This is a genomic window from Pseudomonas sp. NPDC086112, assembly GCF_044746425.1.
Classification (GTDB): domain Bacteria; phylum Pseudomonadota; class Gammaproteobacteria; order Pseudomonadales; family Pseudomonadaceae; genus Aquipseudomonas.
In genome coordinates, this window is sequence record NZ_JBIVCD010000005.1 from 51970 (window position 1) to 109640 (window position 57671).

Below are 57671 nucleotides of genomic sequence, written 5' to 3' on the forward strand. Positions count from 1 at the left end.
GTGCAGCACTGGGTATCGTTCCCCAGCCGCTTAACGCCGAACAAACTGCAGGCCTGGTCGAGCTGCTGAAGAATCCCCCGGCTGGCGAAGAAGCCTTCCTCGTTGACCTGATCACCAATCGCGTTCCGCCAGGCGTGGACGAAGCTGCCTATGTAAAGGCCGGTTTCCTCTCTGCCCTCGCCAAAGGCGAAGCCAAATCCCCTCTGATCGACAAGAAACGCGCTGTTGAACTGCTCGGCACCATGCAGGGCGGCTACAACATCGTGACGCTGGTCAATCTGCTGGACGACGCCGAACTGGCGCCAGTGGCCGCCGAAGAACTCAAGCACACCCTGCTGATGTTCGATGCCTTCCACGACGTCGCGGAACGCGCCAAGAACGGCAATATTCACGCCAAAGGCGTGCTGCAATCCTGGGCCGACGGCGAGTGGTTCAAGAACCGCCCTGTGCTGGCCGACAAGATCAGCCTGCGCGTGTTCAAGGTGACTGGCGAAACCAACACCGACGACCTGTCCCCTGCTCCTGATGCCTGGTCCCGCCCTGACATCCCGCTGCACGCCCTGGCCATGCTGAAAATGGCTCGCGACGGCATCGTGCCGGACGTGCAAGGCTCCATCGGTCCGATGAAGCAGATCGAAGAAATGCGCAACAGCGGCTTCCCGATCGCCTACGTCGGTGACGTGGTCGGTACCGGTTCGTCGCGTAAATCGGCCACCAACTCGGTGCTGTGGTTCTTCGGCGACGACGTTCCTTACGTGCCGAACAAGCGTGCTGGCGGCTTCTGCTTCGGCAGCAAGATCGCTCCGATCTTCTACAACACCATGGAAGATGCCGGCGCACTGCCAATTGAATTCGATGTGACCAACATCAACATGGGCGACGTGATCGACCTGTACCCGCACGCTGGCAAAGTCTGCAAGCACGGTACTGACGAAGTCATCACCACCTTCGAAATGAAGACCCCTGTGCTGTTGGACGAAGTCCGTGCCGGCGGTCGTATTCCGCTGATCATCGGCCGTGGCCTGACCGATAAGGCTCGCGCCGAACTGGGTCTGCCAGCATTCGACCTGTTCAAGAAACCGGATGCCCCGATCGAAAGCACCAAGGGCTTCACCCTGGCGCAGAAAATGGTCGGCAAGGCGTGCGGCGTAGCCGGTGTGCGTCCAGGCACCTACTGCGAACCGAAGATGACCACCGTCGGTTCCCAGGACACCACCGGTCCAATGACCCGTGACGAACTGAAAGACCTGGCGTGCCTGGGCTTCTCCGCTGATCTGGTGATGCAGTCGTTCTGCCACACCGCGGCTTATCCAAAGCCGATCGACGTGACCACCCACCACACCCTGCCTGACTTCATCATGACCCGCGGCGGCGTTTCCCTGCGTCCGGGCGACGGCATCATCCACAGCTGGCTGAACCGCATGCTGCTGCCGGACACCGTCGGTACCGGTGGTGACTCCCACACCCGTTTCCCGATGGGCATTTCGTTCCCGGCCGGTTCCGGCCTGGTCGCATTCGCCGCTGCCACTGGCGTGATGCCGCTGGACATGCCGGAATCGATCCTGGTGCGCTTCAAAGGCAAGATGCAACCGGGCGTCACCCTGCGTGACCTGGTTCACGCCATTCCTTACTTCGCGATTCAGGCTGGCCTGCTGACCGTCGAGAAGAAAGGCAAGAAGAACGCCTTCTCCGGCCGCATCCTGGAAATCGAAGGCCTGGACAACCTGAGCATCGAACAGGCTTTCGAGCTGTCCGACGCCTCGGCCGAACGTTCGGCTGCCGGTTGCACCATCAAGCTGTCGAAAGAATCGATCACCGAGTACCTGCAATCGAACATCACCCTGCTGCGCTGGATGATCGGTGAAGGCTACGGTGATGTGCGTACCCTGGAACGTCGTGCCCAAGCGATGGAAGCCTGGATCGCCAACCCTGAGTTGATGGTGGCCGATGCTGACGCCGAATACGCTGAAATCATCGAAATCGACCTGGCCGACATCAAGGAGCCTGTGCTCTGCGCGCCAAACGATCCGGACGACGCCCGTCTGCTGTCCAGCGTTGCTGGCGAGAAGATCGACGAAGTGTTCATCGGTTCGTGCATGCCCAACATCGGTCACTTCCGCGCTGCCGGTAAACTGCTGGATCAGGTCAAGGGGCAGCTGCCAACCCGTCTGTGGCTGTCGCCGCCGACCAAAATGGACGCGCACCAGCTGACCGAAGAAGGCTACTACGGCATCTACGGCAAGGCCGGCGCACGCATGGAAATGCCAGGCTGCTCGCTGTGCATGGGTAACCAGGCACGTGTAGAGCCGAACTCGACTGTTGTGTCGACATCGACCCGTAACTTCCCGAACCGTCTGGGTGACGGCGCGAACGTCTACCTGGCTTCGGCCGAACTGGCGTCCGTTGCGTCCATCCTGGGTCGCCTGCCGACCGTCGAGGAGTACATGGAATACGCTGGCAAGATCGACAGCATGGCGGCCGACGTTTACCGCTACCTGTCCTTCGACCAGATCGCCGAGTTCCGTGAAGCTGCTGCGAACGCCAACATCCCGGTCGTTCAAGCCTAACGTTACAACGCCATAAAAAACGCCGCCCATCGTGAGATGAGCGGCGTTTTTTTATGCCTGCGACACCTGCCCCGCCGACGTGAGCGCTTGGTGTACGGCAACGTCGACACTCAGGTCGCTGAGAATGACCTGTTCGCGCTCCGGGGCGGGCAATATCGAGAGTACCGCCTGAGCCTGGTCCTTGAGCCGCGCCAGGATCAACAACATGTTCAGCGTCCGCACCTGCAAAAAGAACGCTTCCAGCGCTTCGATGCTGGTGCCGTCCAGATCGGGCGACTCTTCGAGACTGAGAATAATCGTATGCACCCGTGGCTCTGAGTGCCGGGCCAGGTGCAGCGCACCACCCAGAATGCGTTCCACATTAGCGAAAAACAGTGCCTCGCTGGGTCTGAGGATCAATATGCCGGGGGTTTGCACGGCGTGAGGATGACGCTGCAGGTCGACGTAATCGTGACCGCTGCCCATTTGCCCCAGCACTTGAATATCCGCCGAAGACATCTGTTTCAGCATCAGCACCACGCTGATCACCACCGCCACCAGCAAGCCGTCCAGCACCCCCAACACCAGCACCGCCGCCACCGCGCAAATCACCAGCAAGCGGTCGCGGCGCCAGATGAAATAGCGCCCCAATGGCTGCAGGCTCAAACCGCGCGCCAAGGCATGAATGACGATGGCGGCCAGCACCGGCTCGGGAGTCAGGGCGATGTAGGGCAGTACCGTCAATACGATGAGCAAGACCACCCCCGCCGCCACCGCGCCGGCCAGACGCGAACCGGCCCCCGCTGCCTCATTGGCCGACGTCGCGGAGTAACCGGCTCCCGCCGGCATGCCATGGAATAGCCCGGACAGCAGATTGGCCGCACCGAGGGCCAGCAGATCACGGTTCGAGGAGACGCGGTCACCGTGCTTGATCGCAAACGAGGTGATCGATCCGTAAGACTCGGCATACAGAATCATCACCATGGCAAACGCCAATTCCCCCAGACGTAGCCAGTCGGTAAACGGCAATACTGGCAGCCGAGGCATTTCAAGGCTCAGGTCGATCACACCGATCAGTTTCACCCCGTAGGCCGGTAAGTTCAGCCACTGGCCGGCCGCAATGCCGAGCGCCACGACCAGCAAACCTCCGGGCAAACGCCGGACCCGCGCGCACAGCCACAGCACCACCAATGACACCGCCGCCACCAGCGCGCCGACGCGATTCCACTGTGGCAACTGCTCCAGCAACTGCGGCATGAGGTGGATCAGATTGCCGCTGTTCAAGTGCACATCGACGGCGCTCGCCGCCTGCTTGAGGATGATGGTCATCGCCAGGCCCAAGGCAAAGCCGCGCAACACCGGTTTGGCAATGAACGAAGTCACGCTGCCGAGCCTGAGCAGACCGGCCAGCAAAAAGAACCCACCGGTCACCAACACCAGACCGATCGCCAGGCTCATACGCAGGGCGGAATCACCGTTGGCCAGCGTGGCGGTGGAGGCAGCCAGAACGGCGGCGGAGGAAGAGGTCGCGGAAACGATGGCAAAACGGCTGGTACCTAACAGCCCGTAGCACAGCAGACCGGCAAATAACGCAATGACCCCGGCCTGTGGCGGTAACGCAGCAATGCTGGAATAGGCGACCGCCTCGGGCAACAACAAACCGGCAATCGACAAGCCGGCCAATACGTCCAGCCAGCGATTGGGTATATCGGCACGGGGTTGCGCCGTTGCGCCAGTGGCACCTGCCATAAAGCGTCTCCAGAGAAAGCGCTCCACGATGATGCGCTAATGCAACCCGCAGCTTAGCCGTTAATACCCTGGAATGGTGTGCTCTGGATCAGGTTGCCCTGAACCCCGTAGGAGCGAGGCTTGCCCGCGAAGAACGATAACGCGGTATGCCTGATGGACCGAGGCGACTGATTCGCGGGCAAGCCTCGCTCCTACGGGGTATGCGTCAGGCAGTCAGGGAGTAGATCAACGCCGAAATCGCCACCAGGCCCACCGCCGTCACGAAGACGTTAGAGGCTTGACCACGAAAGCGCGCCATCGCCGGAACCTTGCGGATCGCGTACATCGGCATCAGGAACAGGATCGCGGCGATCACCGGGCCACCAAGGGTTTCGATCATCAGCAGAATGCTCGGGTTCAGCGTGGCAACAATCCAGCAGACCACCAGCATGAACGCCGCAGTCATGCGGTCCAGCGTCTTCGGTGCCGGGCGTTTGCCGCTCTTGACGATCAGGCCCTTCAAGCCTTCGCTGGCGCCGATGTAGTGGCCCAGGAACGACTTGGAAATGGCCACAAAGGCAATCAACGGCGCCGCGAAGGCGATGGTCGGGTTGCTGAAGTGGTTGGCCAGGTACGACAGGATCGACAGGTTCTGCGCCTTGGCTTGGGCCAGTTGCGCCGGCGACAGGGTCAGCACGCAGCTGAAGACGAAGAACAGCACCATCACCACCATCAAGAGGTGGGCGCGGGACAGGATCTGCGAGCTGCGCTCTTCGGCATGCGCGCCGTAGCGACGCTTCTGGTCCACTGCGAACGCCGAGATGATCGGCGAATGGTTGAACGAGAACACCATCACCGGAATCGCCAGCCACAAGGTGTGCAGCAGCGCCGACGACTCAGGCAGCGTGGATGCAGTGCTGAGGATGCCGCCATTCCAGTGCGGAACCAGAAACACCGCCAAAAACAGCAGCGCGACGATGAACGGATAGACCATCAGGCTCATGGCCTTGACGATCGCCTGCTCACCGCAACGCACCACTGCCAACAGGCCGAGAATCAATACGAACGACAGCACGGCGCGCGGTGGCGGCATGATGTGCAGTTGATGTTCGAGGAAACTGCCCACGGTGTTGGTCAGGGCTACGCTGTAAATCAGCAGGATCGGGAAGATCGCGAAGAAATACAGCAACGTGATCAACGCGCCGGCCTTGATGCCGAAGTGCTCTTCCACCACTTCGGTGATGTCGGCGCCTTCGCGGCCGGACAAGACAAAGCGGGTCAGGCCACGGTGGGCGTAAAACGTCATAGGGAATGCCAGCACCGCCAGGATCAGCAGCGGCCAGAAGCCGCCCAGCCCCGCGTTGATCGGCAAAAACAGGGTGCCGGCCCCGATTGCCGTGCCAAACAGGCCCAGCATCCAGGTGGTGTCATGGCGATTCCAGCTTTCTAGGCTCGCTGGTGTTGCCGCTACATAGCGTTCGTCGACGCTATTGGCCTGATCATTCATCCGGTCGGATCTCCGCTTTCCGGTCACTTGCCACCCGGTCAGGACGAGTCGGAAAAAACCGACAGGCAGCGCCCTGGCCGAAACAGGGGCGCGATTGTCCGGGATTAATCAACAGAAGCAAAGACTTAGCTGAGCAATGGTTATGCGGATCAGATGCAGCTGGCGAAACACGCGTTCTCCCGTAGGAGCGAGGCTTGCCCGCGAACCAGTCGCCTCGGTCCATCAGGAATACCGAGTAATCGTTCTTCGCGGGCAAGCCTCGCTCCTACGAATCGCGGGCAAATGATCTAGTGTTGTCATTAGAAGGATCGCAGGCTTCGCCAGCTCCGACACCGGGAGCCAAAGCCCCTGACCATTGCCAAACCGCTCTGGAGTCAGCAACCTGAAACGACGTTCAAACCCCGAAATTCCGCTGCCCACAGGAGCCCAGCATGACCGCAACTGTTCTGGTACTGGTTGAAACCATCAATGAATACCTGCCGATTCTCGAACATCAGGGGTTTCATTTGATCCTGGCCCCGACCCCGGCCGAGCGCGCCGCCGCCATTGCCCGACAGGGCAGCCAGATCGATGCGGTGCTGACGCGCGGTCCATTGGGCCTGCGTGCCGATGAAATGGCCGCCCTGCCCAACCTTAAGCTCATCTGCGTGATCGGGGCCGGTTACGAACACGTCGACCTGCAAGCCGCGGCCGACCGTGGTATCACCGTCACCAATGGGGCCGGCGTCAATGCCTCTTCCGTCGCCGACCACGCCATGGCGTTGCTGCTGGCACTGGTGCGCGATATTCCTCGGGCCGATGCTGCCGTGCGTCGGGGCGAGTGGCCGAAAATCATGCGCCCTTCCCTGGCCGGCAAGCGCCTGGGCATCCTCGGCCTCGGTGCCGTCGGCATCGCTATCGCCAAACGTGCCGCCAACGGCTTCGACATGAGCGTGAGTTACCACAACCGCCAGCATCGCAGCGACGTGCCCTACAGCTTTTGCTCGACGCCGACCGAACTGGCACGCCATTCGGATTTTCTGATCGTTGCCGCACCCGGCGGGCTCGGTACTCAGCACTTGATCAACAGGCAGGTACTCGACGCTTTAGGGCCTAACGGATTTATCGTCAACATCGCGCGGGCCAGCGTGATCGTCACGGCTGACCTGATCAGCGCGCTGGAACAACGACGGATCGCTGGCGCCGCGCTGGATGTCTTCGATAACGAACCACAGGTGCCGGACGCCCTCAAGGGACTGGCCAACGTGATTTTGACCCCGCATGTCGCCGGGTTGTCCCCGGAGGCCACCCAAGGCACCGTGGAACTGGTCGGCAAAAACCTGACGGCATTTTTTTCCGGTCAACCGGTGCTCACCCCCATCGCTTTACCGCGGCCGTCGGCAGCCGCCCGCAACACTCATTAAAGGACGCCCAACAGCGTCCAGAGTCGCCGGGATTCGGCATCGGCGCTGATCAGTTCGCCAAGCAGCTCACTGAGGGGCTTGTTGCCCCATTCCACGCCTCGTTTGATCAAATAGGGAACCGGGCTGTGGGGTTCGGTGCGCGCCAGGTACTCGGCGATCAACAGCAATTGCCGGTACGCCTCTTCACGATTCGCCGGCTCGCTGAACACCTGAGGCGCCGCAATGACGGGCGGCACGTCGGCCGGGCTCGATGCCGCCACCGCTGGAATTTCGACAGGCGCCGGGGTCGGTTTTCGTGGGTGCATGGCGATGAACTCCTGAACCAGCGTCAACAACGCTTCAATCACGTCCTGCAACGCTTTGAAGCCTGGGGCCTGATTGCCGAGATAAGCGTCGCTCCACACCTCCAGGCGTTGCAGGTGCTGCTGGCTGAGCAGCAACGTGCCCTGGCTGCGCAACCAGAATGACAACGGGGTGGCGCGAATCTGTTCGGTCAACTTTTTCTGTTCGTTGCGCGCGTTTTCAGCCGAGGTCTTGGCCGTTTTGCTGTCGCTGGCCTGTACCTGTTGCAGTTGCAATCGGCGCCAGGCATCCAGACAGAAACTATCGAATTCATTGTTGCGCGGCTCGAACAACGGCACGCGGGTCAGCAGCACTTCAGCGTAGCGTCGAGCCAGCCATTCGAGCGGAATCACCCGCCATGACTGATCGCCGTCCTCCGCCTGGGGGTGCAGGTGCTCGGGGTAGCGCTCGCATAACCCGGCCACCAGCGCCAGGCTGCCCGGCAACCCTTCGAGCCCATCCTGATGCAGCCAGGCCTCACCCAACCAGGCGCTGAGCATCAAATCCTTGCTGCGTTCGAGCAGCAGGCTGGTGGTCAGTTTTTCCAGTTCTGGCCATTGGGCGCGTTTGATCGACGACTGCCACACCCCCGTGGGCAAACTGGTGTCGTCCTCACGGCGCAGTTCGCGCAACCGGTCGAACTCAGGCTCATAACGCAGATCCTGACCACAGGGCGCCTGCTCGCTGATCGGTTCGAGCAACTGAGTAATCAGTTCCGGCAACGGCGTTGAAGGTTGATTCACAGGCCCTCCTTTTGGGATTCGATGTCATGGGCTTCAATGCCCGCGGTCGATCTCGTCACCATGAACGGAGAGCGTGGGGCCCGGGTTGGCAAGGGCTGAATGGACAGCGGCAATTTCGAGCCCTGGGTCATCAACGACAGGCGCACAAACATCAGGGTTTGCTCGGCGGTGGTGGTGCTGGACTGCGTCGTCACAGGCAGGCGCAAGGTCAACGGAAAGTCCGTGTAGTCCATGTTCGGCTGGCGTTGCACCGACACGTGCGAACGCATCAAGCGCAATAACGACCACGGCCCGCTGTACTCCCAGCCCGCTTCCAGATCCCGCACCACCAGGCTCGGCTGCAACGGATCGTTGGCCGGGCGCTGGTAGCCATTTCGGGCCCAACGCAAGGTCAGCCGGATCGGTTGGCCAACCATCCAGCGCAGGTTCTGCTGCGGCTCGCCGGGATAGCTGAGCTGTTGATTGCCGGCATTCAAGCCCCAGGCAATCACCTGATCGGCACCGCGCTCTTCCTCTCGATCGGTGCGCCAGCGCACGTCCATCTCCAGCCCCAACACACCGCTCTTGTCGCGTACAAACATCGGCCCCAGCCAGGTACTGGCTTGCTTCAGACGATTGAGAAAGTCTTCGGCGGCCAGGCGTTCCGGGGTCTGGCTCAGCAGCAATCCGGCTTGCGCCACCGGCAAACGCTTGTCGATCAGCTCCAGCAAATGCTGAACCCTGGCCGGGTCAGCGTCGGCGGCCTGAAGGCCATTGGCAAACGGAAAGCGCTCCGCCAGGTACTGATTGAAATAGTTGGCCAGGTCGTTCCATGCGGCCGCTGCCTGTTGCTGCTGCAGGAACTGGCAGCGTTGCATGGCAGTTTGTTGCAGATCCACCGCCCGCAACGCCAGTGTTCCGCGCCCGCCAGACAGGTTGGCGGTTTGCAGGATCTGGCTGCAGGACGTGGCGTCCATTTCGATGAAGTCGCGACTGACCAATTGTTCGATCTGCGCCGGCGAACTGGCGGGGTTCTGTTCCTTGTATTTGAGTAGTTCGTCGTTGAGCGCACTGAACTGCGTCACGCGTTCATAATCCAGCGCCGAGAGGTTCTGTTGCTGGACTTTCAGCCACTCCAGCGCCGAGGTGCGTCGCTCGGTGATGCCGAGCATGGTGTTGAATTGCTGCTTGAGGCTCAGTTTCAAATCCTGCACGTCGTTGGCGCCATACAGTTGCAGGCCGAGGTTTTTCGAGCCGTCCCACTGGCTGATTTCGGTGCGCCCGCTGAACAGCGGCTGGGCGACGATTTCGTCGAGGCCGCTGACGATTTCGGCCAGGGCGCGGCGGTTCAAGGCCGTTTGCAAACGCGTGGCCAGATCACTGCGACGCACCTCGATAAAGGCTTTTTGCAAAGCAATCGCCTGGGAGGCCTGCACATTGAAAACACCGCCATGGACCTGAGCATTGTGCTCGCGCAGGCTCGACAACATGGCCTTGACCACTGCGCCTTCGGCCGCTTGCAACAAGGCGCCGCGATACGCCGGGGGAATGCGTGGCAACTCTTCGGCGGCGTAACTCTTGTAGCTGGCGAAATAGTTCAGCGCACTGTCGAGGTCGTCGCCATCAACGCCCTGCCCTTGCCCATCCGGGGCTTCAGAGCGATCCGCCTGTAAGGCGATGGCCACAAAGTCACGCTTGAACAGCGCCTGCACCGCGTTGTTGAGCTGCACCACATGTTCCTGCAAGACCAGTTGCCCGCTGCCTTGCTGGATCAATAAATTGTCCCGGGAGCCGGCCTGGACGATCCATTGATCGCGAAAACTCTGTTGCAGCTTGGCCGCCTGCATTTCCAACTGTTGTTCCAGTTGCGGTCCGAGCAAGGCGCTTTTGCGCACGTTGTCCAGCAACTCACGGTAGCCAGGCACCAGGTCCTGACCCTTGCCGCGGCCCCACGCCGAATTGGTCAAGCCGATCACGGTTTGCAGGTCATCGACCAGTGCGCGCAAATCTTCGAGCTCGGTGAGGGAGTTGCCACTGCCGGCTTCCAGCCGTTCCAGATGCAGCTTGAGATAACCGGCCTGGCGCACGAAATTGTCGGCCAGGAAATACTGGTCCAGCCAGCGCTCCATGAGCCCAAGGAAATTTTCCTCGATCACCGGGCGCTCGACGGTCAGATCCAGCGGTCGCAAATCGCTGCCATCAGCCTCGAACAACGCCCGATTGTAAAAACCGGCGCGGTGCAACGTGCCGACGTTGAGGTTCAGCGACAACGCGTTGTTGCTCAGCAACACCAGATCTTCGAGAGGGGCCTTGGGGTTGTTCAGCGCCTGACTGAACCACTGGTTCTGCTGCTCCAGATTCACCGCGCGCTCCACCAGATCCTTGGCCTTGACGTAGTTTTGCCATTGGGCCGGATCTTCGCTTTCGACGTTACCCCGTCGTTCGGTGTTGCGGATGGTCTTGAGTTGCGCCAGCTCCGCGCTCAACAGGTCGCGCAACGGCAGCATCAAATGGCTCTGGGCGGTCAGGCGCAACTCGCTCGCCAACTGCGCATCCAGCGAAGAGAACCAGGAGGTTGGAAATACCACTGAGGTGAAGCTCCAGCCCGGCGCCTTTTCCAGCACCCGCCAGAAACCCTGGACGTTGCGCCGGGTCGACTCCAGCCGATGAGATTCATCCGTGACCGCCGCGTAGTTTTTCTGCGCCCCTTGCAGCAGGCGCGACAGTTCATGGGCCTCCTTGACCGAATCCTGCCAGACCCACAGCATGCCCACGCCCCAAACCACCGCGACCACTAGCGCCACCCCACCGGTCACGCGCTGCCAGCGTTGACGCAGGCGTAACAGACGCGGCACCACCTGGGCCAGACCGCGCTCGGCGACCACCCGCCGCTGCCACAATTGCCGGGCGAAGGCACTCTGCTGCAACCCGGTGTCGTAGGCCGAAAATCCGTCGGCGCTGTCTTCCGCGGGCTGATTGGCAGTGAAATAGATACCGCGAAAGCGCGGTGCCTCACCTTGCGCATTGCCCTGGAAAACCGGCTCCAACAAGGATTGCAGATGGCGCCGCAAGGCGTCGAAACGTTCCGGCAAGCCATACAGCTCTGTGCTCAGTTGCCCGGACAAGGCGCCGATTTCGATGATCGATTCCGCCAAGGCCCGAGTCACCTGATCCAGTGCCTGATCGCTCCATTGCGCTTGCCAGACCGCATCGGTCCCGTGGGGCGACGACCAGCCCAGCGTGCGTTCACGGGCCTCGACCGGCAGCGCGGTGATCAACTCCTGAAAGCCCGGCAACTCTTCCATGCCGGTAATCACCACGTACACCGGCAGGCTCAGCCCGAACCGTTGCAACACATCGATGAAGCGTCGGCGCGCCGCCAACCCGAGGGTCGCGGCTTGCTCGACGTTGCCCAGTCGACTGACCGGTACCGTCCAGATCACTCCGTCCAGCGGACGTTGACTGCGCAAGCGCAGGATCAATCCCAGCAAGCGCCACCAGCCGCCCCGTTGCAGGTGCATGCCTTCATCCGGCAGAAACAGTGCCTGTGGCACCACCAATACCGCCCCTTCAGGGTCCGACCACCAGCGGCCGAACCAGGCCGGTTTGTCCGTCGGCTGCAAACGCCACTGGCTACACAACTGCGTGCCCTGGGTTTCGTTGCCGAGCATCAGCAGCCATGGAATCTGATACCGGTCCTGGGCGCCCTGCTCTTGCTCCATGTGCCGCACCGCCAGGTAAAAACTGCGAATCGCCGCACCGCTTTGCGTGCGCCACCACCAGACCGCTACCCCGACAATCGCCAGCAGCAACAGCACGGCAATGACGAGGCCGAGAATCCCCAGCGTGCTCATGAGTCTTGCTCCGAGGCGGTCACGGAATCGGTCATCTGCAAGACCGGTTCGAGCTCCAGACGAATGTCACGCCAGAACAACTGCCCCAACCCGGTCAGCAGCAGAACCATGGCGAGAATCCCCAGGCCCAGGCGAAAACCGTCGGGCAACGAACGGCGCACTGGCAATTGCAGCGGCGGCACGGCCGAAGGTTGTTCGAGCCGGGCACTGACGTCGGCATAATCCGCCTCGTGCTGCCAGGCAAAGGTGAACAGCGCCAGGCGCCATTTTTCATGCTGAGTCTGATTCGGTTCGCCGCGCAGCCGTCCCTGAAATCCCAGCACCAGACACTGCAAATAGACGTTGGCCAGATCGCGAGTGGTGGGAATCTGCTCGTCCAGCAATTCCTTGATCGCCAGCGGTATCCGCTCACCGGCCTGACGGCTGGCGTACAACCGCGACTCCAAGGGTTTTTCCTGCCAGGCCGATTGCCCGGGCCACGGCGTAAACAGCAAGGTTTCATCGACCAGCGCGACAAAGGCATAGACCAGCGCCTTGACTTGCTCGGTGGCGGCGTCACCGACTTTGGCGAATGCGGTTCGCCACAGTCGTTGGGAGATTTGCGTCGACAGTTCGACCACCGCCTCCACCAGCGCTTCGTCCTCGCTGTCCTTGGGTAACTGGTTCCAGTCCTGGGACCATTGCTGCCAGGCCTGGCGAAAAGCACTGCTCAGCGGCGCTTCGTGGAGGCCTCGTGTACCCGATCCGACATTGCCCTCAGACATAGGACGTTCCTTCCTTGATCAAGCACTTTCACTCGCCTGGGCGACAAACAACACCACTTGCCATGGACTGCTGGCCAGCCTGGAAGCCGGTGCGGCAATCAGCAACGGCAACTGCCCGTCGAACCATTGGCCTTCGGCCGTCACCACAAACAACCGCGTATCGTCGCCGACGCTGTAGGCCACTTGTTCATTGCGACTCATGGCCTGATGGGACAAACCGCTCATGCGCTGACGGCTGAGCAATGCGATGTGCGGCTGCGACGCAATGATCGCCCCGCGCAGCCATTCGCTCGCGGCCTGCTCGCTGGCACCGTTGGGCATGCGCAAACCGATGACCAGCCGTTGGCTCGGCTGATCGTCGGGCAATTGAATCGAGAAGGTCTGTTCACTGCGTTCGAACGCCAGGCTGCGATAACCGGCGCGGATCAGTTCGAGGGTCTTTTCAAGCCAGTCGAGCACCGCTTCATAGCCGCGCTGCAACTCAAGAAAGTCCAGCGGTGCGAACGCCGGAACACCGGCCAATGGATCGAGCGACGACCAGGCGCCGGCCAGCCCGAGCAGCAAGCCATACAGCGCTTGAGGCGTCGCCACTCGACTGTTCAGCAGGCCTTCGACCTCCGGCAGCCGCGCCCAGAGCGCCGTCAACTGGCGGCGAATTTCCAGCGCGTCGTCCTGATTGCCAGCCTGCTGCGCCTGGCGCAAACGACCGGCGAGGAACATGCATTTCTCCCGCGCCCGGGCACACAGCGCCGCCACGCGCCGACCCACTACCGACTCGGGCAACAGGCATGGCGTTGGCGGGGTGTACGGCAATTGAAGAAAGCCGCCGCCCTCCTTGCGAATCCTCAGCAGTGGCAGGCAGACAGAATCCGCCTTGTTCAGTTGCGTGCACAAGCGCGGGTTCGGACGCCAGACCGTGATCGACTCGGGGTACTCGCCGCTCGTGAGATCCGGCAACGCATCGCCGACCACCGATTGCAGCCGCCCCTTGAGCGGCAGCAACTGCCCGGCGCGCCACAGTGGACTGATCGCCAGGTACACGGTGACGGTGGCGTTGTCCGTGGCATCGATCGCTTCACTGACGTCAAGCTCCAGCATCGGCCCGACACCGGCCTGCAGATTGACCGGCAAACCGTCCGGCAAGGTCGCTTGTAAACTGATCAGTCGTACCAGCCCGGCGCTCAATGCAGAGGGATCGAATTCGACGCGGGTCACGCCCCAGAACCACGGATTACAGGCCTGGGCGAAATGCGCCACCAGCGCCTCGGCCCGCAACCCTTGCAACTGAAAATGCTGGGGCAATAACTGCATGCCCTCATGCCAGCAAACCGCGTCAGGTAGCAGACTCATACGACTCCTTTCGACATCTCTTATTGCCGCACAAAAAATGGGCGGCCTGGCCCAATGTCTGTCAGTTAAGACGCGGAACCTGTGGGAGCGGGCTTGCTCGCGAAAGCGGTGTGTCAGGCGACTTCAATGTTGACTGTGCCGCCGTCTTCGCGAGCAAGCCCGCTCCCACATGGATCGCGTTTAACTGACCGGTATTACGGCCGGGCTCCTACATGTCTGTTCGCGCATCCTAATCCCTGTGTTCAGTTCGGGTGATCGCTGACCAGCGTCATCTCGCGACTGTCGAACTTGAGCCAGGCGTTGCTCTGATCGTCCAGCCGTAACCGGTGTGCTCCGGGAGTGTTATAGCTGGCGAAGACTAAAAGTCCAGCCGCCCGCTTGCCCCCCAGCGGGAAGGGTTGTTTGTCGATGAATTGACCGGGCACCAGCTCCAGTCCCCAGACCGTCATCAGCTGTCGGTAGTCACGCTGGAACTGCTCGCGTTCGGCGAACCACTGCCGGGCGGTGATGCCCGACAACTGCTTGAGCAGATCCGCGTCGTTCACCGCAATGAAGTCCACCGCGATCGGCGTGTCATCGTTGGCGCGGGGCGCGACGTCCAGCGTCAGGTTATCGAGGTCGACACGAGGTCCGAACAACGAACACCCGGGGAGTGACAGGAGCAGAACCAAAGAAAAAAAACGTGCGTACAAAATGAATTTTCCTTTTCTCGATACAGTCCAAAAATGCTTTTTGTTTGCTTTTTTATAGACCTGTTCTAGCGTCTTGGGTAGTTCGGTCAGCACGACGAATGTGGAAGGTTCGTCAAAGGAATGACAGGTCCTCTGCCCTCCCTTTCTAACCTACGGTCCAGTAAGGGAATGCGATGAAACGGGCCTCCCGATGCATTGCGCCCGCCTCATGCATCGGAGTCAGCCACCATGGCAGAAAGTACTCAGCACAAGCTCGACAGGGTTCGCCCGCCCCGGGTGCAAATCACCTACGACGTCGAAATCGGCAACGCCATCGAGAAGAAAGAATTGCCGTTGGTTGTTGGCATTCTTGCCGACCTCTCCGGCAAACCTCTCGAGCCACTCCCGAAACTGAATGAACGGCGCTTCACCGAAATCGACCGCGATAACTTCAACGAAGTGCTCGCCTCGATCGGCCCGCGCGCCACCTTGCAGGTCACCAACACCCTCAGCGGCGACGACAGCAAACTCAACATCGAGCTCAACTTCAAACACATCGACGACTTCGACCCGGTCAAGGTGGTTGAGCAAGTGACCCCGCTGCGGCGTCTGTTCGAAGCCCGTCAGCGTCTGCGCGACCTGCTGACCAAGCTCGATGGCAACGATGATCTGGACAAGCTGTTGCGTGACGTCATCGCCAACACCGAGGGCCTGCAAGAGATCAAGTCTGCCCGCCCGGAAACCGCCGCCCCCGCAGGTGATGCAGAAGTACCGGCCGAACCGCAAGCCTGATCGTTCATCCACTTAGGGAGAATTTGCCATGCCCGCCTCATCCGCCGCCCAGAGCCAAGCCAGCGACAGTACCGCCCAGACCTTGTCTCTGCTCGATGAAATCATCGCCAAAGGCCGCATGGCCCATGACGACAGCCAGCAGGATTACGCCCGCGACATGCTCGCGGAATTCGCCACCCAGGTACTCGACGAAGGCATGGCCATCGACAAGGACACCGTGGCGATGATCAACGACCGCATCAGCCAGATCGACGAGCTGATCAGCGCTCAACTCAACGAAGTGTTGCACCACCCGGACCTGCAAAAACTCGAAGCCTCCTGGCGCGGCCTGCACCTGCTGGTGAAAAACACCGAGACCAGTTCCCGACTGAAACTGCGTCTGCTCAACGTGACCCAGAAAGAACTGCAGAACGATCTGGAAAAAGCCGTCGAGTTCGACCAGAGCGCGCTGTTCAAGAAGATCTACGAAGAAGAATACGGCACCTTCGGCGGCCACCCGTTCAGCCTGCTGGTGGGTGACTACACCTTCGGCCGGCACCCGCAAGACATCGGCCTGCTGGAGAAACTCTCGAACGTCGCCGCGGCCGCTCACGCGCCGTTCATTGCTGCCGCCAGCCCCCGGCTGTTCGACATGAACAGCTTCACCGAACTGGCCGTGCCCCGTGACCTGTCGAAAGTCTTCGAGAGCCAGGAGCTGATCAAGTGGCGCTCGTTCCGCGAAAGCGAAGACTCGCGCTACGTGTCGCTGGTGCTGCCGCACTTCCTGCTGCGTCTGCCTTATGGCCCTGACACGTCGCCGGTGGAAGGCATCAACTACGTCGAAGACGTCAATGGCAGCGACCACGGCAAATACCTGTGGGGCAATGCTGCGTGGGCCTTGTCGCAACGAATCACCGAAGCCTTCGCCAAGTACGGCTGGTGCGCGGCGATTCGCGGCGCCGAAGGTGGTGGTGCGGTGGAAGGCCTGCCGGCCCATACCTTCCGCACCACCTCTGGTGATCTGTCGCTCAAATGCCCGACCGAAGTGGCGATCACCGACCGTCGCGAGAAAGAGCTCAATGACCTCGGTTTCATCGCCCTGTGTCACAAAAAAAATAGCGATGTGGCGGTGTTCTTCGGCGGCCAGACCACCAACAAGTCCAAGCTCTACAACACCAATGAGGCGAACGCCAACGCGCGGATCTCGGCGATGTTGCCGTACGTGCTCGCGGCCTCGCGCTTCGCCCACTACCTGAAGGTGATCATGCGCGACAAGGTCGGCAGCTTCATGACCCGCGACAACGTGCAGACCTACCTCAACAACTGGATCGCCGACTACGTGCTGATCAACGACAACGCGCCGCAAGAGATCAAGGCGCAGTACCCGTTGCGTGAAGCCCGGGTGGATGTGACCGAGGTCGCCGGCAAACCGGGTGCCTACAAGGCCACGGTATTCCTGCGGCCGCACTTCCAGCTCGAAGAGCTGACCGCATCGATCCGCCTGGTCGCGACCCTGCCGCCACCGGTAGCCGCCTGACCTGCCTCCCGCCGGCCAACCCGGCGGGATTCCCCCTGCTTATCTAGCACGATTACTTTCAGGAGTTTCATGCGATGGATGCAATCATTCTCGACCTCGGCGGCGACATCAAAGGCGATAGCCTGCTCGAGGGTTACAAGGACAAAATCGAAGTCATGTCCTACAGCCACAACGTGGCGATGCAGGTGACCAACGACGTCAGCAACTCGGAGCGGACCTCCGGCAAGCCGCACATCGGCGAGTTCACCCTGACCAAATTCGTCGACAGCTCGACACCCTCTCTCAACGAGTATTGCTGCGCCGGCAAACCGATCCCGGAAGCCAAAATCACCATCGGCCGCAACGCCGCCGAAGGCAGCGGTCAGCTGATGCCGTTCATCATCTACACCCTGACCAACGTCGTGCTGTCCAACGTCAGCGTCAGTGGCGGTACCGGTGGCAAACCGGTGGAAACCCTGTCACTGAACTTCACCAAGATCAAGTGGGAGCTCACCGCCCAGAAAGACGACGGCACCAAGGAGGGCACGGCCGCCTCGACCTGGGACATGGCCGCCAACAAGCTCATCAAAGCCAAGTAAGCGGACGCGTCGGCCATGGCAGGCACCGGTATTCTCCCACCGTTGTTCGAGCGCCTCGCCGCAAGCGAGGTCGACACCGTGCAGGTGTTCGATCGCCAGGGGCTGCTCGACTCGGTGCACACGGAGTTGCTGCGCCTGTTCAATACCCGACGCGCCCAACGTCCACTGACCTCCCCGCCGAGCATTCTCGACTACGGCATCGCTGACTGGACCGCCTTGCAACAGCAGCGCAGCGATGACCGTCGTCAGTTGGCACGGGAAGTCCGCGTGGCCATCACCCACTTCGAACCGCGCCTGCAACTGGGCGAGGTTCAGGTCAATCCGGTCCCCGGCCATCCGCAGCAACTGAGCATTCGGCTGCTGGGCGAGTTGCGCAGCGGCCAGCAGCACTGGCCCGTGGCATTTGTCATCGAGAAGGCCGGCGATGGCCTTGAGGTGCGTCATGAGCGACTCGATTGACCCGCAACTGCTCGATTACTACCAGCGCGAACTGACCTGGCTGCGGCACGCCGGGAGCCTTTTTGCCGAGCGTTATCCCAAGGTCGCCAGACGCCTGGAATTGTCCCCCGGTGAATGCCCCGACCCGCATGTCGAACGCCTGCTCGAAGGTTTCGCCTTGCTCGCGGCGCGCTTGCAACGGCGGCTCGATGACGACTACGCCGAATTCAGCGACGCCTTGCTCGAACAGCTTTACCCGCTGGCGATGCGGCCATTACCGTCCTGCGCGATCGTGCAGTTCGAGCCGGACCCGAGCAAGGGCAACCTCGCCGGCGGTTACCCGCTGCCACGAGACACGCCGCTGTTCGTCACCACCAGCAAAGGCGAAAGCATCCATTTTCGCACCAGCGCCGCGGTTCGCTTGTGGCCGCTGGAAATCAATGAAGCGCTGTTGCTGGGCAGCGACGAAGCGCAGGCCCTGACCGGTGTGGCGCAAGCGCGCTCGGCCCTGCGCCTGAGCCTGCGTTGCCTCGGCGAAAGCCAGTGGTCGGAGTTGGCGATCAAACAGTTGCGCGTGCACCTGGCCGCCTCCCCGGTGATCAATGCCTGCCTGTATGACCTGCTCGGCGCCCACGCCGTGAAGGTGCTGGCCGGCCCCATCGGCAGCGTGCCGAAAGTGCTGGCCGGGCTGCCAGACATTGTCGGTTTTGCCAGCGACGAGGTGCTGTTGCCGGACGAGGACGGCGTGCATCCGGGCATGCGCCTGCTCGCCGAGTACTTTGCCTTCCCGGACAAATTCAATTTCTTCGATATCCCGTTGGCCGGTGCCACCAGCGACAGCCAGACGCTGTACCTGTACATCGTCTTTGACCGCGCCCCGGCCAGCCGTCTGCACCTTCAAGCCAGCGACTTCGCCTTGGGCTGTGCGCCGGTGATCAACCTGTTTCCGCGAACCTCGGAGCCCCTGCGCCCGGACGGCACCCGCAGCGAGTACCGCCTGGTGGCCGACAGTCATCGGGAAAACAGCGTCGAGATCCACAGCATCCGGGCGATGCGCGCCAGTTCCAGTCAGGGTGTGCTGCGCGTTCCCGCCTATTACGGCAGCCAGCATATCGGCGGTGAAAAGCAATGCTACTGGCACGCGCGACGGGTCAGCGGCATGACCCCGAATCGTCTGGGCACCGACCTGATGGTGAGCCTGGTGGACACCCGGCTCGACCCATTGTCCGAGACCACCGAATACAGCCTCACCGCCGAACTGCTGTGCACCAACCGACACCTGGCCCAGAGCCTTCCGGCCGGGACACCACTGGGTTTCGAACGACCGGGGCCAGTGGCCTGGGCACGCCTGCGCAATCCACCCAGCCCGCAGAGTTTGCCGCGCCTGGACGGTGAGTCCCGTTGGCGGCTGGTGTCGCAATTGACCCTCAATCATTTGTCACTGGTCGAGGGGCCGCAGGCGCTGGATGCCCTCAAGGAAATCCTTCAGTTGCACAACCTGCGTGACGAGGCCAGCGCCCTGCGGCAGATCGAAGGTTTGATAAGTCTTGGCTGCGAACGAGTGATCGCCCATGTCGGCGAAGATGCGTGGCGCGGCTGGCGCAATGGGCTGGAGGTTCAGCTGCAACTCGATCCGCAGCATTTCGTCGGCAGCAGCGCCGTGTTGTTTTCAGCGGTGCTGGCGCAGTTCTTTTCACTCTATGCCACGGCCAATCGCTTTGTGCGCACGGTCCTGGTCCAGTCAGACAAGGAGGTCAAGACATGGCAACCCCAAGCCGGCATGCCGCTTTCCCTCTGAGCCTGAGCCAGAAGCTGCGGCGCGACCCGCAGGCGTTCGAGTTATTGCAGGCGTTGCTGCTGCTGGAGCGTGAACACCCGCAAGCCGAATCCCTGGGCAGCGGCACCGCGCCTCAAGCGGAAGCCCTGCGCCTGCGCGGGCCGTTGACGGCGCTTTTTTCCGCCAGCGAAATCGAAAGCCTGACCCAGGAACCCGGTCAGCAACCGACGCTCAGTACCCCGGTGTTTGGCCTCGGCGGGCCCGACGGCCCCCTGCCCTACGCCTATCAGGAATGGCTGCAACAGAGGGCTCGCGTCAAGGATCATGCGCCGGCCGAATTCCTCGACCTGTTCCAGCATCGCTTGCTCAGCTTGCTGTACAAGGTGATGCGCAAACACCGGATTGCCGTCGGTTTTACGGCCCCCGGCGCGTCCCCGGTGCAGGCGCAACTGCGGGCGCTGACCGGGTTGTTGCCCAAAGCCTTGCAGGAACGTCAGGCCGTTCCCGATTCCGCCGTACTGGCATGCAGCGCGCTGTTTGCCGACGGTCGTCGCTCCCTCGCCGGCTTCGCCGCGATCGTGCGCGAGCACTTCGAACTGCCGGTCGCACTCAGTGCCTATGAAGGTGCCTGGCGGGAAATCCCACCCGCCAGTCGCAGTCGCCTGCAACCGGGCGGCCGCAACCTGCAACTGGGCCGTAGCGCCGTGGCCGGCACCCGGGTCTGGGATGAACATGCCGGCATCCGCCTGACCCTCGGCCCGCTGACCTCGGCGCAGGCGGCGCGGTTTCTTCCGGACGGCGAATCCCATCCGGCACTGGCCAGCCTCAGCGCGTTGTATTTCGGCCCCGATCTGGATTGCACGCTGGTGTTGTTGGTGCGCGGTGCCAACCCGATAAAACTCGGTCGCCAGGCCCCGCCCTTGCTCAGTTGGAACGGTGGCCTGCAACGCCAGACCAGCCTTGCCGTGCAGCAGATCGAAACCCGCCTTCGTCAGCTGGAGATCACCTGAACATGGAACTGGCCAGCCTGATCGGACGCCTCAACCCGGACAACCGCCGCGCCCTCGAACGGGCCGCGCAACGCTGCCTGCAACGGGGTCATCATTACGTCGAAATCGAGCACCTGCTGCTTGAGTTGCTGGACATCGAGGGCGGTGACTTCGCCTGGCTGCTGCCGCGCTTCGGCCTGGAGCGCGATGCCCTGACGGCGGAAATCAACAAGGCCCTGGAACTGTTCAAATCCGGCAGCACCCGCACCCCGGCGCTCTCGGCGCAAACCATCGGGCTGCTCGAAGACGCGGTGGTTCAGGCCAGTGTGCTCGGTCTCGACAGCATCCGTTCCGGCTTGCTGCTGCTGGCCTTGCTCGACCGCGATGAACGCCGCAGCCTGCTGCTCAATAGCGCCTCGTCGCTGTTGAAAATTCCGCGGGAAGCCTTGCACAGCAACCTGCTGGAGTGGACCGAAAACTCTCGCGAACACGTCGGCGGCACGCGGCCTGTCAATGCCGGCAAGCCGCAGCCGAAACAGGATTCGGTGCTCGATCAGTTCACCCAGGACCTGACCGCCGACGCCCACGCCGGGCGCATCGACCCCATCGTCGGGCGCGACGGCGAGATTCGCCAGTGCATCGACATCCTGCTCAGGCGTCGGCAGAACAATCCGATCCTGGTCGGCGCACCGGGCGTGGGCAAGACGGCAGTGGTCGAAGGCCTGGCCCTGCGCATTGCTGCTGGCGATGTACCGCCGTCGTTGCAGGAAGTCAGTCTGCGGGTGCTCGACCTCGGTTTGTTGCAGGCCGGCGCCGGGGTCAAAGGCGAGTTCGAACAGCGGCTCAAAGGTGTAATTGACGCGGTGCGCAACGCCGACAAACCGATCATTCTATTCATCGACGAAGCCCACACCCTGATTGGCGCTGGCGGCGCGGAAGGCGGCAGCGACGCGGCCAACCTGCTCAAACCCGCGCTGGCCCGTGGCGAGTTGCGCACCCTGGCCGCCACGACCTGGCTTGAGTACAAAAAATACTTCGAGAAAGACCCGGCCCTCGCCCGCCGTTTTCAGTTGGTGCAAGTCGAGGAACCGGACGAAACCACCGCCGTGGAAATGCTCCGTGGGGTGGCCGCGAAACTGGAACAGCACCACGGCGTGCAGGTGCTGGACGCGGCGATTCACGAAGCGGTGAAACTGTCCCACCGCTACATCTCCGGACGTCAGTTGCCGGACAAAGCCATCAGCGTGCTCGACACCGCCTGCGCCCGGGTCGCCCTCGGCCAGCACGACGTGCCGCCACCGCTGGAAAGCCTGCGCCATCGCCAGAACAGCCTCAAGGATGAAGTCGAACGCCTGCGTCGCGAACAAGCCACCGGGCTCGATCATCGTGAACGCATCACCCTGCTGGAAACCGAATCCGTCAGTAATGTGCAGTCCATTCGCGACCTGGAAATCCGCTGGAACGAAGAACGGATCGCCGTGCGCGAACTGCTGGAAACCCGCCGCGAGTTACTCGCCTTGAGCGAGCGCGCCGACAACGACAAACCGGACGAAGCCACCGACAGCCGTATCGATCATCTGGCTGCTGAACTGGTACGACTCGAGGCCGGTCTGGACGCCATTCGCCAGGACGATCCGCTGGTGCCGGAACAGGTCGACGCAAAAACCGTGGCCGCCGTCATCGCCGGCTGGACCGGAATTCCGGTGGGCAAAATGCTCGCCGACGAAGCCCACGCCGTACGCACCCTCGGCCAGCGCATGGGCCAACGGGTCATGGGCCAAAGCCCCGCGCTGAACACCATCGCCCAACGCCTGCAAGCCTACCGCGCCGGCCTCACCGACCCGCAAAAACCAGTCGGCGTATTCCTGCTGGTCGGCCCCACGGGCGTGGGCAAAACCGAAACCGCTTATGCGTTGGCCGACGCGCTCTACGGCGGCGAACGCAACCTCATCAGTATCAACCTCTCGGAATACCAGGAAGCCCACACCGTCAGCCAACTCAAAGGCGCCCCGCCCGGCTACGTCGGTTACGGCAGCGGTGGCGTACTCACCGAAGCGGTGCGGCGAAAACCTTATTCGGTGGTGCTGCTCGACGAAATCGAAAAGGCCCACCCGGATGTGCTTGAAGCCTTTTACAACGTCTTCGACAAAGGCGTGATGGAAGACGGCACTGGCCTGGTGGTGGACTTCAAAAACACCGTGATGCTCGCCACCAGCAACTTTGGCGCTGAATTGCTGCTCGATACACCGGTCGCGCAACTGGGCACCGATGCCTTCAACGAAGCGCTGCACAAGGTGCTGCTGAAAACGTTTCGGCCAGCGTTTCTGGCGCGTATGACGGTGGTGGCGTATCGGCCGCTGGATGAGGCGACGCTGGAAGGGATTGTGTTGGCGAAACTGGAGAAATTGCGTGGACGGTATAAGGCCGCGACCGGGAAACAGTTTGAGTTTGATGCCGGGATAGTGCAGGCGGTGTTGGCCAAGTGCAGTGCTGCCGGGGCACGGGATGTCGAGAATGTGTTGATGACACAGGTGACGGGGAAGTTGGCGGAGTGGGTGTTGGAGTAAATGTCCTCATCCGGTTGTCCGGTGATCATGAAAGCGGGGCATTTGAATACTTTTTCTTTTACAGGAGTGACGAAAATCATGACTTATGCGCAATCCACACTCACGGCGGCAAGTATTTCCACACAAGATCCCTGGACGCCCATGGTGAACTCGATCATCAACACCGGAAAAATCTACGGCGAGGACGTGGAGGTAATTGGCGCAGTTGGCGGTACAGGGCTGGTGACTAGTACCCGCTCCGGGATGCTAGTGCTTGACGGTCTCAAGATCGGTCAGAACAGGGCTCATATATCCATTGTCCCCAATGACTCAGGGATGTGGACTTATTTCCATATCACGTTGGTAGGAGGAAAAAACAATGGCTCGATCTATTACCAGCTTGAAGTTGACGAAGACGAAGAGCTTGATGTTAAAACATCGTCAAAAAGCCTGATGAAAGAAGAAGGCAAGAAAGCAAAAATATCCGCAGCCACCCATACAATCACCTCCCAACCAGAGAACTTGCTGAGCGAGATAAAGATATTGATGCAAAAATTGATCAAGACAAATTTTTCAGTAGGTGAAGCGACCTAATTAAGCCATTCAGATGGGCGAAAGGAGTTATTACATGCTTACTTGTGTGACATGGAATACGCAAGGTAGTAATGCTGTTGAAGTGCATGTAGAAAAACTGCTCACCGACGGCGCCGACGTTATTTTTTTACAAGAGTCGGCCGAGTCGGGGGACGTTCAAGGATATACCTACGACTTTCAGGGACGCACAGGAACTTCCAGCAGGCCCGGGATTTTGTATGGCGGTACACGATCGCGCTGGCATGGCGGCTACCAGGGCGCTACCAGCGTACTTACTCGCCAGGGATTGGGTGCAACGGCATCGAATATCATCGTTCACCCGGACGGAGTGAGTCGAGGAGTCCTGTATACAACCATTGCCCGTGGGGGAGCGACGCTTTATTTATGTACCATTCATGCATGGTCGCCGACAGGAAATGACTGGGACCTGATAGCAGGAAATCTTATGGGTCGAATTATCGCGCTGGTAGGTGCCAATCCCGTCATTGTGGGAGGAGACTTCAATCAAGCTGCGGGAAGATCTGCTATTGGGGCATGGGCCATACCGGGTAGTTCGCACTTCGGCGGGGGCGCTCTGGATGGATTCTGGCTATATAACTTTGCCGCAGGAGCCGTTAACTCTTGCGGATTATATAGCTCAAGTAAAGGCGACCATTATCCCGCCTGGGCTCAAATAAACATATGAACAGATTCTAATGCCCCGTTCCATCGATACAACTACCAGCCTTTCCCTGACCGCCTCATCGTTAGCGGCACTTTATCCTGAGTCCGTTTCCGGCGAGGAAACCCTCAACGGCCTCGGCAGGCAGACCTTGAATGGCCTCAATGACGGCACCTCATTAACCCTGACCACCGCCATCGCCACCCACCTCACCACCACCCTGCACAACGACGCCCTGACCCGCCCGATGGATGCATTGGTCGCCGAAATCCGCCAACTCCCGGCCGACGCCACCGCCGAGCGCTATCAGCTTGTACTACGGCCATGGCTCTGGTGGCTGACCCTGGCCAGCAACAACCGCGTGTTCCAGAACCTCAGCACCTCTGACATCGTCACCACGATTTTCAAGGCTCATGGTTTTACCGATTTCCTGCTGAAGCTCAGCGGCAGCTATACCCCGCGCGAATACTGCGTGCAGTACGGCGAAACCGATTTCGCCTTCGTTTCACGGTTGCTGGAAGAGGAAGGGATTTTCTGGTTTTTCACCCACGAGGACGGCAAACACACGCTGGTACTGGGTGACAGCAATGATGCGTTTGTGCCAATCCCCAATGGACCCAAGGTGAACTATCTCGGCCAGCAGTTGGGCGAGCGCGAACTGCACGGCATTCGCTCCGGCCAGGTCTGCGTACAGGCGGTGGCAGGGGTGTATCAGGCGACGGATTACGAGTTCACCACCCCGACCACCTCGCTCTACAGCCAGGCCGAAGCCGTCGCCGGGCCACGGTCGATGTACGAGCACCCCGGTAGCTACAACGCCAAAGCGCGCGGCGATGCGCTGACCAAGCAGCGTGTCGATGGATTGCGCAGTCAGGAGAAGCGTTTTGTCGGTGAAAGCGACTGCCGCTGGCTGGTGCCGGGGCACTGGTTCACTCTCGCAGGGCACGATGATTCGACGTTGAATATCGATTGGGTGGTGACGGCGGTGACTCACGAAGCCAGCCATGACAGTTATCGTAATCGCTTCGAAGCCATCCCCAAGGCCACGCCTTACCGTCCGACGCGAATCACACCCAAGCCACGCATGCACACGCAAACGGCAATCGTCGTCGGCAAGTCCGGCGAAGAAATCTGGACCGACGAATACGGCCGGATCAAGTTGCAGTTCCCGTGGGATCGCGACGGCAAGAACGACGAAGCCAGTTCCTGCTGGGTGCGGGTGGTGTTGCCCTGGAGCGGCAAAGGTTTTGGCATGCAGTTCGTGCCACGGATCGGCCAGGAAGTGATCGTGACGTTTATCGATGGCGATCCCGATCGACCGCTGGTGACGGGTTGCGTCTACAACGGTGACAACGCCCTGCCTTATGCGCTGCCAGCGAATCAGACCCAGTCCGGGATCAAGACCCAATCGTCCAAGGGCGGTGGCGGTTTCAACGAGCTGCGATTCGAGGACAAGAAGGACGCCGAAGAAGTGTTTCTCCAGGCGCAAAAAGATCTGAAGATCAACGTGCTCAACGACACCACCGCCACCGTCGGTCATGACGAAACCCTGACCGTACAGAACGCCCGTACGCGCACGGTGAAGGAAGGCGACGAGACCGTGACCCTGGAGAAAGGCAAACGCAGCGTGACCATCCAGACGGGCAGTGACACTCTCGATGTGAAGGACAGTCGCACGGTGACCGTGGGCGCGGACCAGACCCACAGCACCGGTGGCAACTACACGCACAAGGTCACCGGCGATTACAGCCTGACGGTGGACGGCAATTTGACCATCAAGGTGACCGGTACCCTGACCCTGCAAAGCGGCGGCAGTTTTGCGATCAAGAGTGGCGCTGATCTGGCAGCCCAGGCCAGCACCTCGATCAGCCAGAAGGCCGGTACGTCCCTGAGCAATCAGGCGGGGACCTCGTTGGAGAACAAGGCCGGCACGACCATGACCAACGATGCCGGGATCAGCCTGACCAACAAAGGCGCCGCTTCGCAGACCGTGGACGGTGGCGGCATGCTGACCATCAAGGGTGGTCTGGTGCAGGTCAACTGACAAGGAGAACCCATGGCCATCACGCCGCTGGACTTGCAGCAGAACGATAAACAGCTCAAAGGTCGCTTGCTCGATGGCCAGCTCGACGGTGCACTGCACATCAAGGATGACGGTCGCGCGCAGGCCGATTTGCAGTACAGCCAGGGCGAGCTACAAGGCACTACCCTGCTTTACCACCCCAATGGCAAGGTCTCGGCGCAGCTGCCGTTTGCTCGTGACAAGCTGCAGGGGGTCGCGAGTTTCTATGCGCCGCAAGGCTGGCTGCAGCGCAAGGCGACTTACCGCCGAGGGCTGCTGCATGGCGAGGCGTTCAATTACTTTCCCGACGGGCAACTGGCGGAGGCGGAGTTCTACCGCGATGGTGTGCGCGAGGGGCGGTATCAGCGCTTTCATCCCAACGGCAAACCCGCCGTCGAGGCTCGATATCTCAATGGTCTGTTACTGGAACCGGAACAGGGTTTTGCCAGCGATGGGCGACCGCTGGATGCCGAGGGCAAGCCGATTTCGAGGGTGCGCTGGTGGTTCAGGCGCTGGAGTGATCCCGCCGAGGCCTGAGCCTGTTGTGGTGACTGTTATGGCCACATCGCGAGCAGGCTCGCTCCCACAGGGGATTTCGGTTGAACACAGTTTTGTGTACGACTGACATCCAAATGTGGGAGCGGGCTTGCTCGCGAAGAGGCCGGCACATTCAACATCGATGTTGCCTGACACGCCGTCTTCGCGAGCAAGCCCGCTCCCACAGTTTGATCGTGTGCGGTCAGGGAATGAGCATCTGCATTTGCCCCGGCATCACGATTTTTATCACCCCTGCCCAATTGCACATCAGCGTGCTGTTGGCATCGATGGCCGGCATGCCGCCCAGCAGCAGGGTCGGCGCGCCGCCGGGGATCCACGGGGTGGCGGTGGCCGGAATGCAGGGCATCGGCGTCAATACGCCAAGCGCTGCGGCAGTGGCGGCCGCGACCATCGGGTTGGCCATGCTCATGCACGTGCCGAACGGCATGATGTTGACCAGCGGAATGTGATCCATGATGTTCGCCGCCGGCATGCCCCCGGTCATTGTGCGGTTCACCGGCAGCACGTTGAGTACCGCTGGCGCTGCGCCAAAACTGCATTGCAGAGTCGCGGTGGCGCAAACTTGCGGACAGCCCATGTCGAATCTCCTTCCTGGAAGCGACGCTCCCCTGAAACCATAGTCCGCCGAGCCCGTTCGCGCACATCAGGAACGCTGATTATCCGGCAACACGCTAACCTATAAGACCGTGCCGCGCTTGTGGCCACCCCGGCGCACCATTAGATTAGCCAATGATGTCTGGCCTCCAAAATAAGCAGAAGGGATAAGCATGGCGCTTACTGACCAGTCCACCCGTATCCGCTCCGGCGAAGAACTCGATGCCAGCCTGATCGATCCATACCTCAAGGCGCACATTCCGGGCCTGAGCGGCTTACCGAAAATCAGCCAGTTTCCGGGCGGTGCGTCGAACCTGACTTACCTGCTGGAATACCCCGAACAGGAATTCGTCCTGCGTCGGCCACCGTTCGGCCACAAGGCCAAGTCCGCCCACGACATGGGCCGCGAATTTCGCATTCTCAATCAGCTGCGGGACGGCTTTCCCTATTGCCCCAAAGCCTATGTGCACTGCACCGACGAGTCAGTAATCGGCGCCGAGTTTTATGTGATGGAACGAGTCAAGGGGATCATCCTGCGCTCCGAACTGCCACCGGAACTAGGCCTTGATTCAGCGAAGACCGAAACCCTGTGCAAGAGCTTCATCGACAAGTTCGTGGAACTGCACCGGGTCGACTACAAGGCCTATGGCCTGGGCGACCTCGGAAAACCCGAAGGCTATGTGGCACGGCAAATCAAAGGCTGGAGCGAGCGCTACGAAAAAGCCCTGACACCGGATGCACCGAAGTGGGAAGCAGTGAAGGCCTGGCTCAATGACAAGATGCCGGCCGATCACCCGACGTCGAGCATCGTCCACAACGATTACCGCTTCGACAACGTGATCCTCGACCCCGAGAATCCGATGCAGATCATCGGCGTGCTGGACTGGGAACTGACCACCCTCGGCGACCCGCTGATGGACCTGGGCAACACCCTCGCCTACTGGATCGAAGCCGACGACCCGGCGCCGGTGCAATTGATGCGGCGTCAGCCGAGCCACGCTCCCGGCATGCTGACCCGCCGTGAATTCGTCGATTACTACGCCGAACGCGCGGGCATCCAGATCGACAATTTCGACTTCTACTACACCTACGGCCTGTTCCGCCTGGCCGGCATCGTGCAGCAGATCTACTACCGCTTCTTCCATGGTCAGACCCAGGACAAACGCTTCGCGCAGTTCATTCACATGAACAAACTGCTGGAGCAGATGAGCCTGCAAGTCATTGATAAATCCAGCCTCTGATCGCGCCCATAACAAGGAAAAATCATGTCCAAGACTCAGTTGTTCGACCTCGACGGCAAGATCGCTTTCGTCTCCGGCGCCAGCCGCGGCATTGGTGAAGCCATCGCCAAACTGCTGGCGCAGCAAGGTGCCCACGTCATCGTTTCGAGCCGCAAACTCGACGGCTGCCAGCACGTCGCCGACGCGATCATCGCCGCTGGCGGCAAGGCCACGGCAGTCGCCTGCCACATCGGTGAGATGGAGCAGATCACCCAAGTCTTCGCCGGCATCCGCGAACAGTTCGGGCGCCTGGACATTCTGGTCAACAACGCGGCGACCAACCCGCAGTTCTGCAACGTACTGGACACCGACCTGAGCGCCTTCCAGAAAACCGTCGACGTGAACATTCGCGGCTACTTCTTCATGTCGGTGGAAGCCGGCAAGCTGATGCGCGAACACGGCGGCGGCAGCATCATCAACGTCGCCTCAATCAATGGTATTTCGCCGGGGATCTTCCAGGGCATCTACTCAGTGACCAAGGCGGCGGTGATCAACATGACCAAAGTCTTCGCCAAGGAATGCGCGCAATTCGGCATCCGTTGCAACGCCCTGCTACCGGGTCTGACCGACACCAAGTTCGCTTCGGCGCTGGTAAAGAACGACGCCATCCTGAAAACCGCGCTGCAGCAGATTCCGCTCAAGCGTGTAGCGGACCCGAGTGAAATGGCCGGTGCGGTGTTGTACCTGGCCAGTGATGCGTCGAGCTACACGACTGGGGTTTCGTTGAATGTGGATGGTGGGTTCCTGTCCTGATTGAGTTCTGCGAGTAAACCGAAGGCAGCCAAATGGCTCAATGTCAGTCAGTTAAGGCGCAATCCATGTGGGAGCGGGCTTGCTCGCGAAGACGGCGGCACAGTCAACATTGATGTTGCCTGATACACCGCTTTCGCGAGCAAGCCCGCTCCCACAGGTTCCGCGCCTTAACTGACTGGCATTGGCCAAATGGCTGCCTTTTTTGTTTCTCACGTGAGCACACCAGCTCCTACAGCGAGATTGGTGTTTGCACAGGCAGTGCCGGACCCAATATAAGAATATTTATTCTACCATTTGCATATTGGGAATATTTATTCCATAAATAGCCCTCCTGAAAATAAAAACCCAAAGGACCCCGGCTATGCGCGAACTCGGTATCGGACTTATCGGCACAGGTTTCATGGGCCGCGCCCACGCCTTGGCCTTTCGCAACGTCAGCGCCGTTTTTGAATTGCCGCTGAAGCTCAAACTCGCCGCCCTCGCCGACGCCGATCCGCAGCGAGCCCGACATTGCGCCGACGCGTGGGGCTTCGATGCCGCTCACAGTGACTGGCAACAGCTGATCAACGACCCCAAGGTCAATCTGATCGCCATCACCACCCCCAATCATCTGCACTACCCCATGGCCATGGCCGCCCTCGCCGCCGGCAAGCCGGTGTACTGCGAAAAACCGCTGGCGGTGAACCTCGAACAGGCCAGCGCCATGCGTCTGGCCGCTAAAGCTGCGGGCGTGGTGACGCGGGTCGGCTACAACTACCAGCACAATCCGATCATCGGCCTCGCTCGGGATTTGATTCAAAGCGGAGCGTTGGGACAGATCATCAGTTTCCAGGGCGAATTCAGCGAAGACTTCATGGCCGATCCCGTTTCACCCTGGTCCTGGCGCTGTGACGCCGATTACGCCGGCGGTGCCTTGGCGGACCTGGGCAGTCACTTGCTGGCCATGGCTCGTCATCTGCTTGGCGATATCGAGGCGGTGTGCGCGGACACTCAGACCGTGCATGCGCAACGCCCCGTGACGTTAGGTGGCCAGGAACGACGCGAGGTCGCGGTTGACGATCAGGTCCACGCGTTGCTGCGGTTCGCCAACGGCGCGCGCGGGACGTTCAGCAGCAGCTGGCTCAAACACGGTTACAAGAATCATCTGAGTTTTGAAATCAGCGGCACCCGGGGCACCCTGGCGTTCGATCAGGAGCGCTTGAATGAACTGCGGATGTTTCGCGCAGGGCAAGGCGGTTTTCAACGGCTATTGGCAGGGCCGGATTTACCGGATTATGCCGCTTTCAGCCCGGCACCGGGGCATCAGTTGGGTTACAACGAACTCAAGACTCTGGAAGTGCATGAGTTGGTGATGGCGCTGGCCGGCCTCGGTCAGGACGGGACAGATTTCGAGCAGGCATGGGAAGTCGAACGCCTGGCGACAGCGATTCGTTTGGCGGCCCACGAATCGCGTTGGGTCAGGATCGAGGAAGTCTGAAACGCCGCTCGGGCGACACCCGCCAGTCGCAGAGGGCCACTGGCGGTAAACGCCATTAACCGAGCAAACTTACTGAGTGACGCAACGGGTCAGGGTCGTGGTCCGCGTCACCTGCCCTTCTGCCCTCATATCACCCTGCACATCGGTGTTTTCGGAGGTCTGACAGGTACGAACCGGTGGCGGTGGCGGCGCAGCGGGTGGTGGAGGTGGCGGACTGGCACATCCACCCAGAATCGCCGCGCAGAGTACGAGCGACAGTGGCGAAAAAATACGTATCCCAAGACTGTTCATAGGTTGACCCGCGGTAAGTAATCGACATTTTCCGCGACACAAAAACCACACCGCCTACCTGCGGCCCCGTCACAGAAAAGAAATACCTCGCATTCCTTATAGCCCAGCCACCCGCCAATGCCAGAAAAACAGCGGATAGACTGGCCGTTATCGCAGGAATGGATATGCACACCATCAAAAATCCCGATTGCCTGACAAATAGCTATCGCGAGCAGGCTCGCTCCCACCGTTTGAACCGCGTACATCAGCGGGAAATTTATAGGCTATAAGGCCGTCTTCGCGGGCAAGCCTCGCTCCTACAGTACATCCGTGAGACACGAATTACTGGCCAGCGCCTACATCGCACTGGACCGATGCAGACCAATGTTCTCAAGCTCGTATCGCAACTCTTCAATCAACGCCGTCAACGCCTCCGGCGTCCTGAGATTCGCCATGCTCAACCCGCTGACCACCAGATCCACCTGCCCCGTCGCCGGATGATATAGCTTCACCGTCAACGAATTATCCCCGGTGAGCGCGCACTCACAGGCCAACGGCGAAAAACTCCGCTCCAGTTGCATACGCAATTGCGCCAGATGATTCATCCCGATTCACCTTGGCGACGAGCTGAAATCGACTCCACGCTTGAACTGTTCGTACCCATGTGGCTGTTCCTTTAGCTGCATTGAAGAAAATGCGATACCGACCCGAAGCCACGTATCGCACCCTCACAGACTAGAAAAACCAGCCCCTGAGCAGAACATCAAATTGCACCATCCCAACTAGTGCATTTGCATCTTAACGTTGCCCCTTGGGCCGCCTCTCGCTGGAGAACAGACCCCGTTCGCGAGCCCATACAATCGCCTCGCTGCGGCTGTGCACGTCGAGTTTGGAATACACCGTCGAAACATGATTGCGCACCGTATTAGGCGCCAGTTTCAGGCGTGCGGCGATTTCCTTGTCGGCCAGGCCTTCACAGATCAAGCCGAGCACATCGCGCTCTCGCGCGGTCAGTTCGGTGAACGACACAGTGGGCAACTGCGGTGAATTGACGTTCTTCACGTTGGCGAGTTTTTCGATCAGTGTGCGGCTGAACCAGGAGGCATCTTTCATCACCTCTTCAATGGCTGACACCAGTTCCAGCTCGGTGCGTTTGCGCTCCGTAATGTCCATCAACACCAGCAGGTAGCAAGTGCCACCCTGAATGTTCACGGTGTCCGCCGAGACGGCGCAATCGATCAGCCCGGCATCCTTGCGGCGTACCCTGACTTCGATGCGATCCACACTCCCGGTTTTCTCCAGGGCCGCAAACAATCGCGTGCGAGCGCCTGCGTCATTGATGAAACCGAGTTGCGCCACGGTCTTGCCGAGCACCTCTTCACTCGGGCACTCGAGGGTATCGAGAAACGCTTCGTTGACATCCATCACCACTTGATCGTCGGCGCTGCACACCAGGATCGGCACCGGGGTGAGGCGAAAGGCTTTGGCAAACCGTTCCTCACTCTGGCGCAGGGCTATTTCAGCCTTGTGCCGCAGTTCCATGTCGACAAAGGAAAACAGCATGCAAGCTTCGTCGTTGAGCTCCAGCGGTTGCCCGGCAACGATTACCTGTTTGCTGCCACCGTCGGGCAATTGCAGTTCGGCCTGCATCTGCGGAATGGTTGCCCCATCACGCAAACGCTGCTTGGCCAGGTCCTTGTTTTCAGCGCGCTCCAGCACATCCAGCTCATAGGTCGAAGCGCCGATCACCTGATCGCGGGCATAACCGGTCATTTCCAGGAAGCCCTGGTTGACTTTGATGTAACGCAAATCGCTGAGGCGACAGATCACCGCCGGGGCCGGGTTGGCATTGAAGGTCTTTTCGAAACGCTGCTCGGCGCTGGCCCATTCGGTGACGTCATTCATGATCAGCACCAACGACTCCGGCTCGCCGGCATGGTCGGCCAGCACCATGCTGCGCACGCTATGGACCCAGGTGCGCTCGTCGTTTTCGACTGGCGTCAATTCAACCAGTACATCGTTGAACATCTCGCCGCGGGCAACGCGGCTGATCGGATAATTCTCCGTCGCCACCGGGTGATTGTTGCGATAGCGCAAGGCAAACCGCTTCGCGTACTCCTTGGCATTGGCCCCCAGCTCACCGATCCGACTGACACCGTGCATGGTCAGCGCGGCGTCGTTGGCCCAGAGGATCGTCTGGTCGAGTTCCAGCAGAATCACCCCGTCGGACAGGCCGGCGATGATCTGCTGCAACTGGCGGCGATTGGTTTCGGTGGTCAGGACGTCCTGGCTCATTGGAACTCCACGATTGCGGCGGCAGTCATGCGCCGCACTATGAAGATTACGACCGCGGGCGGTTGGGATAGTGCAAAGCCCGACAGAAGCTGCCCTCCCAAAGTAGCCCTATGCCCAATACGAAAAGAGTGCTTTAGTGCCGCTCTTTGCCTATCTGGAGAGTTGCCATGACGTTTGATTCTCTGCATTTCACCCCCTGGTCCGCCCTCGCGGGCGGAGCGCTGATCGGCCTGGCCGCCAGCGTCATGGTAGTGGCCAACGGACGCGTTGCCGGGATCAGCGGGCTGCTAGGCAGTCTGCTTGAGGGTAATGATTCGGGACGGGGCGAAAAAGCTCTATTCCTGCTCGGACTATTGGCCGCGCCGTTGTTGTGGGCGTTGTTTCATGTGTGGCCGGCCATCGAATTCAAAACCGGTGCCGTGGGTCTGATCATTGCCGGATTGTGCGTCGGCGTCGGCACTCGTTATGGCTCCGGATGCACCAGTGGCCACGGCGTGTGCGGTATCTCGCGCCTGTCACCGCGCTCCATTGCCGCCACCTTAAGCTTCATGTTCGCCGGCTTCGTGACGGTGTTCGTCCTGCGTCATCAGCTGGGGTATTGAACATGCGCAAACTGACCGCTTTCCTTGCCGGCCTGCTGTTTGGCATCGGCCTGTTGCTGGCCGGCATGGCAAACCCGGCCAAAGTACTGGGCTTTCTGGACATTACCGGTGTGTGGGATCCCTCCCTGGCGCTGGTCATGATCGGGGCCATTGCCGTGGCCTGGGGGCCGTTTCATTGGGCCATGAAACAACCAACGTCCTTGTTGGGGGCGCCTATGCAGTTGCCAATCAGCCGTGAGCTGGATCGGCGCCTGATCGGTGGCAGCCTGCTATTCGGAGTCGGTTGGGGCATTGCCGGCATCTGTCCCGGCCCGGCGCTGGTGTTGCTACCAACGGGCCACTGGCAGGCCTGGGTTTTCGTCATCGCCATGCTGGCGGGGATGCTGATGTTCAAAGCGTTGCAAACCCGCCGTTGAGCATACCGCCAACACAATGAGGCTATCGAACAACCGATGCCTCAAGCCGCTTGCTTGCCACTGGCAATCGCCTCCGAAGCCGCCAGCATTGCCCGCAACAACACCGCACACCCGGCGGCGAGGTCATCCGGCGCGGCGTTTTCGATTTCGTTGTGGCTGATGCCGCCCTCGCAGGGCACGAAGATCATCCCGGCCGGGCCAAGTTCGGCGAGGAAGATCGCGTCGTGCCCTGCACCGCTGACGATGTCCATGTGCGATAAACCCAACCCTTGCGCCGCGCCGCGTACCGCTTCGACGCAGCCCTTGTCGAAGTACAGCGGCGGGAAGTCGGCGGTGGGGGTCAGTTCGAACGTCAGGCCGTGTTCCTCGCAGGTGGTTTCGATGACTTCGCGAACTTCGGCGATCATTGAATCGAGTCGCGCCGGCTCCAGATGACGAAAATCCAGGGTCATGCGCACTTCGCCAGGAATCACGTTGCGCGAGCCGGGGTAGGCTTGCAGGCAGCCGACGGTGCCGCAGGCGTGGGGTTGATGGCCGAGGGCGGCGCGATTGACCGCGCCGACGATCACCGAGGCGCCGACCAGAGCGTCCTTGCGCAGGTGCATCGGCGTCGGACCGGCATGGGCTTCGACGCCGCGCAGTTTCAGGTCGAACCATTTCTGCCCGAGGGCGCCCATCACGACACCGATGGTTTTGCGCTCATCCTCAAGAATCGGGCCTTGCTCGATGTGAGCTTCGAAATACGCGCCTACGGCATGGCCGCTGACCTTGCGCGGTCCGGCATAGCCAATGGCGTTCAGGGCTTCGCCGACGGTCACGCCCTCGGCATCAACCTTGGCCAGGGTTTCTTCGAGGGTGAATTTTTCCGCGAACACGCCGGAGCCCATCATGCAGGGAGCGAAGCGCGAGCCTTCTTCGTTGGTCCAGACCACCACTTCCAGCGGCGCTTCGGTTTCCACACCCAGGTCATTGAGGGTGCGCAAGACTTCGACCCCGGCCAGCACGCCGAAGCAGCCGTCGAACTTGCCGCCAGTGGGTTGGGTGTCGATGTGGCTGCCGGTCATTACCGGCGGCAGATTCGGATTGCGGCCAGGCCGACGGGCGAAGATATTGCCGACGGCGTCGATGCTGACGGTGCAGCCGGCTTCCTCGCACCAGTTCACGAAGATGTCCCGGGCCTGGCGGTCGAGGTCGGTCAGGGCCAGCCGACAGACGCCGCCCTTGACCGTGGCACCGAGTTTGGCCAGGTCCATGAGCGACTGCCACAGACGGTCGCGGTTGATGTGCTGATGGGTGGACTGCAGAACGTCTATGGCAGCGTTCATGGTGATCTCCTCAGGCAGTTTTGTTATAGGTTTCTTCAGGCGAATTTTTGATGTCTTTGAGGCCGCCTTCGCGAGCAAGCCCGCTCCCACAGGGGAATGCATTCCAAATGTGGGAGCGGGCTTGCTCGCGAAGAGGCCATCCCTCACACCGCCGATTTCACAGCAGTAGGACTCGGCCGCATCACGCTCAACCCGTAATAAATCAACCCACCAAGGGCCGAGCCAGTGAACCAGCCGTAGCTGTAGAACCAGCTGAACGCATCGCTGCCCAGCGACAGCAGCGTCAACGCCACCGGCACGCCGAACGCGATAAAACCGAACCAGTTCCACGCCGGGTAAACGTCATCACGGTAGAGGCCCGCCAGGTCCAGTTGCTGTTTCTTGATCAGGAAATAGTCCACCACCATGATCCCGGCGATCGGGCCCAGCAGGCTTGAATAGCCCAGCAACCAGTTGGAATACACCGTCTCCAGGCTCAAATCCGAGACGATCAGCCCCAGTTTTTTCAACAATTCATGGGCCATCAGCGCCAACCCGACCAAACCCGTGAGCATCACCGCTTTGGTGCGGTTGATGACCTTGGGCGCGACGTTCTGGAAGTCATTGGTCGGCGAAACAATGTTGGCCGCGGTGTTGGTCGACAACGTGGCGATGATGATCAGCGCCATGGCCAGGGCGACCCAGACCGGGCTCTGGATATGGCCGATCAACGTGACCGGATCAGAGACAGTGACGCCCACCAGTTTTACCGAAGCGGCTGTCATCACCACACCAAGGGAGGCGAACAGGAACATGGTCAGGGGCAAGCCGATAATCTGCCCGACGATCTGATCCTTCTGGCTTTTCGCGTAGCGGCTGAAGTCTGGAATGTTCAGCGACAAGGTGGCCCAGAACCCGACCATCGCGGTCAGCCCGGCGGCAAAGTAACTGACCACGCTGGCCCCTTCCGGACGCTTGGCCGGGATCGCCATCAGTTCGGTCATCGATACGTTCGGCATCGCCCACACCAGCAACCCCACGCCCACCAGCACCAGTAACGGTGCCGAAAGGGTTTCCAGCCATTTGATCGAGTCCGCGCCGCGAATCACCACCCACAGGTTCAAGGCCCAGAACAGCATGAAGCCGATCACTTCACCGGTGCCGCCGAGGGCTTTCCAGCCATCGAACACCGAACCGAGAAACAGGTGAATCGCCAGCCCGCCGAACATCGTCTGGATGCCGAACCAGCCGCAGGCCACCAGGGCACGAATCAGACACGGAATGTTGGAACCGAGGATGCCGAAGGATGAGCGCAGCAACACCGGAAACGGAATGCCGTACTTGGTGCCGGGGAAGGCGTTCAGGGTCAGCGGGATCAGCACGATGATGTTGGCAAACAGAATCGCCAGCAGCGCTTCACCGACGCTCAGGCCGAAATAAGCGGTGAGCACGCCGCCGAGGGTGTAGGTCGGCACGCAGATCGCCATGCCGACCCACAGCGCGGTGATGTGCCATTTGTTCCAGGTTCGTTCGCGCACCTTGGTCGGTGCCATGTCGTGGTTGTAACGGGGACTGTCAAGCACGTCGCTGCCGGCTTCGAGCTCAAACAAGCCGTCGCGCTCGGTCACTTGCGATCTGATCTGTTGCATGGCCGCTCCACTGTTCTTTTGATTATTTTTGCTCATCAGGGGCTGGCGCAAAGTGCGCAAGCCCGACGATGGCCGGAGAAACTGACAACTTTCATGGACCGGCCAAGGTGTCAGCGGCGGCATCAATAAACGTGCCGGGTGCCCCGCTAGCGCATTGGGCAGCGCCATAAAATTTCGCTAACTAACTGATGTTAATCAGCTTTATTTATCCAACTATTGAATCCGCGGTGTGTTGCCATGCCACTCAGGCCGAATGTCAGGCAAGTTGTCCGAACAGTCAGGACTCAATCTGGTGCGTCGATCTTTTTTGAAAGATTGCGCATCAACCATAGACCATCCTCAAGCGGCTGATTTCACATAGAAAATCTTGACCATATTTCGAACCTGTCAAGTGCGTCAAAATGGTGAGAGGCCTCACCATTTTGGTGATTTTCAGTTTTTATCGTTATTTTTCAATTAGTTAAAACAGCAATAAGCTTATAAAAAATATTCTTGCTCAATCCACAAACTGCAGCTAGCGTCTATTCTTGACAGCGCTGACAGGAATACACCGATTGGCGTCTGCTTCATATAAAACATTTAGAACCGGCATCAGTCGGTCAATGCCTGCGAGGAACTCGGAATGTCTCTGTTGATCCGTGGCGCCACCGTTATTACCCATGATGAAAGTTATCGCGCCGACGTCTATTGCGCCGACGGCGTGATCAAAGCCATCGGTGAAAACCTCGATGTTCCCGTCGATGCCGAAGTGCTCGACGGCAGCGGCCAATACCTGATGCCCGGCGGCATCGACCCGCACACTCACATGCAACTGCCCTTCATGGGCACGGTGGCCAGCGAGGACTTCTTCAGCGGCACCGCAGCGGGGCTTGCCGGCGGTACCACCTCGATCATCGACTTCGTGATTCCCAACCCGCAGCAATCGTTGATGGAGGCGTTTCATCAATGGCGCGGCTGGGCGGAGAAATCGGCGTCGGATTACGGTTTCCATGTCGCGATCACCTGGTGGAGCGAACAGGTCCGCGAAGAAATGGCCGAGCTGGTCAGCCACCACGGGGTCAACAGCTTCAAGCACTTCATGGCCTACAAGAACGCGATCATGGCAGCCGACGACACATTGGTGGCGAGTTTCGAGCGTTGTCTGGAATTGGGCGCCGTGCCGACCGTGCATGCGGAAAACGGCGAACTGGTCTATCACCTGCAACGCAAATTGATGGCCCAGGGCATGACCGGGCCGGAAGCACATCCGCTGTCGCGGCCTTCGCAGGTGGAAGGTGAAGCCGCGAGCCGGGCGATCCGCATTGCCGAAACCCTCGGCACGCCGCTGTACCTGGTGCACGTCTCGACCAAGGAAGCCCTCGACGAAATCACCTACGCCCGCGCCAAGGGCCAACCGGTCTACGGCGAAGTGCTGGCCGGGCATCTGCTATTGGACGACAGCGTTTACCAACACCCGGACTGGCAGACCGCCGCCGGTTACGTGATGAGCCCGCCCTTCCGTCCTCGCGGCCATCAAGAGGCGCTTTGGCATGGCCTGCAAGCGGGCAACCTGCACACCACCGCCACCGACCACTGCTGCTTCTGCGCCGAGCAAAAAGCCGCCGGTCGTGACGACTTCAGCAAAATCCCCAACGGCACCGCCGGTATCGAAGACCGCATGGCGGTGCTCTGGGATGAAGGGGTGAATACCGGGCGTTTGTCGATGCAGCACTTCGTTGCCCTCACCTCTACCAACACCGCGAAGATCTTCAACCTCTATCCGCGCAAAGGGGCAATCCGCGTTGGCGCCGATGCGGATCTGGTGCTCTGGGATCCGGAAGGTACGCGGACGATTTCAGCCAAGACCCATCACCAGCAAGTCGACTTCAATATTTTTGAAGGCAAGACCGTGCGTGGCGTGCCGAGCCACACCGTCAGCCAGGGCCGAGTGGTGTGGGCCGATGGTGATTTGCGCGCCGAGCGTGGTGCCGGTCGGTATGTCGAACGGCCGGCGTATCCGGCGGTGTTTGATTTGCTGAGCAAGCGGGCTGAGATGAATAAGCCGGTTGCTGTGAAACGCTGAGATCGAGGCCTTCGGCCTTCGCGGGCAAGCCTCGCTCCTACATTTGGAATGCATCCCCCTGTAGGAGCGAGGCTTGCCCGCGAAGAGGCCGGCCCAGACAACAAAAAAACCAATGCCCATCAGAGGCAGCACCTCAAATAACCGTGAGGCCAACACCGTGATCAAGACCTTGAACCACCTCCCGCATCCCCATGAGGACGCGGTCGCCCTGGCCGGCCATTTCACCGATCTGGCGCCACCGCTCAACGACCGTCAGGCCCATCTGGAAGCCTCGCGCTGCCTGTATTGCTACGACGCGCCGTGTGTGAATGCCTGTCCGAGCGACATCGATATTCCATCGTTCATCCGCAATATCCATCAGGAAAACGTTCAGGGCGCCGCGCAGAAAATCCTCACGGCGAATATCCTCGGCGGCAGTTGCGCCCGGGTCTGCCCGACGGAGATTCTTTGCCAGCAGGCCTGCGTGCGCAACAACGCCCAGGAATGCGCGCCGGTGCTGATCGGCCTGTTGCAACGCTATGCCGTGGACAATGCCCATTTCAGCGAACACCCGTTCCAGCGTGCCGCCTCGACCGGCAAGCGCATCGCCGTGGTCGGTGCCGGCCCGGCGGGTTTGTCGTGTGCGCACCGCAGCGCCATGCACGGCCATGACGTGGTGATTTTCGAGGCGCGGGAAAAGGCTGGCGGCCTCAACGAATACGGAATCGCCAAGTACAAACTGGTGGACGATTACGCGCAGAAGGAACTTGAATTCCTGATGGGGATTGGCGGGATCGAAATCCGCCACGGCCAGAAACTCGGCGACAACCTGACCCTCAGCGAACTGCATCAGCAATTCGATGCGGTGTTCCTCGGCCTTGGTCTGGCCGCCAGCAAACAGCTGGGGCTAGCCCATGAGGATGCCCCCGGCCTGCTCGCCGCCACCGACTACATCCGCGAACTGCGTCAGGCCGATGACCTGACGCAACTGCCACTGGCCGAGCACTGCATTGTCCTTGGTGCCGGCAACACCGCCATCGACATGGCCGTGCAAATGGCCCGTCTCGGCGCTCGCGACGTGAATCTGGTGTACCGCCGCGGCGCCCCGGACATGGGCGCCACCGGTCACGAACAGGACATCGCCAAGGCCAATCAGGTGCGGCTGCTGACCTGGGCGCAACCGCAAGAGGTGCTGCTCGACGATAAGGGCCAGGTGCGCGGCATGCGCTTCGCCCGCACCCGGTTGGTGGAAGGTCGTCTGCAAACCACCGGCGAAACCTTCGAACTGGCCGCCGACGCGATCTTCAAAGCCATCGGCCAAACCTTCGACAACAGCGCCCTCGCCGATCCGCTGGCCCGTGAACTCAAGCGTCAGGGCGACCGCATCCTCGTCGACGAACAGCTGCGCACCAGCATCCCCGGCGTGTATGCCGGCGGCGACTGCACCAGCCTCGATCAGGACCTCACCGTGCAGGCCGTGCAACACGGCAAGCTGGCCGCCGAGGCCATCAACGCTCAACTCATGCTCAACGTGGAGGCTGCGTAAATGGCCGATCTCTCGATTGTCTTCGCCGGCATCAAAGCCCCCAATCCGTTCTGGCTGGCCTCTGCGCCGCCGACCGACAAAGCCTACAACGTGGTTCGCGCGTTCGAGGCCGGCTGGGGCGGCGTGGTCTGGAAAACCCTGGGTGAAGACCCGGCGGCGGTCAACGTATCGTCGCGTTACTCGGCGCACTTCGGGGCTAATCGGGAAGTGCTGGGTTTTAACAACATTGAACTGATCACCGACCGTTCGCTGGAGATCAACCTGCGGGAAATCACCCAGGTCAAAAAGGACTGGCCGGATCGCGCGCTGATCGTGTCGCTGATGGTGCCCTGCGTCGAAGAGTCATGGAAAAACATTCTGCCGCTGGTGGAAGCCACCGGGGCCGATGGCATCGAACTGAATTTCGGCTGCCCCCACGGCATGCCGGAACGGGGTATGGGCGCGGCGGTCGGCCAAGTGCCGGAATACGTCGAGCAGGTCACCCGCTGGTGCAAGACCTATTGCTCGCTGCCGGTGATCGTCAAGCTCACGCCGAACATCACCGACATCCGCGTCGCGGCCCGTGCCGCTTACCGGGGCGGGGCCGATGCGGTGTCGCTGATCAACACGATCAACTCGATCACCAGCGTCAACCTGGAACGCATGGTCGCCAACCCAGCCGTGGGCAGCCAAAGCACCCATGGTGGTTATTGCGGCTCGGCGGTGAAGCCGATCGCGCTGAACATGGTCGCGGAGATCGCCCGCGATCCTCAGACCCAAGGTCTGCCGATCTCTGGCATTGGTGGCATCGGCAGTTGGCGCGATGCGGCGGAATTCATTGCCCTGGGCAGCGGTTCGGTGCAGGTATGCACGGCGGCGATGCTGCATGGTTTCCGGATTGTCGAGGAGATGAAGGACGGTTTGTCTCGCTGGATGGACAGTCAGGGCTACGCCAGCGTGTCGGAATTTTCCGGGCGAGCGGTGGGCAATACCACGGACTGGAAGTACCTGGACATCAACTATCAGGTGATTGCGAAGATTGATCAGCAGGCGTGCATCGGTTGCGGTCGCTGCCACATCGCTTGCGAAGACACCTCGCACCAGGCGATTGCAAGCCTTAAGCAGGCGGACGGGACGCATAAATATGAAGTGATCGATGATGAGTGTGTGGGGTGCAATTTGTGCCAGATCACTTGCCCGGTGCAGGATTGCATCGAGATGGTGCCGATGGATACGGGCAAGCCGTTTCTGGACTGGAATCATGATCCGAGGAATCCGTACCATGTCGCGGTCTGAGGACTGCGTTGCCTGAACTGACGCCTTCGCGAGCAAGCCCGCTCCCACAGTGGATCACCTTCGTGCACAAATACTGTGTTCGCTAGAGATTTAATGTGGGAGCGGGCTCGCTCGCGAAGAGGCCGGCAATAGCGCCAAAAATCTCAAGGCTCCAACCCGATCCCCCGCAAGATCACGCTTGTCACCGTCTGCACCGCCCGCTCGAACTGCATGTCCGACAGCGGCTGGTGATCATTAAGAATATTCACCTGGTGATCAAAGTCGGCGTAGTGCTGGGTCGAGGCCCAGATCATGTACAGCAGGCTGGAAGGCTCCACCGGCAGGATGCGTTTGTCCTCCACCCACTGGCGAATTTTCGCTTCTTTCATCTTGGCCCAGTCGTACAGGCTGGCGTCCAGTTTGTCACCCAGTGTCGGCGCACCGTGGATGATTTCGTTGGCCCAGACTTTCGAACCGTACGGCCGGCTGCGGGAATGGTTCATCTTGGCGCGGATGTAACTGCTGAGTACCACACGCGGGTCATCGAACATCTCGAAGCACAAGGCGTCCTGCTTCCAGACCTCCAGCAAACCCAGCAATACCGCGCTGTACAGCTCGCTCTTGGTGCTGAAGTAGTAATGCAGGTTGGAACGCGGCAGTTGCACTTCGGCGGCGATGTCGGCCATGGCGGTGCTGCCGAAACCTTTTTCGGCGAAGACTTTTTCGGCCCCCAGCAGAATTTTTTCGACGTTACTGCGACGAATCTCGATCTTGTGATTGCCCATGAGGGCTCCCTGGCAACAACGTTGATCAAGACTAGCATCCGCTCTGGATCGGGGCGACAGGGGAAAACGAAACTTCGTACGGTGGCCTTGCAGCTCGGTGACAGTCAACATTGATGGAGAAGTCATCGTATAACTTGTGATTGACATCCCCTTAAAGCCTCGCAAATAATCGCCGCCAATGTTGTACGACGACGTATGACAAAAAATAAAAACAACAAAAAACAAGGGAGCGTTATCGTGAGCAGACTCGCCCGCAATTCCTTCGCCAGCACCCCTCGCCCCACCTTCGTCCGTCGCCATACTCTCAGCCTGATCGGTTGCAGCAGCCTGGCCTTCCTCCTGCCCCTGACCAGCCAGGCCGAAGGTTTCGTCGATGACGCCAAGGCCACGCTGAACCTGCGTAACGCCTACATCAATCGCAACTTCACCAACCCGAACAATGCCCAGGGCAAGGCTGAAGAGTGGACGCAGAACTTCATCCTCGACGCCAAATCCGGGTTCACTCAGGGCCCCGTCGGTTTCGGCGTGGATGTACTCGGTATGTACTCGCAGAAACTCGACGGCGGTAAGGGCACGGGTGGCACGCAGTTGCTGCCGATCCATGATGACGGCCGCCCCGCCGATAATTTCGGCCGTCTGGGTGTGGCGCTGAAAGCCAAGGTGTCGAAAACCGAATTGAAGGTCGGGGAATGGATGCCGGTGCTGCCGATCCTGCGCTCCGATGATGGTCGCTCGCTGCCGCAAACCTTTCGCGGCGGCCAGGTCACCTCCACCGAACTCAGCGGCCTGACGCTCTATGGCGGCCAGTTTCGCGGCAACAGCCCGCGCAATGACGCGAGCATGGAAGACATGTCGATGAGCGGCAGAGGCGCGTTCACCTCCGACCGCTTCAACTTTGGTGGCGGCGAGTATGCGTTCAATGAAAAGCGTACTCAGGTCGGCGTGTGGTACGCGGAACTCAGCGACATTTATCAGCAGCAGTATTTCAACCTGAGCCATAGCCAGCCCATGGGTGACTGGACCCTGGGTGCCAACCTCGGTTACTTCATCGGCAAGGAAGACGGCAGCGCGCTGGCCGGCGACCTCGATAACAAAACCGCGTTCGCCCTGCTCTCGGCCAAATACGGCGGCAACACCTTCTATGTCGGCCTGCAAAAACTCAGCGGCGACAGCGCCTGGATGCGCGTCAACGGCACCAGCGGCGGCACGCTGGCCAACGACAGCTACAACGCCAGCTATGACAATGCCAAGGAACGCTCCTGGCAGGTGCGCCACGACTACAACTTCGTCGCCCTCGGCATCCCCGGCCTGACGCTGATGAACCGCTACATCAGCGGCGATAACGTGCACACCGGAGCGATCACCGATGGCAAGGAATGGGGCCGCGAATCGGAACTGGCCTACACCGTGCAAAGCGGTGCGCTGAAGAGCCTCAACGTCAAATGGCGCAACGCGACCATCCGCCGCGATTTCAGCACCAATGAATTCGATGAGAACAGGATCTTTATCAGTTACCCGATTTCGTTGTTGTAAGGCGGACACCTTTTCAGGTTGGCATAAATCCCATGTGGGAGCGGGCTTGCTCGCGAAGGCGATGTGTCAGGCGACACTAATGTTGACTGTGCCGCCGTCTTCGCGAGCAAGCCCGCTCCCACAGGTTCGGCACATTCATGAGGGATGAATGAACATGACCCTCCGTCAATTTCAACCAAAGTCGCGTTGACAAGCGCCGGAAAGCCTAACAATACTTCGACCAAGTCATACGACAACCTACAACAACCCAATAACGACAATTTACTGTTCAGGGATTTACATGACGACCACATCCCCATTCAATCGCCTGCTCCTGACCGGCGCCGCCGGTGGCCTCGGCAAAGTCCTGCGCGAACGCCTGCGACCTTACGCCAACGTCCTCCGTCTGTCGGACATCGCCGACATGGCGCCAGCCATTGATGATCGCGAAGAAGTCGTGCCGTGCGACCTCGCCAACAAGCAAGCGGTGCATCAACTGGTCGAAGGCGTGGACGCGATCCTGCACTTCGGCGGCGTGTCGGTGGAGCGTCCGTTCGAAGAGATCCTCGGCGCCAACATCTGCGGCGTGTTCCATATCTACGAAGCGGCCCGTCGCCATGGCGTGAAGCGGGTGATTTTCGCCAGTTCCAACCACGTCATCGGCTTTTACAAGCAGGACGAAACCCTCGACGCCCACTCCCCTCGCCGCCCGGACAGCTATTACGGCTTGTCCAAGTCCTACGGTGAAGACATGGCCAGTTTCTACTTCGATCGCTATGGCATCGAAACCGTCAGCATCCGCATCGGCTCCTCGTTCCCGGAACCACAGAACCGCCGAATGATGAGCACCTGGCTGAGCTTCGACGACATGACCCAACTGCTCGAACGCGCGTTGTACACCCCGAATGTCGGCCACACCGTGGTGTACGGCATGTCCGCCAACAAGAACGTCTGGTGGGACAACCGTTTCGCCGCACACCTGGGTTTTGCGCCACAGGACACGTCCGAAGTGTTCCGCGAAAAAATCGAAGCCCAACCAATGCCTGCCGAGGATGATCCGGCCCGGGTTTATCAGGGTGGTGTCTTTGTCGCGGCCGGGCCGTTCGGCGACTGAGCCTTCGCCAATCCCCACATAACAAAGCCAAGGGAATGCGTTGCCATGCAAGTCGAATTGATTGTCGATGCCCGCAATGCGGTCGGTGAAAGCCCGGTGTGGGTCCCCGAGGAAAACGCCCTGTACTGGGTCGATATTCCGGCCGGTGGATTACAGCGCTGGAATGCCGACAGCGGGCACGTTCACGCCTGGAAAGCCCCGCAAATGCTCGCCTGCATCGCTCGTCACAGCGCGGGTGGCTGGGTCGCCGGCATGGAAAGCGGATTCTTTCACCTGCACCCGCACAACGATGGCAGCCTCGACAGCGAACTGCTGGCCCGCGTCGATCACGCCCGCCCCGACATGCGTCTGAACGATGGCCGCTGTGATCGTCAGGGCCGTTTCTGGGCCGGCAGCATGGTGCAGAACATGGGCGCCAACGCCGCCGACGGCACGCTCTATCGCTACAGCGCCGGACAACCCGGGCCGCTCGACGCCCGGCTCAGCGGTTTCATCGTGCCCAACGGCCTGGGCTTCAGCCCGGACGGCAAGACCATGTACCTCTCGGATTCGCACCCGAATGTGCAGCAGATCTGGGCCTTCGATTACGACATCGACAGCGGCACGCCGTCCAACCGCCGGCTGTTCGTCGACATGCATCACTTCCTCGGCCGCCCCGACGGCGCGGCGGTGGATGCCGAAGGTTGCTACTGGATCTGCGCTAACGACGCCGGGCTGATTCACCGTTTCACCCCTGATGGCCGACTGGATCGTTCGCTCCCCGTGCCAGTGAAGAAACCGACTATGTGCGCTTTTGGTGGCAGCCAGCTCGATACGCTATTTGTGACCTCGATCCGTCCCGCTGACGACCATGACGAACAGTCGCTGGCCGGCGGCGTGTTTGCCCTCAACCCCGGCGTCAAAGGCTTGCCCGAGCCGGTGTTCAACGAATTGCTGTAACCCCTCTGCTGCATCGCTGTGCCTTGAATAAAAACAACAACAAGACTGGAGACACACCCCATGGATTTCAAACGCACCTTGCTCGCCGCCGCACTTCCCATCACTGCAGCACTCACCTTCACCCTCAGCAGCGCCGCCCAGGCGCTGGAAATCAAATTCGCCGACATTCACCCCGCCGGTTACCCGACCGTGGTCGCCGAAGAACAACTGGGTAAAACCCTGGTGGCCGACAGCAACGGCAAACTGACTTTCAAGATGTTCGCCGGCGGTGTGCTCGGTTCGGAAAAAGAGGTCATCGAACAGGCCCAGGTCGGCGCCATTCAGATGGCCCGGGTCAGCCTAGGCATCGTCGGGCCGGTGGTGCCGGACGTGAACGTGTTCAACATGCCGTTCGTGTTCCGCGACCAGGCGCACATGCGCAAAGTCATCGACGGTGAAGTCGGTGACGAAATCCTCGACAAGATCACCCACTCCGAATTCAACCTGGTCGCCCTGGCCTGGATGGACGGAGGCACGCGCAATATCTACACCAAGAAACCGGTTCGCAGCCTCGCCGACCTCAAAGGCATGAAGATCCGCGTGCAGGGCAACCCGATGTTCATCGACACCATCAATGCCATGGGCGGCAATGGCATCGCGATGGATACCGGCGAGATTTTCAGTGCCTTGCAGACCGGGGTGATCGACGGCGCGGAAAACAACCCGCCGACCCTGCTCGAACACAACCACTACCAGAACGCCAAGTTCTACAGCCTGACCGGGCACCTGATCCTGCCCGAGCCGATCGTGATGTCGAAAATCACCTGGGAAAAACTCAGCCCCGACCAGCAAGTGTTGGTGAAAAAAGCCGCCAAAGCCGCACAGGCCCAGGAACGCACACTGTGGGATGCGAAGTCCGCCAGCAGCGAAGAAAAACTCAAGGCCGCCGGCGTCGAGTTCATCACCGTCGACAAAAAACCTTTCTATGAAGCCACCGCTTCGGTCCGGGAAAAATACGGCGCGCCTTACGCCGACCTGATCAAGCGCATCGAAGCCGTTCAGTAACCCTCCCTGCATTCATGAAAGGCCCGGCACCGTTGACGAGTGAATCGTCAGCGGCGCCCGGTGACGGTGAAATCCGATGAAGAATTTGCTGCTGCGCATCAACGACAGGATTTACATGACCTGCATCTGGGTCGCCGGCCTGTCGGTCCTGGCTATTTCCCTGATCATTCCCTGGGGCGTCTTCGCCCGTTACATCCTCGGCACCGGTTCCAGTTGGCCGGAGCCCACCGCAATCTTGCTGATGATGGTCTTCACCTTCATCGGCGCCGCCGCCAGTTATCGTGCCGGTGCGCACATGGCCGTGGCCATGCTCACCGACCGCATGCCCCCCGAACTGCGCAAGACCATGAGCATTATTTCGCAACTGCTGATGGCGACCATTTGCCTGTTCATGGCCATCTGGGGCACCAAGCTCTGCATGTCCACCTGGAACCAGTTCATGAGCGCCTTGCCTACCCTGCGCGTGGGCATCACCTACATGCCGATCCCCGTAGGCGGTGTGCTGACGCTGATTTTCGTGCTGGAAAAACTCTTGCTCGGTGACCAGAGCAACCGTCGGGTCGTGCGTTTCGACCTGGTTGAAGAAAGCGAAGGTGCCGCCTAAATGGACGCTCTGATTCTGCTCGGCAGTTTTATCGCTTTGATCCTGATCGGCATGCCGGTCGCCTACGCCCTGGGGCTTTCTGCCTTGATCGGGGCGTGGTGGATCGACATCCCGTTCCAGGCGCTGATGATTCAGGTCGCGGGCGGCGTTAACAAATTCTCGTTGCTGGCGATTCCTTTCTTCGTGCTCGCCGGTGCGATCATGGCCGAGGGCGGCATGTCCCGCAGGCTGGTGGCTTTTGCCGGGGTGCTGGTGGGGTTCGTGCGCGGCGGCTTGTCGCTGGTGAACATCATGGCCTCGACCTTCTTTGGCGCGATTTCCGGGTCTTCAGTGGCAGACACGGCGTCGGTCGGTTCGGTGCTGATTCCGGAGATGGAGCGTCGCGGCTATCCGCGGGATTTCTCCACCGCCGTGACAGTCAGCGGTTCAGTACAAGCCCTGTTGACGCCACCCAGCCATAACTCAGTGCTGTACTCGCTGGCTGCCGGGGGGACCGTTTCGATCGCTTCGCTGTTCATGGCCGGCGTGGTGCCGGGCCTGCTGATGAGCGCGTGCCTGATGGTGCTGTGCCTGATCTTCGCCAGAAAGCGCAATTATCCCAAGGGCGAAGTCATTCCCCTCAAGCAGGCGCTGAAAATCTGCGGTGAAGCGATGTGGGGCATGATGGCGATGGTCATCATTCTCGGCGGGATTCTCTCGGGCATCTTCACCGCCACCGAATCGGCGGCGATCGCGGTGCTGTGGTCGTTCTTCATCACCATGTTCATCTACCGCGACTACAAATGGCGTGAGCTGCCCAAGCTGATGCACCGCACGGTGCGCACGATCTCGATCGTGATGATCCTGATCGGCTTCGCCGCCAGCTTCGGCTACATCATGACGCTGATGCAGATCCCGGCGAAGATCACCACGATGTTCCTGACCCTGTCGGACAACCGTTACGTGATCCTGATGTGCATCAACGTGATGCTGCTGTTGCTCGGCACGGTGATGGACATGGCGCCGCTGATCCTGATCCTCACGCCGATTCTGATGCCGGTGATTCTGGGCATTGGCGTGGACCCGGTGCAGTTCGGCATGATCATGCTGGTGAACCTGGGGATCGGATTGATCACGCCGCCAGTGGGCGCGGTGCTGTTTGTCGGCTCGGCGGTGGGCAAGGTCAGCATCGAAAGCACTGTGAAAGCGCTGCTGCCGTTCTATGGTGTGCTGTTCCTGGTGCTGATGGCCGTGACCTACATTCCCGCCATTTCGCTGTGGTTGCCGCATTTGGTGTTGTGACCCTTTATTTGTAGGAGCCAGGCTTGCCGGCGAAAGCGTTCTTGAGGACGCCTTCGCCGGCAAGCCTGGCTCCTACAAAAAGCTCCATTCATTCATGTCCCACAAACATTCATATCGCTGGTCAACATGACGCCAACACTCCTGGAACTCGAAGACGAACTCACCCGCCTCACCCTCGCCCCCGAACTCGGGGCGAGCATCGTCAACTGGACTGTGCGCAGCACCGGCCAGCCACTGTTGCGCCACAGTGACCAACACGCCTTGAACACCGGCCTGCCCGGCAAACTCGCCTGTTATCCCCTGGCGCCATGGTCGAACCGCATCGCCGAAGGTGGTTTCAACTGCCCGGATGGCTGGCTTGCGCTGACGCCCAACAGCCTCACCGATCCGCTGCCGATCCATGGCAGTGCCTGGCAACAGCCGTGGCAGATCGTCTCGCACACCCGCGATGAAATCGTCCTGCAACTCGACAGCACCACGCCCTTCGCTTATCGCGCAAGGCAACGTTTCCATCTGAGTGAGGGCCAGTTGAGCATCGATTTGCAGGTCACCCATCTGGCTGAACACGCCGCCTGGCATGGGCTCGGTTTACACCCCTACTTCCCGCGCACTGCAGACACTCGGTTGCAGACGCAGGCGCGAGAGGTCTGGTTGTGCGACGGCGCAAAACTGCCGACGCAACTCAGTTCGATTCCTGAGGAATGGGACTTCAGCCAGCCCCGGGCATTACCCGAAACGCTGGTGGACAACGGCTTTTGCGCATGGGATGGCTACTGCCTGATCAAGCAACCCGAGCTGGGTTATGAACTGGAATGCCAAGCCACCGGCAGCGACTACTATCTGCTCTACTGCCCCGTGGGCCTGGAGTTTTTCTGTATCGAACCGGTGAGCCATCCGGTCAACGCCCATCACTTGCCGGGCCGGCCAGGGTTGCGTTTGCTGGAGCAAGGGCAATCTGCCGAGCTGGGTTTCAGCCTGGGCTATCGCTACGCCAACAGCTGAGTCAGCACCGCGCGTAACTTGCCGGGCTTCACCGGTTTGTTCAGCAGCGGCGCGTCGAGTCGCTGCAGTGAGCGCCGACACTGGTCGGTGCGGTCGGCGGTGATGATCACCGCTGGAATCGCCTGGCTGAAATGCTCGCGCAAATGCCGAACCACTTCACAGCCCACCACGCCGTGATCCAGGTGATAATCCGCCAGAATCAATTCCGGCGCCTGTCCCTGCAATGCCACCAGCGCGGTGGCCTCGTCGGTGGCGATGACCACCTCGCAGCCCCACTGCCCAAGCAGCGCGCTCATGCTTTCAAGAATGCTGACTTCGTTATCCAGCACCAACAGCCGTCGGCCCGGCAATGGGTTGCCGGTACTCGGCAGCGGCGCGACCTGACTGATCGGCAGTGGGATCTCAAGGGAAATCGGCACTTCGATGCTGAACATCGAACCGCGCCCCGGCAGCGAATGAACCTGAATCCTGTAGTCGAGGATCTTGGCGATGCGTTCGACAATCGCCAGTCCCAGGCCCACGCCCTTGCGATCGGCGGCGCGCCCGACGTCCAGTTGGTTGAATTCGAGGAAGATCGAGTCAAGACGATCCGCAGGAATCCCGCGCCCGGTGTCCCAGACTTCGATACGCAGCGCATCGCCCCGGCGTCTTGCCCCCAGCAGAATGCAGCCTTCGTCGGTGTAGCGGCAGGCATTGCTGAGGAAGTTGCGCAAAATCCGCGTCATCAAGCGCAAGTCGGTATGAATGGCGTAATCGCCCATGTGCACCCGCAGGTTCAACCCGGCTGCCGCGGCCACCGACTGAAACTCCGAGACCAGTGGCGCGAGCAATTCGTCGAGGCGGTACAGGGCAATATCCGGCTTCACCGCGGCCTGATCGAGCCGGGAAATATCCAGCAGATCGGTGAGCAAATCTTCAGCCCCTTCCAGCGCCTGATGCGTGCGCTCCACCAGCACCTGTTCGACGTCGGGCAGTTTGCGCTCGCGCAAGGTCGAGATCAGCAAACGCGCGGCGTTGAGCGGTTGCAGCAAGTCGTGACTGGCGGCGGCGAGGTATTTGTCCTTGCTGCGATTGGCCGCTTCGGCGGCGTCACGGGCATCGCGCAAGGCTTCGGCGGCGTCCATCAACTCGTTGGTGCGCGCGGTGACCCGCTGCTCCAGTTCGTCATTGAGTTGTTGCAGGCGCTGCTGAGCGAGTTTTCGTTCGGTGATGTCGGCGACAAAGCCCTCCACCAAACCTTCCTGATCCGGTTTGAGCAGCAGATTCATCAACACGTCGAGGACGCTGCCGTCCTTGCGCCGCAGTTGAGTTTCATAGCCCAGCAGGCTGCGCTCGCGCTGGAGGATTTCGCCGATGCTTTCCAGTTCTTGCGCCCCGCCGACGAACAACGTGCCCGCCAGGTCCGTCAGGGTAAACAGCACCTCCTGGGGGTTTTGATAGCCGAGCATCCGCGCCAGCGCCGGGTTGGCGGCGCGCATGCCCTCCAGCAGGCTGGCCTGGAAGATCCCGTGTACCGCGTTTTCGAACAGCCATTTGTAGCGGTTGCGTTCGGTTTCCAGTTCATCCAGGCGCGCGGCCAGTTCCGGGTAATGACTCTTGCGCGCCGAGTGGTTGCCTAAGCCGAGTAACCCGGCCAGCGCCCGTTGTTGCTCGTCAGAGGGCTTCGCCATAGACGACCTCGACGTCGCGCTGACTGGACTCGCGCGGGTTGGTCAGGATGCACGGGTCGTGCATGGCGTGTTGCGACAGGAACGGAATATCCGCGGTACTCACCCCATGCAGGCCGAGGGTTTCGTGGAAGCCGATGGCGTGCTTGAGGGCGATCAGGTGTTCGACCAGCCGCCCGCAAATCTGCCGGTGATTGAGGCCACGGCAATCAATACCGAAGGTCTCGGCGATCACCTTGAAGCGCTCCGGCGCCGAGCTGTAGTTGAACGCCACCACGTGTTCCACCAGCACCGCATTGCACAGGCCATGGGGCAGATCGAGGAAGCCGCCGAGGCTGTGGGACATGGCGTGCACCGCGCCAAGAATCGCGTTGGAGAACGCCAGACCGGCCTGCATGCTGCCGAGCATGATTTTCTCGCGCAGGGCGATGTCGCCGGGGTTGGCGATCATTTGCACCAGATTGCCGTTGATCAGCCGCATCGCCTCCAGCGCATGAGGGTCGGTGAGCGGCCCGTGACCGGTGGAGACAAAGGCTTCGATGGCATGGACCAACGCGTCGATGCCGGTACAGGCCGACAGGAACGGGTCCATGCTCAGGGTGGTTTCCGGGTCGATCAGCGACACGTCCGGTACCGCAGCCTTGCTGACGATGGAGAACTTCATGCGTTCTTGCTGATTGGAGATGATCACGAACTGCGACACATCGGCCGACGTGCCGGCGGTGGTCGGGATCAGGATCAGCGGCGGGCTGGGCATGCGCAACATGTCCACGCCCTCGAACTCGAGGATGTTGCGCCCGTGGGCGACGACAATGCCGATGCCCTTGCCGCAATCCATCGGGCTGCCGCCACCGATCGCCACGATCACATCGCAGTGATTCTCCCGGTACAGCTCGGCGCCGAGCATGACTTCTTCGATCCGCGGGTTGGGCGAAACGTCGCTATACAAAAAGAAATCAATGCCCTGGGCTTGCAGGCTGGCCTCGACATCGGCGACCCAACCGGCGGCAATCACACCGGGGTCGCTGACCACCAGCACTTTGCGGGCGCCGAAGGTCTTGGCGTAGTTACCGACGTTGTGCCGACAGCCGGCACCGAAGATGATTTCAGGCGAAACGAATTTACGCAGCTGGCTGAGATTCTGGCTCATTGGAAAGCCTGTTTTTATTGTTTTGAAAGGTAAAGACCACACTAAAGCATCCGGCTGCGAATGCAATCAGACCAATGGATAGCGAGCCGCGGTGTACTCGGATTTGTATCCACTGGAGATCAACTGTGGGAGCGGGCTTGCTCGAGAAAGCGGGGTGTCAGTCAATAGATGTGTTGAATGTAATGCCGCTTTCGCGAGCAAGCCCGCTCCCACAGGGGATTTGTGTCAGCTCACGATTCATCCGCGATAAATCAGCCGCGAAGCCTTTTCATTGCGCAAGGTCAGGTGCTCCATGCCCTGCCCCGGCGCGTCGGCTTCGTCCCGGGCCTTGAGAATAACGTCGTGGTGCGGCGACTTGCTGCACACCGGATCCGCGTTACTCGCATCACCCGTGAGCATGAACGCCTGGCAGCGGCAGCCGCCGAGGTCCTTGTGCTTTTCATCGCAGGAACGGCACGGCTCTTTCATCCAGTCATCGCCGCGAAAACGATTGAAGCCGAAGGAGTCGTTCCAGATGTGCGCGATGCTGTGCTCGCGCACGTTGGGAAACTGCACCGGCAGCTGGCGGGCGCTATGACAAGGCAATGCCGTGCCGTCCGGGGTGATGTCGAGAAACAGGTTGGCCCAGCCATTCATGCAGGTCTTGGGGCGTTCTTCGTAGTAATCCGGGGTGACGAAAATCAGCTTGCACGGGTGGCCCTCGGCCTCAAGCCGCTGGCGGTATTCATTGGTGATGCGCTCGGCGCGCTGCAACTGTTCGCGGGTCGGCAACAGGCCGACGCGGTTGAGTTCGGCCCAACCGTAGAACTGGCACGTCGCCAACTCGACGAAATCCGCCTCCAGCTCCAGGCACAGTTCGATGATCTGCGCGATCTGGTCGATGTTGTGCCGGTGGGTGACGAAGTTCAGCACCATCGGGTAGCCCTGGGCCTTCACCGCCCGAGCCATGGCCAGTTTCTGGGCGAAGGCCTTGCGCGAGCCGGCGAGCAGATTGTTCACTTGTTCGTCGGCGGCCTGAAAGCTGATCTGGATGTGGTCCAGCCCGGCGACTTTGAAGTCGCGGACCTTCTGTTCGGTCAGGCCGATGCCTGAGGTGATCAGGTTGGTGTAGTAACCCATGTCCCGCGCGGCCTTGATCAGCTCGGCGAGGTCTTGGCGCACCAACGGCTCGCCACCGGAAAAACCCAGTTGCGCAGCGCCCATCTCTCGCGCCTCGCGGAACACCCGAATCCATTCGTCTGTGCTCAACTCCTCGCCCTGTTGGGCGAAATCCAGCGGGTTGGAGCAATACGGGCATTGCAGCGGGCAGCGATAAGTCAGCTCCGCCAGCAACCACAGCGGTGGGCCGGGTTGCTGTTCAATCAGGCTCACAAGATGATCCCCCGGTGCCAGACCTGCTCCGTGGTGACGGTGTGATACGGCGGGCGATCCAGTTCGTAGGCCATGCTCATCGCGTCGAGCATGCTCCACAGCACATCGAGCTTGAACTGCAGAATCTCCAGCATACGTTGCTGGCCTTCGACCGTGACGTAATGCGCCAGGGTGATGCGCAAACCATGCTCGACATCGCGCCGCGCCTGGCTCAGACGCGTACGGAAATAGTCGTAGCCGGCCGGGTCGATCCATGGGTAATGGGTGGGCCAGGCGTCGAGCCGGGACTGGTGGATCTGTGGCGCGAACAGTTCGGTCAGCGAGCTGCTGGCCGCTTCTTGCCAGCACGCGCGACGGGCGAAATTGACGTAGGCGTCCACGGCGAAACGCACGCCCGGCAGCACCAGCTCTTGCGAAAGGATTTGTTCGCGATCCAGCCCCACGGCTTCGCCCAATCGTAGCCACGCTTCGATGCCGCCTTCACTGCCGGGGACGCCGTCGTGGTCGAGGATCCGTTGCAGCCATTCCCGACGCACGTCGCGGTCCGGGCAATTGGCGAGGATGGCGGCATCCTTGAGCGGGATGTTCACCTGGTAATAGAAGCGATTGGCGACCCAGCCCTGGATCTGCTCGCGGGTGGCGCGCCCGGCGTACATGGCTTGGTGGAATGGGTGGTGGATGTGGTAATAGGCACCCTTGGCGCGCAGGGCTGCTTCGAATTCGGTGGGGGTCATGGGGGTGTCGGTCATTGCGGTTCTCCGGATTTCGCGGTGTCTGGTCTGGCGCCTTCGCGGGCAAGCCTCGCTCCTACAAGGGTTCTGCGGTGTACACAAACCCCTGTAGGAGCGAGGCTTGCCCGCGAAGAGGCCATCCGCTACAGCTCAATACTCATGCCGTCATAGGCCACTTCAATCCCGCGCCGTTCCAGCAACGCCCGCTCGGCCGAGTCTTCATCGAGGATCGGGTTGGTGTTGTTGATGTGGATCAGCACCTTGCGCTGACGGCTAAAGCCCTCCAGCACGTCGAGCATGCCGCCGGGGCCGCTTTGTGGCAGGTGGCCCATTTCGCTGCCCAGGCTCTGGCCGACTTCGCACACGCGCATTTCATCGTCGCGCCACAGCGTGCCGTCCAGCAGCAGGCAGTCGGCGCGCTGCATCCAGCTCAATACCTCGGCATCAACTTGCCCCAGCCCCGGCGCATAGAAAACCGATGCACCGTTGCGCAGGTCTTCGATGAACAAGCCAATGGTGTCGCCCGGTTGAGGGTTGCCACGGCTGGGTGAATACGGAGGTGCATTGCTGACCAACGCAATCGCGCGAAATTGCAGGTGTGGGCAGGCAGCGATACTGAACGGTTCGCGATCCAGTTCGATGGGTTGCCACTGCAAGCCACCGTTCCAGTGTTTGAGCATGGTGAACAGGGGAAAGCCGCTGCTCAGGTCTTCGTGAACCCGCTCGGTGCACCAGACCGCATGCGGGCAGCCTTCGCGCAGGCTCAACAGCCCGGTGCAATGGTCGATCTGACTGTCCAGCAGGACGACACCGGCAATCGCCGTGTCACGCAAGCGTCGGGCCGGTTGCATCGCCGGGAAGCTCTCGAGTTGCGCGCGAATGTCCGGTGAAGCATTGCAGAGCACCCACTCCACACCGTCGTCACTCAGGGCAATGGACGACTGCGTGCGACGTTGCGCACGCAGGTTGCCGTTGCGCATCGCGGCGCATTGACGGCAGTTGCAGTTCCATTGCGGAAAACCACCGCCGGCGGCGGAACCGAGAACACGGATGTGCATGGGATGGCTCCTGAAGGCAGGCCCGGCCAACGCGACGGCTGACCGGGCGATCAATCAACGGTTGGCGAAATACATCGTCACTTCGAAGCCAATACGCAGATCGGTAAACGCGGGTTTATTCCACATGGGTCAATCCTCTTCTTGTGCCGGATGATTCCGGTAAGACCATTAATGCACGGGGGATGAGATGACCGAATGCTACTTTCGACGGAGTTGGCGGCGTGCGTTGGTAGGGGGTGTCGCGCGGTCTCAAGTACACGGAGAACCCATGTGGGAGCGGGCTTGCTCGCGAAAGCGGATTGTCAGTCAACATAATTGTTGAATATCAAGCCGCCTTCGCGAGCAAGCCCGCTCCCACATTGGGGTTGTGGTGTTCTTGCGGGTTAGAAGAACCCCAACGGATTGATGTCGTAGCTCACCAGCAGGTTTTTGGTCTGTTGGTAATGGTCGAGCATCATCTTGTGGTTCTCACGGCCGACACCGGATTTCTTGTAGCCACCGAACGCGGCGTGGGCCGGGTACAGGTGGTAGCAG

48 protein-coding genes (1 of these 48 running past the window's edge) are annotated in these 57671 nt (G+C 60.5%); 28 read left to right on the top strand and 20 right to left on the bottom strand.

Annotated elements, in window-relative coordinates; genetic code table 11:
- Positions 1-2567, top strand: a 2567-nt coding sequence (gene acnB / locus ACIPLA_RS05515) for a bifunctional aconitate hydratase 2/2-methylisocitrate dehydratase (protein WP_401172132.1), incomplete at its 5' end; no start/stop codon positions are given.
- A gap of 51 nt (positions 2568-2618) precedes the next feature.
- Here acnB and ACIPLA_RS05520 read toward each other — a convergent pair.
- Together ACIPLA_RS05520 and ACIPLA_RS05525 are read right to left on the bottom strand one after the other, a co-directional pair.
- On the bottom strand, positions 2619-4295 hold the full coding sequence (locus tag ACIPLA_RS05520; protein ID WP_401172135.1) for a SulP family inorganic anion transporter: 1677 nt from the start codon (positions 4293-4295) through the stop codon (positions 2619-2621).
- 205 nt (positions 4296-4500) lie between these two features.
- The gene (locus ACIPLA_RS05525) at positions 4501-5781 is read right to left on the bottom strand and encodes a serine/threonine transporter (protein WP_401172138.1); all 1281 of its coding nucleotides are present in this window, start codon (positions 5779-5781) and stop codon (positions 4501-4503) included.
- A 431-nt stretch (positions 5782-6212) separates the two neighbouring features.
- On the opposite strand from ACIPLA_RS05525, the gene ACIPLA_RS05530 reads away from it, so the two are divergent.
- Entirely contained in the window at positions 6213-7184 is a 972-nt protein-coding gene (locus ACIPLA_RS05530; protein WP_401172141.1) for a 2-hydroxyacid dehydrogenase, read from the top strand.
- Here the strand turns inward: ACIPLA_RS05530 and tssA are convergent.
- From tssA to ACIPLA_RS05555, 5 genes are all read right to left on the bottom strand, one after another.
- A complete protein-coding gene (tssA, locus tag ACIPLA_RS05535; RefSeq protein ID WP_218396302.1) occupies positions 7181-8269 on the bottom strand; it encodes a type VI secretion system protein TssA in 1089 nt (362 codons plus the stop codon). The two genes, ACIPLA_RS05530 and tssA, sit on opposite strands and share 4 nt — an antisense overlap.
- A complete protein-coding gene (locus tag ACIPLA_RS05540; protein WP_401172145.1) occupies positions 8266-12102 on the bottom strand; it encodes a type VI secretion system protein in 3837 nt (1278 codons plus the stop codon). The genes tssA and ACIPLA_RS05540 overlap by 4 nt, the downstream gene beginning before the upstream one ends.
- Complete coding sequence (locus ACIPLA_RS05545; protein ID WP_218396307.1) at positions 12099-12866, bottom strand: DotU family type IV/VI secretion system protein; 768 nt, start codon at positions 12864-12866, stop codon at positions 12099-12101. Before ACIPLA_RS05545 ends, ACIPLA_RS05540 begins: the two co-directional genes overlap by 4 nt.
- A gap of 18 nt (positions 12867-12884) precedes the next feature.
- Positions 12885-14216: a type VI secretion system baseplate subunit TssK gene (tssK, locus tag ACIPLA_RS05550; RefSeq protein ID WP_401172149.1), complete on the bottom strand. Its 1332-nt coding sequence runs from the start codon at positions 14214-14216 to the stop codon at positions 12885-12887.
- 242 nt (positions 14217-14458) lie between these two features.
- Positions 14459-14908, bottom strand: coding sequence for a type VI secretion protein (locus ACIPLA_RS05555; protein WP_218396311.1), 450 nt, complete (start codon positions 14906-14908; stop codon positions 14459-14461).
- A gap of 228 nt (positions 14909-15136) precedes the next feature.
- On the opposite strand from ACIPLA_RS05555, the gene tssB reads away from it, so the two are divergent.
- The 11 genes from tssB to ACIPLA_RS05610 all read left to right on the top strand — a co-directional run bounded on the left by tssB (position 15137) and on the right by ACIPLA_RS05610 (position 27377).
- Positions 15137-15679 carry a type VI secretion system contractile sheath small subunit gene (tssB, locus tag ACIPLA_RS05560; protein WP_401172153.1) on the top strand — a complete coding sequence of 181 codons (543 nt, stop codon included), beginning with the start codon at positions 15137-15139 and terminating at the stop codon, positions 15677-15679.
- A gap of 28 nt (positions 15680-15707) precedes the next feature.
- Complete coding sequence (gene tssC, locus ACIPLA_RS05565; protein WP_008067879.1) at positions 15708-17195, top strand: type VI secretion system contractile sheath large subunit; 1488 nt, start codon at positions 15708-15710, stop codon at positions 17193-17195.
- A 74-nt stretch (positions 17196-17269) separates the two neighbouring features.
- A complete protein-coding gene (locus ACIPLA_RS05570; protein WP_038984147.1) occupies positions 17270-17773 on the top strand; it encodes an Hcp family type VI secretion system effector in 504 nt (167 codons plus the stop codon).
- 15 nt (positions 17774-17788) lie between these two features.
- Positions 17789-18232, top strand: coding sequence for a type VI secretion system baseplate subunit TssE (tssE, locus tag ACIPLA_RS05575; protein WP_401172158.1), 444 nt, complete (start codon positions 17789-17791; stop codon positions 18230-18232).
- Entirely contained in the window at positions 18216-20009 is a 1794-nt protein-coding gene (gene tssF, locus ACIPLA_RS05580; protein ID WP_218396313.1) for a type VI secretion system baseplate subunit TssF, read from the top strand. Before tssE ends, tssF begins: the two co-directional genes overlap by 17 nt.
- Positions 19973-20998, top strand: a complete 1026-nt coding sequence (gene tssG, locus ACIPLA_RS05585) for a type VI secretion system baseplate subunit TssG (protein WP_401172162.1) — start codon at positions 19973-19975, stop codon at positions 20996-20998. Before tssF ends, tssG begins: the two co-directional genes overlap by 37 nt.
- Positions 20999-21000: 2 nt before the next feature.
- Positions 21001-23544, top strand: a complete 2544-nt coding sequence (gene tssH / locus ACIPLA_RS05590; RefSeq protein ID WP_401172165.1) for a type VI secretion system ATPase TssH — start codon at positions 21001-21003, stop codon at positions 23542-23544.
- A gap of 78 nt (positions 23545-23622) precedes the next feature.
- A complete protein-coding gene (locus ACIPLA_RS05595) occupies positions 23623-24117 on the top strand; it encodes a hypothetical protein (RefSeq protein WP_218396319.1) in 495 nt (164 codons plus the stop codon).
- A gap of 34 nt (positions 24118-24151) precedes the next feature.
- On the top strand, positions 24152-24802 hold the full coding sequence (locus tag ACIPLA_RS05600) for an endonuclease/exonuclease/phosphatase family protein (protein WP_218396322.1): 651 nt from the start codon (positions 24152-24154) through the stop codon (positions 24800-24802).
- Between the two features lie 10 nt (positions 24803-24812).
- Positions 24813-26822 carry a type VI secretion system tip protein TssI/VgrG gene (gene tssI, locus ACIPLA_RS05605; protein ID WP_401172170.1) on the top strand — a complete coding sequence of 670 codons (2010 nt, stop codon included), beginning with the start codon at positions 24813-24815 and terminating at the stop codon, positions 26820-26822.
- Positions 26823-26834: 12 nt separating this feature from the next.
- A complete protein-coding gene (locus tag ACIPLA_RS05610) occupies positions 26835-27377 on the top strand; it encodes a toxin-antitoxin system YwqK family antitoxin (protein WP_218396328.1) in 543 nt (180 codons plus the stop codon).
- A gap of 202 nt (positions 27378-27579) precedes the next feature.
- On the opposite strand, the gene ACIPLA_RS05615 is transcribed toward ACIPLA_RS05610, so the two are convergent.
- Positions 27580-27975 carry a DUF4280 domain-containing protein gene (locus tag ACIPLA_RS05615; protein ID WP_218396331.1) on the bottom strand — a complete coding sequence of 132 codons (396 nt, stop codon included), beginning with the start codon at positions 27973-27975 and terminating at the stop codon, positions 27580-27582.
- Between the two features lie 190 nt (positions 27976-28165).
- Between ACIPLA_RS05615 and ACIPLA_RS05620 the strand changes: the two genes are divergently transcribed.
- From ACIPLA_RS05620 to ACIPLA_RS05630, 3 genes are all read left to right on the top strand, one after another.
- Positions 28166-29233, top strand: a complete 1068-nt coding sequence (locus ACIPLA_RS05620) for a phosphotransferase family protein (RefSeq protein WP_218396334.1) — start codon at positions 28166-28168, stop codon at positions 29231-29233.
- Positions 29234-29257: 24 nt separating this feature from the next.
- The gene (locus ACIPLA_RS05625) at positions 29258-30025 is read left to right on the top strand and encodes an SDR family oxidoreductase (protein ID WP_008009686.1); all 768 of its coding nucleotides are present in this window, start codon (positions 29258-29260) and stop codon (positions 30023-30025) included.
- A 361-nt stretch (positions 30026-30386) separates the two neighbouring features.
- The gene (locus tag ACIPLA_RS05630) at positions 30387-31502 is read left to right on the top strand and encodes a Gfo/Idh/MocA family protein (RefSeq protein ID WP_401172176.1); all 1116 of its coding nucleotides are present in this window, start codon (positions 30387-30389) and stop codon (positions 31500-31502) included.
- Between the two features lie 626 nt (positions 31503-32128).
- Here ACIPLA_RS05630 and ACIPLA_RS05635 read toward each other — a convergent pair.
- On the bottom strand, positions 32129-32377 hold the full coding sequence (locus ACIPLA_RS05635; protein WP_218396338.1) for a DUF1652 domain-containing protein: 249 nt from the start codon (positions 32375-32377) through the stop codon (positions 32129-32131).
- A gap of 193 nt (positions 32378-32570) precedes the next feature.
- On the bottom strand, positions 32571-34067 hold the full coding sequence (locus ACIPLA_RS05640; RefSeq protein ID WP_401172179.1) for a PAS domain S-box protein: 1497 nt from the start codon (positions 34065-34067) through the stop codon (positions 32571-32573).
- Between the two features lie 167 nt (positions 34068-34234).
- Between ACIPLA_RS05640 and ACIPLA_RS05645 the strand changes: the two genes are divergently transcribed.
- Entirely contained in the window at positions 34235-34669 is a 435-nt protein-coding gene (locus tag ACIPLA_RS05645) for a YeeE/YedE family protein (RefSeq protein ID WP_218396344.1), read from the top strand.
- 2 nt (positions 34670-34671) lie between these two features.
- Positions 34672-35085 carry a DUF6691 family protein gene (locus tag ACIPLA_RS05650; RefSeq protein ID WP_052964169.1) on the top strand — a complete coding sequence of 138 codons (414 nt, stop codon included), beginning with the start codon at positions 34672-34674 and terminating at the stop codon, positions 35083-35085.
- 41 nt (positions 35086-35126) lie between these two features.
- On the opposite strand, the gene ACIPLA_RS05655 is transcribed toward ACIPLA_RS05650, so the two are convergent.
- Together ACIPLA_RS05655 and ACIPLA_RS05660 are read right to left on the bottom strand one after the other, a co-directional pair.
- On the bottom strand, positions 35127-36410 hold the full coding sequence (locus ACIPLA_RS05655; RefSeq protein WP_218396347.1) for a Zn-dependent hydrolase: 1284 nt from the start codon (positions 36408-36410) through the stop codon (positions 35127-35129).
- Positions 36411-36553: 143 nt separating this feature from the next.
- Positions 36554-38038 carry an NCS1 family nucleobase:cation symporter-1 gene (locus ACIPLA_RS05660; RefSeq protein ID WP_218396349.1) on the bottom strand — a complete coding sequence of 495 codons (1485 nt, stop codon included), beginning with the start codon at positions 38036-38038 and terminating at the stop codon, positions 36554-36556.
- Between the two features lie 622 nt (positions 38039-38660).
- Here ACIPLA_RS05660 and hydA point away from each other — a divergent pair.
- From hydA to preA, 3 genes are all read left to right on the top strand, one after another.
- On the top strand, positions 38661-40100 hold the full coding sequence (hydA, locus tag ACIPLA_RS05665) for a dihydropyrimidinase (RefSeq protein WP_401172185.1): 1440 nt from the start codon (positions 38661-38663) through the stop codon (positions 40098-40100).
- 157 nt (positions 40101-40257) lie between these two features.
- Positions 40258-41625, top strand: a complete 1368-nt coding sequence (locus ACIPLA_RS05670) for an NAD(P)-dependent oxidoreductase (RefSeq protein WP_401172412.1) — start codon at positions 40258-40260, stop codon at positions 41623-41625.
- Positions 41626-42900, top strand: coding sequence for an NAD-dependent dihydropyrimidine dehydrogenase subunit PreA (gene preA / locus ACIPLA_RS05675; RefSeq protein ID WP_218396353.1), 1275 nt, complete (start codon positions 41626-41628; stop codon positions 42898-42900).
- 143 nt (positions 42901-43043) lie between these two features.
- On the opposite strand, the gene ACIPLA_RS05680 is transcribed toward preA, so the two are convergent.
- Complete coding sequence (locus ACIPLA_RS05680; protein ID WP_123495187.1) at positions 43044-43664, bottom strand: TetR/AcrR family transcriptional regulator; 621 nt, start codon at positions 43662-43664, stop codon at positions 43044-43046.
- Positions 43665-43901: 237 nt separating this feature from the next.
- On the opposite strand from ACIPLA_RS05680, the gene ACIPLA_RS05685 reads away from it, so the two are divergent.
- The 7 genes from ACIPLA_RS05685 (at position 43902) to ACIPLA_RS05715 (ending at position 51160) form a co-directional block, all read left to right on the top strand.
- Complete coding sequence (locus ACIPLA_RS05685; RefSeq protein WP_218396355.1) at positions 43902-45197, top strand: OprD family porin; 1296 nt, start codon at positions 43902-43904, stop codon at positions 45195-45197.
- 280 nt (positions 45198-45477) lie between these two features.
- On the top strand, positions 45478-46290 hold the full coding sequence (locus ACIPLA_RS05690) for an NAD-dependent epimerase/dehydratase family protein (RefSeq protein WP_401172190.1): 813 nt from the start codon (positions 45478-45480) through the stop codon (positions 46288-46290).
- A gap of 45 nt (positions 46291-46335) precedes the next feature.
- The gene (locus ACIPLA_RS05695; protein WP_218396359.1) at positions 46336-47229 is read left to right on the top strand and encodes an SMP-30/gluconolactonase/LRE family protein; all 894 of its coding nucleotides are present in this window, start codon (positions 46336-46338) and stop codon (positions 47227-47229) included.
- A 60-nt stretch (positions 47230-47289) separates the two neighbouring features.
- The gene (locus ACIPLA_RS05700) at positions 47290-48273 is read left to right on the top strand and encodes a TRAP transporter substrate-binding protein (protein WP_007899503.1); all 984 of its coding nucleotides are present in this window, start codon (positions 47290-47292) and stop codon (positions 48271-48273) included.
- A gap of 76 nt (positions 48274-48349) precedes the next feature.
- On the top strand, positions 48350-48877 hold the full coding sequence (locus ACIPLA_RS05705; protein WP_123495195.1) for a TRAP transporter small permease: 528 nt from the start codon (positions 48350-48352) through the stop codon (positions 48875-48877).
- A complete protein-coding gene (locus ACIPLA_RS05710) occupies positions 48878-50158 on the top strand; it encodes a TRAP transporter large permease (protein WP_401172195.1) in 1281 nt (426 codons plus the stop codon).
- A 126-nt stretch (positions 50159-50284) separates the two neighbouring features.
- On the top strand, positions 50285-51160 hold the full coding sequence (locus ACIPLA_RS05715; RefSeq protein WP_218396366.1) for an aldose 1-epimerase: 876 nt from the start codon (positions 50285-50287) through the stop codon (positions 51158-51160).
- Here the strand turns inward: ACIPLA_RS05715 and ACIPLA_RS05720 are convergent.
- The 7 genes from ACIPLA_RS05720 to ACIPLA_RS05750 all read right to left on the bottom strand — a co-directional run.
- The gene (locus ACIPLA_RS05720; protein WP_401172199.1) at positions 51145-52830 is read right to left on the bottom strand and encodes a NahK/ErcS family hybrid sensor histidine kinase/response regulator; all 1686 of its coding nucleotides are present in this window, start codon (positions 52828-52830) and stop codon (positions 51145-51147) included. The genes ACIPLA_RS05715 and ACIPLA_RS05720 overlap by 16 nt on opposite strands.
- Positions 52814-53977: an alcohol dehydrogenase-like regulatory protein ErcA gene (gene ercA / locus ACIPLA_RS05725; protein ID WP_218396370.1), complete on the bottom strand. Its 1164-nt coding sequence runs from the start codon at positions 53975-53977 to the stop codon at positions 52814-52816. Before ercA ends, ACIPLA_RS05720 begins: the two co-directional genes overlap by 17 nt.
- Before the next feature lie 237 nt (positions 53978-54214).
- Positions 54215-55348, bottom strand: a complete 1134-nt coding sequence (gene pqqE, locus ACIPLA_RS05730) for a pyrroloquinoline quinone biosynthesis protein PqqE (RefSeq protein WP_401172203.1) — start codon at positions 55346-55348, stop codon at positions 54215-54217.
- The gene (gene pqqC / locus ACIPLA_RS05735) at positions 55345-56097 is read right to left on the bottom strand and encodes a pyrroloquinoline-quinone synthase PqqC (RefSeq protein ID WP_401172207.1); all 753 of its coding nucleotides are present in this window, start codon (positions 56095-56097) and stop codon (positions 55345-55347) included. The genes pqqE and pqqC overlap by 4 nt, the downstream gene beginning before the upstream one ends.
- Before the next feature lie 125 nt (positions 56098-56222).
- Entirely contained in the window at positions 56223-57137 is a 915-nt protein-coding gene (pqqB, locus tag ACIPLA_RS05740; protein ID WP_401172210.1) for a pyrroloquinoline quinone biosynthesis protein PqqB, read from the bottom strand.
- A gap of 54 nt (positions 57138-57191) precedes the next feature.
- Entirely contained in the window at positions 57192-57263 is a 72-nt protein-coding gene (gene pqqA, locus ACIPLA_RS05745) for a pyrroloquinoline quinone precursor peptide PqqA (RefSeq protein ID WP_010455123.1), read from the bottom strand.
- Positions 57264-57520: 257 nt separating this feature from the next.
- On the bottom strand, positions 57521-57671 hold the 3' end of the coding sequence (locus tag ACIPLA_RS05750; RefSeq protein ID WP_123495211.1) for an aldehyde dehydrogenase family protein. 1370 nt of this gene lie beyond the right edge of the window; the window shows 151 of its 1521 coding nt (coding positions 1371-1521); its start codon lies beyond the right edge, outside the window; the stop codon is at positions 57521-57523.

What these genes read in the sequence shown, in the direction of transcription:
- ACIPLA_RS05655 (WP_218396347.1), bottom strand. Translation starts at nt 36,410, where the DNA reads ATGAACGCTGCCATAGACGTTCTGCAGTCCACCCATCAGCACATCAAC.
- ACIPLA_RS05690 (WP_401172190.1), top strand. Translation starts at nt 45,478, where the DNA reads ATGACGACCACATCCCCATTCAATCGCCTGCTCCTGACCGGCGCCGCC.
- ACIPLA_RS05630 (WP_401172176.1), top strand. Translation starts at nt 30,387, where the DNA reads ATGCGCGAACTCGGTATCGGACTTATCGGCACAGGTTTCATGGGCCGC.
- ACIPLA_RS05610 (WP_218396328.1), top strand. Translation starts at nt 26,835, where the DNA reads ATGGCCATCACGCCGCTGGACTTGCAGCAGAACGATAAACAGCTCAAA.
- ACIPLA_RS05660 (WP_218396349.1), bottom strand. Translation starts at nt 38,038, where the DNA reads ATGCAACAGATCAGATCGCAAGTGACCGAGCGCGACGGCTTGTTTGAG.
- ACIPLA_RS05570 (WP_038984147.1), top strand. Translation starts at nt 17,270, where the DNA reads ATGGATGCAATCATTCTCGACCTCGGCGGCGACATCAAAGGCGATAGC.
- ACIPLA_RS05545 (WP_218396307.1), bottom strand. Translation starts at nt 12,866, where the DNA reads ATGTCTGAGGGCAATGTCGGATCGGGTACACGAGGCCTCCACGAAGCG.
- ACIPLA_RS05645 (WP_218396344.1), top strand. Translation starts at nt 34,235, where the DNA reads ATGACGTTTGATTCTCTGCATTTCACCCCCTGGTCCGCCCTCGCGGGC.
- tssH (WP_401172165.1), top strand. Translation starts at nt 21,001, where the DNA reads ATGGAACTGGCCAGCCTGATCGGACGCCTCAACCCGGACAACCGCCGC.
- ACIPLA_RS05625 (WP_008009686.1), top strand. Translation starts at nt 29,258, where the DNA reads ATGTCCAAGACTCAGTTGTTCGACCTCGACGGCAAGATCGCTTTCGTC.
- ACIPLA_RS05540 (WP_401172145.1), bottom strand. Translation starts at nt 12,102, where the DNA reads ATGAGCACGCTGGGGATTCTCGGCCTCGTCATTGCCGTGCTGTTGCTG.
- ACIPLA_RS05695 (WP_218396359.1), top strand. Translation starts at nt 46,336, where the DNA reads ATGCAAGTCGAATTGATTGTCGATGCCCGCAATGCGGTCGGTGAAAGC.
- pqqB (WP_401172210.1), bottom strand. Translation starts at nt 57,137, where the DNA reads ATGCACATCCGTGTTCTCGGTTCCGCCGCCGGCGGTGGTTTTCCGCAA.
- ACIPLA_RS05650 (WP_052964169.1), top strand. Translation starts at nt 34,672, where the DNA reads ATGCGCAAACTGACCGCTTTCCTTGCCGGCCTGCTGTTTGGCATCGGC.
- ACIPLA_RS05615 (WP_218396331.1), bottom strand. Translation starts at nt 27,975, where the DNA reads ATGGGCTGTCCGCAAGTTTGCGCCACCGCGACTCTGCAATGCAGTTTT.
- preA (WP_218396353.1), top strand. Translation starts at nt 41,626, where the DNA reads ATGGCCGATCTCTCGATTGTCTTCGCCGGCATCAAAGCCCCCAATCCG.
- ACIPLA_RS05715 (WP_218396366.1), top strand. Translation starts at nt 50,285, where the DNA reads ATGACGCCAACACTCCTGGAACTCGAAGACGAACTCACCCGCCTCACC.
- ACIPLA_RS05710 (WP_401172195.1), top strand. Translation starts at nt 48,878, where the DNA reads ATGGACGCTCTGATTCTGCTCGGCAGTTTTATCGCTTTGATCCTGATC.
- ACIPLA_RS05530 (WP_401172141.1), top strand. Translation starts at nt 6,213, where the DNA reads ATGACCGCAACTGTTCTGGTACTGGTTGAAACCATCAATGAATACCTG.
- pqqC (WP_401172207.1), bottom strand. Translation starts at nt 56,097, where the DNA reads ATGACCGACACCCCCATGACCCCCACCGAATTCGAAGCAGCCCTGCGC.
- tssK (WP_401172149.1), bottom strand. Translation starts at nt 14,216, where the DNA reads ATGAGTCTGCTACCTGACGCGGTTTGCTGGCATGAGGGCATGCAGTTA.
- ACIPLA_RS05705 (WP_123495195.1), top strand. Translation starts at nt 48,350, where the DNA reads ATGAAGAATTTGCTGCTGCGCATCAACGACAGGATTTACATGACCTGC.
- ACIPLA_RS05720 (WP_401172199.1), bottom strand. Translation starts at nt 52,830, where the DNA reads ATGGCGAAGCCCTCTGACGAGCAACAACGGGCGCTGGCCGGGTTACTC.
- ACIPLA_RS05520 (WP_401172135.1), bottom strand. Translation starts at nt 4,295, where the DNA reads ATGGCAGGTGCCACTGGCGCAACGGCGCAACCCCGTGCCGATATACCC.
- tssG (WP_401172162.1), top strand. Translation starts at nt 19,973, where the DNA reads ATGGCAACCCCAAGCCGGCATGCCGCTTTCCCTCTGAGCCTGAGCCAG.
- tssF (WP_218396313.1), top strand. Translation starts at nt 18,216, where the DNA reads ATGAGCGACTCGATTGACCCGCAACTGCTCGATTACTACCAGCGCGAA.
- tssI (WP_401172170.1), top strand. Translation starts at nt 24,813, where the DNA reads ATGCCCCGTTCCATCGATACAACTACCAGCCTTTCCCTGACCGCCTCA.
- ACIPLA_RS05700 (WP_007899503.1), top strand. Translation starts at nt 47,290, where the DNA reads ATGGATTTCAAACGCACCTTGCTCGCCGCCGCACTTCCCATCACTGCA.
- tssC (WP_008067879.1), top strand. Translation starts at nt 15,708, where the DNA reads ATGCCCGCCTCATCCGCCGCCCAGAGCCAAGCCAGCGACAGTACCGCC.
- tssB (WP_401172153.1), top strand. Translation starts at nt 15,137, where the DNA reads ATGGCAGAAAGTACTCAGCACAAGCTCGACAGGGTTCGCCCGCCCCGG.
- ACIPLA_RS05600 (WP_218396322.1), top strand. Translation starts at nt 24,152, where the DNA reads ATGCTTACTTGTGTGACATGGAATACGCAAGGTAGTAATGCTGTTGAA.
- tssE (WP_401172158.1), top strand. Translation starts at nt 17,789, where the DNA reads ATGGCAGGCACCGGTATTCTCCCACCGTTGTTCGAGCGCCTCGCCGCA.
- ACIPLA_RS05620 (WP_218396334.1), top strand. Translation starts at nt 28,166, where the DNA reads ATGGCGCTTACTGACCAGTCCACCCGTATCCGCTCCGGCGAAGAACTC.
- hydA (WP_401172185.1), top strand. Translation starts at nt 38,661, where the DNA reads ATGTCTCTGTTGATCCGTGGCGCCACCGTTATTACCCATGATGAAAGT.
- ACIPLA_RS05595 (WP_218396319.1), top strand. Translation starts at nt 23,623, where the DNA reads ATGACTTATGCGCAATCCACACTCACGGCGGCAAGTATTTCCACACAA.
- ACIPLA_RS05525 (WP_401172138.1), bottom strand. Translation starts at nt 5,781, where the DNA reads ATGAATGATCAGGCCAATAGCGTCGACGAACGCTATGTAGCGGCAACA.
- ACIPLA_RS05635 (WP_218396338.1), bottom strand. Translation starts at nt 32,377, where the DNA reads ATGAATCATCTGGCGCAATTGCGTATGCAACTGGAGCGGAGTTTTTCG.
- ACIPLA_RS05640 (WP_401172179.1), bottom strand. Translation starts at nt 34,067, where the DNA reads ATGAGCCAGGACGTCCTGACCACCGAAACCAATCGCCGCCAGTTGCAG.
- ACIPLA_RS05680 (WP_123495187.1), bottom strand. Translation starts at nt 43,664, where the DNA reads ATGGGCAATCACAAGATCGAGATTCGTCGCAGTAACGTCGAAAAAATT.
- ercA (WP_218396370.1), bottom strand. Translation starts at nt 53,977, where the DNA reads ATGAGCCAGAATCTCAGCCAGCTGCGTAAATTCGTTTCGCCTGAAATC.